Below are 57,005 nucleotides of genomic sequence, written 5' to 3' on the forward strand. Positions count from 1 at the left end.
CAATAGGATGAAAAACATATACAAAAGAGTGATGCACGAGGCGATGATACTGATGACAACGCTGGCCGTCTGTCCGATAAACGAGAACAGTTGCGGCATCACCTCTTTGAGAATATTATTGAAATCGCGGCTGCGGAAGAAGTGTTCGATCTCGGTCCGGTTGTCGTGAAGCCACTGCTGGATGGTGGTAGCGATGCGACTGGTGTGTGCTGTTTGATTGAGATAATGAGAGGCCACACTTTCCAGGCGTTGGAACTGGTCGATCATCGGAGGTACGATGAGGTAGACCAGGGCACAGATGGCTCCGACCACGAAGATCATCGTGACGATGATAGCTAAGGCTCGGATACGCACATGCAGCCTGTATTGCACAAATTTCACGATGGGATAAAGCAGATAAGCCAGAAGCCATGCCACGAAAAAGGGCAAGAGCACGGCACTCAGGTAATTGATAACCAGGAAGACGGCAACTGCCAGCAGTGCACCAAGCATCCAGCGGATAAACTTGTCAAAGGTGATTTTCTGATTGATCATGACTCGTGATGTGTCGGGAGTGAATTTGTTGCTTTCGCGCGTGCTTCTGCGGCCAACGCTTTCTGATAACAGGCACGACACAGTGGCTCATATTCTGCCTGCTCGCCTAAGAGCACACGCCGCTCATTCGCCACCAGCCGATGACTGACATAGGCCAAAGCGCCGCACTTCACGCAGATGGCATGCACTTTGGTCACTTCGTCGGCAATGGCGCACAGGGAAGGGATAGGGCCGAAAGGCCTACCGCGAAAGTCCATATCAAGGCCCGCCACGATGACACGCACGCCTCGATTGGCCAACTGGTTGCATACGTCGACGAGTCCGTCATCCAAGAACTGTGCCTCGTCGATGCCCACGACATCAATGTCGGATGCGAGCAGCAGAATGGCTGCCGACGAGTCGACAGGTGTCGAAGGTATGACGTTGCGGTCGTGGCTCACCACATCCACCTCTGAATACCGCGTGTCGATCGAGGGTTTGAATATCTCCACTCGCTGCCGTGCGAATTTCGCCCGCTTCATCCGTCGTATCAACTCCTCGGTCTTCCCCGAGAACATCGATCCGCACACTACTTCTATCCTTCCGAACCGATGTTTTTCTCCTGTCAAATATTCCATCATAGTTGTGGTGTTTGCCCTGAATCAGTAGCTATAAATATGGTGCAAAAATACAAAGATGTTTAAAAACCCGCAAAGAAAGAAGTAGTTTTTTTGCCATTGATGATTAAATAGCTATATTTGCCCGTAAATTTGACAGCAATGGGAACGCTATATATCGTGCCGACTCCGGTTGGAAATATGGAGGATATGACGATGCGCGCCATCCGAATCCTACGCGAGGCTGACCTGATCCTGGCCGAAGATACGCGCACCTCGGGTGTGCTGTTGAAGCATTTCGATATAAGCGGCCGACTGATGTCTCACCACAAATTCAATGAGCATGGCACGGCAGCCGGGATTGTCGAACGATTGAAAGCGGGACAGATGATTGCGCTCATCAGCGATGCCGGTACGCCGGGTATCAGTGACCCGGGATTCCTCTTGGCCCGCGAAGCCATCAAAGCCGGAATCACCGTGCAATGTCTGCCGGGCGCCACAGCCTGCATTCCGGCGCTGGTCTCATCGGGACTGCCCTGCGACAGATTCTGTTTCGAAGGATTTCTTCCACAGAAGAAAGGGAGACAAACCCTTTTAGACGCGCTGACAGAGGAGACACGCACGATGGTGTTCTATGAGTCGCCTTACCGCCTGCTCAAAACCTTGCAACAGTTTGCCACAGTCTTCGGCGAAGACCGACAAGTGAGCATCTGTCGCGAGATCTCCAAAGTGCACGAGGAAAGTGTACGCGGCACATTGGCCGAAGCTGTGGCGCACTTTACAGCAAACGAACCCCGCGGCGAGATCGTTATTGTCTTAGCGGGAAAAAACAATAAGAACAAACCGAAAAAGTGAATAATTATGAAAAAGCTACTATTTTTTGCCTGCTTAGCGCTATTGGCGTTCACAGGTTGTAACAAGAAGAATGGCTCTGATTTGTCGAATATGGCGTTGACCGACTCTCTGCAAAGAATCATTGCACAAAGGGATAACGAAGTCAACGATATGATGGGTACGCTGAACGAGATTCAGGAAGGATTCCGTGAAATCAACGAGGCCGAGAACCGCGTAGACGTCATAAAAGACGGGGAAGGTACCAACAAAGCTAAACAGATCAAGGAGAACATTCAGTTTATCTCCGCCACGATGAAGCATAATCGTGAATTGCTGGCCAAACTGCAACAGCAATTGAAGACGAGCACCATCCAGGGCGATCAGTTGAAGAAAACGGTTGCCAATCTGATGAAACAGTTGGACGAGAAGGAGCAACAGCTGCAGCAACTGCGTGCCGAGCTGGATGCTAAGGATATCCATATCGCTGAGCTGGACGAAACCATCAACAATCAGAACACAAACATCTCGAATCTGAAAACAGAGAGCAGCCAGAAGACCGATGTCATCAACAGCCAAGACAAGCAGCTGAACACGGCTTGGTTTGTCTTCGGTACGAAAAAGGAGCTGAAAGAGCAGCAGATTCTGGTGAACGGAAAAGTGCTCCAATCCAACTTCAACAAGAACTACTTCACGAAGATCGACATTCGGCAAGACAAGGAGATTAAGCTCTACTCCAATTATGCCAAGCTCCTGACGACACACCCGTCAAGCAGTTACACACTGGTGAAAGATGCCACCAAGAAATATATCCTCACCATCACCAATCCTCAGATCTTCTGGAGCACAAGCAAGTATCTGGTGATCATGGTTAAATAAATAAAGTTTGCTCTGAAATCTTTTACAGAGAGGATCGATCAAAAAAGCTCCGCTTCGACGTCATGCCGAGGCGGAGCTTCTTGTTTATCGTCGCTCTTGAAAGAATTGCTGCATCAGAGCGCGACACTCATCCGCTAAGACTCCCCCGGTCACTGTGGCCTTGGGATGCAAGGCCTGCGGCGCAAACTGTCGGTAGCCGCGCTTCTCATCACCGGCGCCATAAACAATACGCTTAAGCTGTGCCCAACCAATGGCCCCCGCGCACATCGCGCATGGTTCGATAGTGACATAGAGCGTGCAACCGTTCAGGTATTTACCCCCCAACGCATTAGCGGCGGCCGTTATCGCCTGCATCTCGGCATGGGCAGTCACGTCGCATAAGGTTTCCGTGAGATTATGGGCACGCGCAATCACCCGACCATCGCACACCACCACAGCTCCCACAGGAATCTCTCCGGCTGCCCGGGCCGCTTCGGCCTCGACAAGCGCCTTCCGCATATACACTTCGTCTTGATCTTTCTGATTCTCCATATCCATCATGAGTCTTTGATCTTTGCGGTGCAAAAGTACGCAAATATATTAGGAAATAAAGCCGTAGATCCGATTTATTCTTCCCCCAGATAGAATGTCTTTCTCACAATAAAATCGTATCTTTGCCACTAAAAACAGGCTATGGCGCAACATAACGAACTGGGGAAATGGGGCGAAGAGCAGGCGGCGGCCTTCCTGAAAGACAAGGGGTACACCATCTGCGACCGCAACTGGCGAGACGGGCATCGCGATCTGGACATCGTGGCGCTCAATGAAGACCAGACGACAATGGTGTTTGTGGAGGTGAAGACCCGCACTTCCGCCGAATTGCAAGAGCCGGAAACGGCCGTAGACAAGAAAAAGATCCGGAGTATTGCCAACGCTGCCCATCGCTATCTCAAGCAGTCGGATGCAGACTATGATGTGCGCTTCGACATCATTTCGGTTACGGGAACCGATCACTCCAACGTGAAAATCGACCACATCATCAACGCTTTCAACCCACTTCTGACATGAGATGATGAATACCAAGATACTTCGATTCAAAGAAATAGACTCCACCAATCGCTTCCTCTGCCATTATCAGGCGCCCGAAGGGGAAGAGATGACCGTGGCAGTGGCCGACTTCCAAACAGCGGGATGCGGCATGGGCACCAACACCTGGGAAAGCCAACCCGGACAGAATCTCCTATACAGCATCCTCGTCCATCCCCACACACTCCCCGTCAGGCGCCAGTTCCTGTTATCAATGGCCCAGGCCGTGGCGCTGAAAGAAGTGCTTGACGAATACACCGACGGCATCACGGTGAAATGGCCCAACGACATCTATTGGCACAACCAAAAGATCAGCGGCACGCGCATCGACACCGCGCTGTCTTCGCAGGGGATCAAAGACTTTATCCTGGGCACGGGGCTGAACGTCAATCAGCGTGCGTTCCGCAGCCAAGCCCCCAACCCCATCTCGCTCTGCCAGATTCTGGGGCATCCCGTCGACCGAGAACAACTGTTCCAAAAAGTGATTGCGGCTTTCGAGCAACAGTATGCCCTGATCACCGACGGCGCTTACGCACAAATCTCGGAACAATATCACGATGCCTTATACCGAGCCGACGAACTCCATGCCTATCGTGACCGAGACGGCACATTCCGCGCAGCCATCCAGCGTGTCGAAGACGACGGGCACCTTCTCTTGCGCGATTCGGCGGGCACACTCCGCCGATACGCATTCAAAGAACTCGCATTTATCATTTAAATTCACAAGATATGACAAAGTATAAAAGAATCCTCCTCAAGCTCAGCGGCGAAAGCCTGATGGGCAACCAGAGTTTCGGCATCGATCCCGAACGTCTCGCCGACTACGCGCGGCAGATCAAGGAAGTCCACGCAATGGGCATTCAGATCGGCATCGTCATCGGCGGTGGCAACATCTTTCGCGGTTTGAGCGGCACCTCCAAAGGTTTTGATCGCGTGAAGGGCGACCAAATGGGCATGTGCGCCACCGTGATCAACTCCCTCGCTTTGAGCAGCGCCCTGGAAGCAAGCGGTGTCAAGACCAAAGTGCTGACAGCCATCCGCATGGAACCCATCGGCGAGTTTTATTCCAAATGGAAAGCCATCGAAGCGATGGAATCAGGATATATCTGCATCTTCTCGGCCGGCACGGGTTCCCCTTATTTCACAACCGACACTGGTAGTTCGCTCCGCGGCATCGAAATCGAAGCCGACGTGATGCTCAAAGGCACGCGTGTAGACGGCATCTATACGGCCGATCCTGAAAAAGATCCCACCGCCACGAAGTTTGACCAAATCACATTCGACGAGATCTACGCCCGCAACCTGAAAGTGATGGATCTCACCGCCACGACGATGTGTAAAGAGAATCACCTCCCAATTTATGTCTTCAATATGGACATCGTCGGCAATCTGAAGCGCGTCATAGACGGCGAACCCATCGGAACACTCGTCCACTAAGCGCCAGCGCGCAATACAGGAATAAAAAGGAGCACTTCCACCTTTGGGAAGCGCTCCTTTTCTCTATTTTTGATTGTCCCAATATTGGGAAACATCGTTTTCCTCATTTTTTGAGCCTCCCAACATCAGGATGCTTCATTTTTCCAGTGTTCAAGCATTCCCAACATTGGGACGACTCATTTTTTTCGTTTTCGAGCATTCCCAACATTGGGAAAGATCATTTTCCCAGTTTTCGGCGTTTCCCAACATTGGGAAAGGTCATTTTCCAGTTTTTGGCGTTTCATCCGTGGATGACGAGTCGTTTTTGCAGTTTTTTGCTCATCATCCGTGGATGAAACACTATTTCTTTCATTTTCGAGTTTTCATCCGTGGATGACGAGTCGTTTTTGCAGTTTTTTACTCATCATCCGTGGATGAAACACTATTTTTTCCATTTCCGGGTTTTCATCCGTGGATGACGAGTCGTTTTGAGAGTTTTTTGCTTGTCGGCCATGGCCGAAACGCTGTTTTCTGAATTTTGGAGCTTTCGGCCACGGCCGAAGCCCTATTTTTCCAGTTTTTCACTCGTCGGCCACGGCCGAAACGCTGTTTTTCTAATTTTTCGGGCTTCGGGACTCCCCGACAGCACATTTTTCTCCAAAACAGCCCAGCGGGACTCCCGACAGCATATTTAATCAATTGCGGGTTTACCGGGCACAAAACAATCGGTGCCCAGGATCACAATCTGCTGTTGCCCCGATCACGCCGCCATTGCTGAAAGGCCGTAGGCGTTACACGGAGTCATCTATCGCAGAGTTTCTATCAACGTTTGGATTTCTCGAAGATCTTCGACCATTTGTTGGTTTCTTCCTTTTTAGAAGACGACTGTTTCGGTTGCTGTTGGGTGGCATTGGCCGATTTCACAGGGATATTGGAACGGCCTTTCGGAAGTTTTTTGCTGAGCTTGTTGGCCGATTCCTTCTTCTCCTCGCTGCGCTGCCGCCACGCATCAATAAAACTGTAGCCGGCAGTCGATATTTCGAAATCGATCTCGGGTAGTTTGATCGGGGCATCGTTACGATACGGAACGCTTATCGTCGTGACCGGCGTGATCTCCACCGTGGTAACACCTTGGGCCAACATCCCGAGTTGTTGGGCGGCCCCCCACGAAAGATCTATGATGCGACCGCGACCGAACGGGCCACGATCTATAACCTTCACAACGACTTCCTTACCATTGGAGAGATTTTTCACTCGTAGCAATGTGCCGAAAGGATAGGTGCGATGGGCACACGTAAGGCTGTCGTGATGGATTCGCTCACCGCTGCTGGTCCGCGCTCCTGTGGCGCGCTTGGAATAAAAAGAGGCCTTACCTCGCTGCTGAGCCAACAGCGGAATAAAGCCTAAAAGCATGGTGACTATCAGAGATATAATCCTGCTTCGATAGAACACTATTTGAGTTTTTGGATTGACAAATGAATAAGCAAAAAAGTTGACGGGCAAACAAGTAGGCCGGAAAGAAATCTCCTCGTCAGCTTGTTGACCCGTCAACTCATAAACTGTATTACACGATGCCTTGCGCCATCATTGCATGGGCCACCTTCATAAAGCCAGCAATGTTTGCACCCTTGACATAGTCGATGTAGCCATCAGGCTCGGTGCCGTATTTCACGCACTGCTCGTGGATCGAGTGCATAATGTGGTGCAGACGCTCATCAACTTCCTTACCGGTCCAACCCAGGCGCAGAGAGTTCTGTGTCATTTCCAGACCCGAAGTAGCTACACCGCCGGCGTTGACTGCCTTACCCGGAGCGAAGAGGGTCTTCGATGCAACAAACTTTTCAGAAGCCTCGGCCGTGCAACCCATGTTGGATACTTCGGCCACGCATACGGGTTTGGATGCCAAGATCTTATCGGCATCAGCATCGTTAAGCTCGTTCTGAGTTGCGCAGGGCAAGTAAATGTCTGCCTTTGCTTCCCAAGGTTTCTTGCCGGCAAAGAATGTTGCCGAACGGAACTTCTCTGCATAAGGTGCGCAGATGTCATTACCACTGCTGCGAAGCTCCAACATATAATCGATCTTCTCGCCACTGATGCCGTCGGGATCGAGAATATAACCGTCGGGACCACTCAATGTGATGACCTTTGCACCCAATTCAGTTGCTTTCTTGGTAGCACCCCAAGCCACATTGCCAAAGCCACTCAGTGCCACGGTCTTGCCCTTAATGTCAATGCCCTTGGTCTGCAACATTTGATTCACGAAATAGAGTGCACCATAACCGGTAGCCTCGGGACGGAAGATGGATCCTCCCCATTCGATGCCCTTTCCGGTCAGCACGCCTTCGAATTGATGCGTCAACTTGCGATACATCCCAAAGAGATAACCGATCTCGCGTCCGCCTACGCCAATGTCGCCTGCGGGAACGTCTTCGTTGGGACCGATGTGGCGATACAACTCCGTCATAAAGGCCTGACAGAAGCGCATAATCTCGGCATCGCTACGTCCACGGGGTGCAAAGTCAGAACCTCCCTTGCCACCGCCCATCGGCAATGTGGTGAGGGCATTTTTGAATGTCTGCTCGAAGCCTAAGAACTTCAGGATAGACAGATTGACCGACGGATGGAAACGGAGACCGCCCTTATACGGGCCAATCGCGCCGTTGAACTGCACGCGATAACCGATGTTTACGTGCACCTCACCCTTGTCGTCGGTCCAAGGCACGCGGAACGTAACGATGCGCTCCGGCTCCACCATACGCTCGATGAGCTTTGCTTTTTCGAACTCAGGATGCTGATTGTAAACATCCTTGATCGAGATTAACACTTCTCTTACAGCTTGTAAGAACTCCACTTCACCCGGATGCTTCCGCTCCAGGTCTTGCATAATTTTTTCGACTTCCATTGTTAGGTAATATATTTAAGTTTAGGTAACAGGTGTCATATTGTTATTGTGACACCGCAAATGTAGTCCTTTTCCAGATAACCTCCAAATAAAAGCGGACGTTTTTTGTTTTATTATCTTACATTTTGTCAATTATCGACCGCTATTTACTTTCATCATATTTGTCGCAATGCTGCAAATTAACGCAATATATTTGACATTTGCAAGCAAAACCGTGAAAAAGGGTTTACTCGTGCGAGGTCAAAGCTGGGAAATAGTGGAAATATGGTGGCTAAGAAGTAGCAAAAATAATGCGAGCAGCAAATCCGTTTTTTTAACATAACATTAAAGGTAAGGAGGTGAAAAAGTGAAAGGGTGAAAAGAATCATCATCTCTTCACCCTTCATCCTTCTATGGCTTTTTCTTCCGCTCCTGTTTCGGCACTTTGTGATATTCCACGCCTTTCAAGTCGCGGAAATCCCTCGTTGGGACGAAACGCATCTGCGCACGCTTGATATGCTCAGAGACTTTAAAGTCCTCTGCTTTCTTCACAACCTTCGACTGAATCGACGGACGGAAGGTACCCAACGGACCAGCATCGACGATGTAGCCTTGCGCACAAAGGAAGTTCAACACTTTGCGAGCCTTGTAAAACACGGCAGCCACATCGGCCTCGCCCACCGTCGAATCCTCGGCCATCAACGCGCAGAGACGGTCAAACGGGATATGCTCCTTCTGGCAAACCAGACTGGCTACAAACACTTTCTGTCCTTTCAGTGGCCCAACGCCCATTGTTTTTTCATTTAAAGAAATGTCCATACTACTTAAATTCTAAAAGTTAATGATCAATTATTGTTCTCAAATTATCTGTCTATAAAAAAGATACTATCTCGCAGAAAAACGTAATTACATTTTTCAAAAACGTAATTACGTTTCACGCAACACGTAATTACGTTTTTTCTGCGGGATACTAACCTTTTCTCGATTCATCAATAGCGAATAAATGGGCGTACCCATCCTCTATTAGGACTACCACGCTTACCTCCACGGTTATTATAATGAAATGTTATAGCACTCCATCCCATCCAAATATAGCCTGCTTGATCAGAATAATAGCTATATTCAGAGCTGGACCAATACCACATGTTAGGAGCAGGAGCATTAGTTCCCCCAATGCCACTGTTATATCCATGCAAATCTGTGCCACCAACTAGATTAAAGGCGGCATTGACTAATGAGCCTGAAGGCCATTGTTCCGTGGCTTGATAATCACTTGTGATTGTTGGGCGATTGATAAGTCCTAACGCAGAATAAACATACTTCCATTCACCCATAGCAGGTAAGTACCATTTTTTACCAACCAAAGAACCACTCACGGGTGTTCCCGGATCATAATGACCAGCAGCATAGAAAGCTTGAAAATCAGGCGTGTCACCTTTTACTGTCACACCGTCTGTGCTCGCACTTGCATTCCAAGTCTCTTCATATCCGTTCTCCATGTTGCACAATGCAGCGAAGTTATTGGTCCGACTGACACTTTTTTGTTCTGCCAGACTCCAATTCGTGCTATAACACCATTCGCAATCATCATCGTTGTTCGCATTCTTTAAGGCAATGGCCATGCGCTTACTTTGGCTTAGAACAACACCAACAGGAATTTTTGTACCGCCACCATAGGTTGATTCTGTTATCAATCCAGTTGTACCATCACTGAATAAATAGAGAAAGTGATATAAGAGTTTCACATTGACTAAGTATGAACCATTCTGCACCATATTCAATGACGGGGAGGGATTTAAAATGAGACTTGCCCCAGCCATATTCCGTCCGTAAATCGAACCATCTGTAAAAGTCAGTTTTAATTTTGCGCCATCAGTTGTGGGGAGGAAATATTGATACCCCAGACTTGTCTTATTAGCCAATGGATAATATGTTCCAACAGATTGCCCTCCGGAGGTGTTAAAAGTGTAATTGCCTGTACTCGTAGAACCATTACTATACGTATAAGAATCTGTTGTTAAGTCATACGTAGCAATCGTAGGAACATCCCCCGCAGCATCTGCAATAGATGCCTTTGTTGCTGTAGAAATATTCATATATGCGGTTAATTTGATTCGCATACGGGCACCAACATGCTTCATCGTGAAAGAAACCTCCATCGGTGTATCGGTATTGATATTATAATTCTTGGTGATCCCAATCATTGCTTTCTCTGCATTGTCGCGAGTTATAGTCAACTGATCGCCGCTACGAGTGACTTTGTCATTGAAACAAACGAAAGTATAAATTCCGTGAGGTAGCCTAAATCTGTCTTTTGTCCCAGGATCAGGAGTAAATGTACCATAATAAACTTGCCCTTTTATTTCGCCCTTACATGTGCCGCCTTGGTAAGCAAGAATGGTATAATGACCGTTCTCCATTGCCCGAGTTGCAGCAGATGCCGTCTCGGTGGTCTTCGTTGTATCTCGCTGTACTGTTACTTCTGCGAGAATTCCATTTCCGAGATCTACCATTTGTTTTTTCACTTCATTCTTAGAGAAAGAAGCACGAGTCCCTTCAAACTCTTGATCTTCACCATAATCGGTAAAGTTCAATTTAAATTGTACTTGTTTGTTTTCAGGAGTTAAATCGCTATCCTCGTTGTGTTCATTAGTGCACGCTGTTGCAAATAATAGCATAATTGCACTCAGAGTTGTAGATAAAATTGTTGTCTTCATTGTTGTCTCTTTTTTTGTTTCAAAATATTAATCTTCTTCATATAACCACGCTCCTTTTGCAGGGGCCGCAGAAGATTCATCACCAAAATAAATAGAACCTCCTTCGTGTTCTGTTTCTGTACTCCAACCACTCTCTGTGGAAGAGGCTCCCGAATTCAGGCGAACAGATGTACAGATAAATTGCTCTGCCTCTGCTTGAATCATTTCACACTCGGGCTTCACGTAGCCCATTCTCTCTAATTGTTTTTGTTTCATATTCTCTATGTTTTGAATGAATAAATCGTCATTATTTTCCCCTTTCCCGATTGGCAAAAGGGCATGAAAAGAGGAACAAAGGGAACTCTCGTGAGCCCTTTGTTTATAGGAGTTTAGCCGTTCTCTTACGCGCGCGCGTAGGCGAAGACTTAAAATGGTGTCACGCCAGGTGTAATGTGTGTGTGTGTGTGTGTGTTAAGACTTTTTCCGAGCTGACCAAATATAAAGCGTTAAAAGATGCAAGAGAATTGGTGTTCTTTTGCATGCTTTTGTGATTGTTTATATTTGCTCTTGCTGTCATTCTCAATTGTCAATTATCAATTAACGGCGGCAAAGGTAAGTAAAGTTTCTTAAAAGAGCAAATAAATTATCGACAAATTGAATGTGAAGCCTTCAAGAATCTGCCAAGACTCTTAAAGGCTGCGCATTATTTACGGATTTGATCTAGCGCTTGACGGATGTCGTCCAGAATATCTTCGGCATCCTCAATTCCCACAGAAAGGCGGATCAGATCTGGTGCAATACCGGCATCTTGCAACTGTTTGTCGGTCAGTTGGCGATGCGTATGACTGGCGGGATGCAACACGCAAGTGCGCGCATCGGCCACGTGTGTCACGATGTTGATCATTTCCAACGAATCCATAAACTTGATGGCTGTGTCGCGATCGCCTTTCAAGCCGAAAGCAATAACGCCACACGATCCGTCGGGCAAATATTTCTGTGCCAATGAATAGCAAGAATCATCTTTCAATCCACTATAATGTACCCACGCCACACGCGGATCATCATGCAAAAACTCAGCCACACGTTGCGCATTTCTGCAATGCTGCGGCATACGCAAATGCAGTGTTTCCAATCCCAGATTGAGCAGGAATGCGTTTTGCGGAGCAGGAATCGAACCGAGATCGCGCATCAGTTGAGCCACGATTTTGGTGATATATCCCATCTTCCCAAACGCTTCGGTGTAGGTGATACCATGATAAGAAGCGTCGGGCGTGCACAATCCGGGGAATCGTTCGGCGTTGGCTTGCCAATCGAAATGGCCGCTATCCACAACGACCCCACCCACTTGCGTGGCGTGTCCATCCATATATTTAGTGGTGGAATGCGTCACAATATCGCATCCCCATTCAAAAGGACAACAGTTGATGGGCGTGGCAAACGTGTTGTCGATGATCAACGGCACGCCATTGCGATGCGCGATACGAGCAAATTTCTCGATATCAAGCACGCGACAACCCGGATTCGAAATGGTTTCTCCGAAAAGCAGCTTGGTATTCGGCTGAAAAGCACGTTGGATTTCAGTCTCGTCGGCTTCGGGATTAACGAACGTACACGTAATGCCCAACTTCTTCAAAGTCACGCCGAAGAGATTATACGTGCCACCATAGATTTCATTCGAGACCACGATATGATCGCCCGCCTCGCAGATATTAAACACAGCGTAGAAGTTAGCAGCCTGTCCGCTGGACGTCAACACGGCTCCGACGCCCCCTTCCAAGGCTGCAATTTTCCGCGCCACAGCATCGTTTGTGGGATTTTGCAGCCTCGAATAGAAATATCCTTCTTTTTTAAGATCGAAGAGCATAGCCATCTCTTCGCTGTCGTCATACTTGAAAGTGGTGCTCTGGACGATGGGCAACACTCTCGGTTCACCGTTTTTCGGTTCCCAACCGGCCTGCACACACAAGGTGGATCTACGTAAATTCTTTTTCATCTCATTCCTGTTTAGTGGTTGAATGCGGGTACAAATTAAAAGAAAAAACTTCAATTGGACAATAAAATCATTAAAAAAGCTGTTTATTGCAACGCTATGAACATTATTTCTCACCTCTTTCCCCTCTTTCTCCCGAAGCAGATCGCTCACCAACAACACACAAAGCATGCACAACTGACATCTTACGCCTTATTCAACCAACCGTTAATCGCCGTGCAACTAAGCGTTAATCGTCGTGCGTTTAACCGTTAGTTGGCGTGCGATTAACGGTTAAACACATCCCCCTTGATAACTCCCCGTAAAATCAAGACATATCAACAAATTGATAACAGATCAGCCAAAAAACTCTTGATTTGAATCAAGAAACATACGAAAGACGAATATTTTTGATCAAAACACTTGCATGGTATTGCGAAAAGCCATATCTTTGCATCGTGTTTTTCATGGTATTAGATTTAAGGTTAATAAGGTTGGGACTCAGCGGAGCCCCTTTTTTTTATGTCCACGAGTCACCCAACCGCAGTTTCATTGACAAGTATTTGTCGATCTGAAAGATATGCCTTATTTCTGCCACCACGGTTACAGCGACCACTGTCATACTAAACCAAGCTGGTGAAGTTTTATAACCGCCAATGAGAATAAGAACGAAATAAAAACAAACGACAGGATAATGAGCTCAAAGAACAACCCAAACAAACATAGATTCAACCATCATTCCCATTCTTTTTATACCTCATTTCGACTTGCATCAGTGTTGCTGACACTTGCGTTTTCAACCTTTCTGTCGGTTTCTGCCAAACAAGTGACAGCGCGACAAGCACTCAACATCGCTCGGAAATACATCACACCCGATCGTCGTTCAACCGTTGTCCCACAGACACGAAACAACAGACAGCCGGCGATCAAACCTTTCTATGTCTTCAACGACGCACGAGGCAAAGGCTTTGTGGTGGTTTCGGGCGACGACGCCATGGGTGAAGTGCTCGCTTACAGCGATACAGGTGCGCTGGACACCACAGTTGCCAATCCCGGTGTGAAGTTGTTGTTGCAAGCCTATCGAAAGTGTTTCGCACACTTGCAACAGTTTCCTGCCGCATCCAAGGCTGTTACCCGGACATCACGTGCTTATAAAATCGTGGCTCCACTGCTATCGTGTAAATGGAATCAGACATACCCTTACAATAAGAACACGGGCTACACATACACGGGATGTGTAGCAACGGCAATGGCACAAATGATGTATTATCACCAATGGCCAACCCAGGGAAAAGGCAAAAGCACCTATACTGTGGTGTCTGACAATCAAATGAAGCATGCAGATTTCAGCAAATCCCACTATGACTGGGCACACATGAAAGACATTTACGACTATCATCACCCGTCCACCGACATTGAGAAAGAAGCCGTTGCACTGTTGATGAGCGACATCGGCATAGCTACCAAAATGCAATATACGGCCTATGCGAGCGGCACTTACGATCAAGAGGCTGAGCGTGCCTTTCAAAACAACTTCGATTATACCACTGCCTTTGTTACAAGGAGTGATGAAGGTACGGCAGATTTTACTGAAATTGTGCGGCAAGAGCTGCTCAACGGTTTCCCCGTTTACCTCTCGGGCTATTATAGCTTAGGCTCCAACGGACATGCATGGGTGACTGACGGACAAGACGAGAGAGGTTTGTTCCACATGAACTTCGGCTGGGGCGGACAGAGCAATGGCTATTTTTCGCTTACAGCAACTGATGTTGCACAGAGCGGAGGAGAGTTTGGCGGACGCCCGTTATCATTTAGAGTGGGCTTGATTGCTATTTTGGCGCACCCCAATAAAACAGACATCAAAGCGATAGATCCCTCTTTATTGGCCGACAGTCCTAAGTTAAAGTTCAACTTGGAAGGTAGTCTTACCTTGCCGAAAGGCAGTGCAAAAACTTTTAATGTGGCAGATATGCCGGCCGTGGAAATGACTTATTTCATCAACAAAGGCAAAGGATTCAAAGGCGATATAGGTGTCGGCATCTTTGATATGGAGGGAAAACTGCTCACGCCCTGCCCTTCTGACGACTACGCTACGGGTGGATTTACGCAGCGAATGTATGCAAAATACGACGACGGTATCATGAAACGCGATTATCTTATCAATGTTCCGCAGAAGATAAAAGTAGATCTTTCCAATCTCTCAGACGGTTACTATCAACTCCTCCCAATCTGTGTGCCTAAGAAAAACGATGGCAGTTGGGGCGAATGGATACATATGAAGTTGGCTCCTCGCATGATAGTTGAAATCCGCAATCATACAGTTCGCGTGGCAGAAGAGGACTTCATCACGGCTGGATTTCAGTTCTCCGAACAACCGTCGACAACACATTTCAAACCAGGAAGCGAAGAAGTGGCATATTTCTCCATCAGAAACAAAGGTGGATTAGAGCGCACTTGCTACGCTAAATTGCAATTGCTGGACACCAACGACCATGTTTCATTGGAAATCCGACAGCAACAGAAGACTGCATTCACAGGATTCGACACCACTCTATTGCCTTTCACCATCAATATTCCCACTTCATTCACAGAGGGAAAATACCGGATCAAACTGGAATTAATTGAAGAAAACGACATCGGAATCGATAATCCCGCAGCCGAACGTTATGTTGTGAGCAAGGTGTATGATAAAGACGACACTTTCTTTGATATCTCATTGCTGCCCACCGGCATAAATCATGCGACAACAACGCACGTTGACGTTATCAACAACGGCCCAATACTGACCATACGCGGCAGTGGATTGCAACAGGTCAAACTATTCGATCTGAACGGCAGATTGCTTAACAGCACCCCTATCGTTGGCCAAAGCGAGATCACGCTCTCACTCGCTGGCCTTGCACAAGGCGTATATGTCGTGCAGATTACAGACAACGGACGCACCCACACGCGACGTTTCTTGAAACAATAAAACAGTTCTCGTCCTGCCACTCTATCTCTAAGAAATGCAGCACTTTAACCACTTGCTCGTCAATTTGCCGCTGATTGCCTTGCGAAAAGCCGTCAATCGCCTTGCGAATAATATCTATTTGAACGGCGGAAAGACATTAAACGGAAACGTAGACAGATTGATTGTCTCGTCGGGCATAACCAAACGCATTGAGCATGACAGGCCATTAACTAATCTTTCAAGTAAATATGTCAAGACAATCTGATTATAACAACCAAATCAAGAAACTCACTAGCGAGATCGGTTTACTGCAACATCGCGATCGATTTTTCATCATCGGCGAAATCATTTCATTTTTAGCGATGATCGGTTTCATCGTTTTAGATACGATATTGACCGATGCCGCATGGACATTAGTCTTGTCGGCATTATCATTAGCAGCATATATCGTGATTCGGAAAATGGATGTTCGCACAGGCGAAAAAAGACAACAACTGGAAGACTTGCGCACAGTCTATATGAATGAGATAGCCGGTGCAAACGGTGATTTCAGCTGTTTTGATGCCGGCGAACGCTATATCGACCCGCATCATCCTTTCACTTTCGATCTCGATATCTTCGGGCGCGATTCGCTTTTCAATCGTCTCAATCGCACGATAACCACAGGTGGTAGCGACCATTTGGCCCAATGTCTGTCACTTTTACATCCAATCAATCGATCGGAAACCATTAATGAGCTTGCAAAAGACCATCTTTGGTGCGCTAAGTGGATGTCTTTTGGAACGCGAATGCATATTAATTCAAACGAGATCAAGCGCGTACTAACTGCTGCAAATGCTGTAAAGGTTGTTTCAGGAGCTGATTCCATGCTGCTATTGATCATCGCTTATGCTCTGATCACAGGCCTTTTCGTCTCCATTTTACTGTCTGTGGCGGGGCTGGTGACTGTCAATATCCCGATTTGGTGGGGGTTGTTGCAATTCTTCGGAGTGTTTTTGCTCACCAAGCAGGCACTCGGGCGCATCTCTAAAAACGTCAACACACTGCATAAACAATTGAAAAAATATATTGACGTAATACACCATTGTGCCGACAAAAAGAACATCCCGCCAAGCGCAGCAGCCCATTTCGAATCTCTTTCAGAAGCAATTCTGTCGTTCGAACAACTCAATCGCGTGCTCAATGGACTTGATCGACGGGGCAATATACTGGGCTTGTTTCTTGCAGACGCATTCTTTCTGAGCGATTTTTTCCTCATCCGAGGATTCTTGAAATGGCAAACGGCCTACCTTGATAGGATCAACAGCTGGATCAACAGCGTGAGTCTGATCGACACTTGGGTGTCAATGGCCACGTTCCGATATAATCATCCCGAGGCGGGACATGCTGAAATCATTGATTCGGATGAGGTTGTTTACGAAGCAAAAGGGCTATATCATCCATTCCTCGGACCGCAAGCTGTGCGTAATGATTTCGTCATTCGCGATGGAAATTATTATCTAATCACGGGCGCAAACATGGCTGGTAAAAGTACATTCTTGCGTTCTATCGGCGTGAATTATGTGTTGGCGCTGAACGGGATGCCCGTTTTTGCCGATCAAATACGCGTTTCGCATTTCGCATTATTCAGTAGTATGCGGACCACCGATGATCTCACGCACGGCATTTCATATTTCAATGCCGAATTGTTACGGCTCCAACAGCTCATCGACTATTGTCAACGGCAACCGCGCACATTGATTATTCTCGACGAAATACTGAAAGGTACCAACTCATTGGATAAACTCAACGGTTCGCGTCTGTTCCTTCAAGCCATAACCCAACTGCCCGTGAGCGGCATTATTGCCACGCACGACCTCGAATTATCTAAAATGAGCGAAGCATTTCCTACTCGTTTCCACAACTATTGTTTTGAAATCGAACTCGGAACTGCTGTCACTTACACCTACAAAATCACTCCTGGCGTAGCCCGTAATCAGAATGCCACGTTCTTGTTAAAACAAATGCTGCAACGGATAAACGCAATAAACCTCATCAATTAAATCTGGTTTTAGCTTCTTTACTTTGTTTCATAAACAAAAAGAATTATTCTTGCAGTGACACTTTACAGATCTATAACAAAACGGATCTGGCTCTTTTGAAATACCGTTAACATTCTATGTAAATATGTTAAACCCTCATCCAAAACAGCAAATAAAACATAAAAGACATTCGTTTATAACATTTAGAGTTGGAGTTATTACAAAACTTACCTATATTTGCAACGTGTTTTTCATAGTATTAGATTTAAGGTTAACAAGGTCGGGCCCAGCGGGGCCCATTTTTTTATGCTTAATTGAAAAGCACCCCCCAATCAATTCAATAATGAATGACTTCGTTTCATAAGCAGTTTCACCTTTGATCTACATTCGATTAATCAACACGGGCGAAATACTTCGCCATGACCTACCTTTCTATTCAACATGGAGTTGAAAACATTCTGCCCCATTAATCAGCCTATCTATTCACTCGCGATCTGACCATCTGAGCAAATTCGAACTCCCATTAGATGTAAATCGCATTCTCATCAATGATTAAACGCAATGCACCTAACCGTTATTTGCACAATTGGAAGAAAACGATTACATTTGCAGTTGACATCAAAAAGAAAAAGAATAGACGCATGAACAACGAACAATATGCACAACTGCTGGTTGAACATGACATTAAGCCAACAGCCAACAGGATCGTTATTGCACGCGCTTTGGCATTGGCCGATCGCCCGATGTCGATAAGCGAACTCGAAGAAAATATTCTTACAATCGACAAATCAAATATTTTCCGTGCGTTGACATTATTTAAAGAGCATCACCTTGTGCATACAATCGAAGACGGAAGCGATGGAGCGCGGTTTGAATTATGCCGTAGTCACAGTTCAGGAGAGGACGAAGACGTACACGTTCATTTCTATTGCGAGCGCTGCCACCGTACATTTTGCATGGAGAATACACCTATTCCCACCATCAAATTACCCGAAGGCTACCAGATGACAACCATCAATTATATCGTCAAAGGCTTGTGCCCAGAATGCAACAAATAAGCCTTTAAACAGTAAGTCGATAAGCATTCGAGTCCGTTTAACCCCAATCACTTATCGACTTATCAACTATTGGCACATTGATTTTCAATCAACTCATCCTCGAATCATCGTTATCGACATCTTGAAACGCTCGTTGGCATTCACAGCATGACGTGCACCCGCAGGGATAATGATCATTTCGCCTGCCTTCGGATGATAGAGTTCATCCTCAATCATAATCTCCGCCACGCCATCGATGATATTCAAAACCGCATCATAAGGCGCCGTGTGCTCGCTCAATCGCTGTCCTTTGTCAAAGGCAAACAATGTCACACTCCCAGCATTCGAGTGTATAAATTCTTTGCTCACAATACCATCTTCGGCATAATCAATCAACTGATTAGGTACCAAAACAGTCTTTTTCGCAATTTTGTTGTCCATTGTCATCATATTTTAATTAGTGAATCATATTTCTATTTGCATCACGAGCAAACTCCATACCAATTTATTCTTTCAACCACCAACTATCATATTCGTGCACAAAAATATAAAAAGAAAAAGACTTGCAACATTTCCTTGCAAGTCTTTCTTACTGTTTGTAGCGGGGGTGGGACCCGAACCCACGACCTCCGGATTATGAATCCGACGCTCTAACCAGCTGAGCTATCCCGCCATTAGCGGCTTATTAGCGGGTGCAAAGGTAAAACAAAGTTTTTGAATAGCAAAAAAAATCAGTAGTTTTTTGCTGTGATCTTCGAAAAAACGGCTATTTTTGCAACTGATATACGATGTTGTATCTACCCAAACCGAATATGAATAAGCAAACAATACGCATTGAAAGAGAGTTGAAATCAAGTTCTTTACCGATTATTTGGAATATTATCAGTACGCCGGAAGGACTTTCTAAATGGTTGGCCGACGAAGTAAGCCAAGACGAAAACAAATTATTCTTCACCTGGGGGAAGTCGTGGAGCCATCACGAAACAAAGTCTGCCACTATCGGCGAGGCCGTCAGAAACAGCCATTTCAAATTTCATTGGGACAACGAAGACGATGGAAACACATTCGTTGAGCTGCGAATAGAGCGTGGAGAACTAACCAACGACCATATTCTCATCATCACAGATCATGCTGAAACGGATGAAGTGGACTTCCTCGAAGGACTTTGGGAAGATAACTTAGAGCGTTTGCACCGCACTTGCGGATTATAAAAAAGAAAGCGATAAGACGCTGAAGTATGTCCGAAAAATATTAAGTTGTCAACCCGGAAGCACGCAACCATTTGTCAAAATATTTGGTCAAATAACCCCGCCAATACTTCGATATTTTCCAACGAAATTGTCATCGAATGGAAATACGCGAAATATGAGAAATTTACAAGATGCTGATTATCATGAGCTTGTATTTATTTGATAATCGACTTCACCTGAAAACACAAGTAAAAAGGCTGTTATCAAGCCTGCAAAAGACCATTTCCCTCTGGCTCACAAACCATTTTTCGGCTTCCAACTAACCGTCTATTGCTCTGAGCAAGACAACAACCTGTCTCCAACTCTGCGTTTCTCATGTACAAAATAGGCATTCTCCATTCCAGAATGCGACATAAAGCAAGAGCACTTTTGTTGTGATTTTTCATATTTTCTATCACTGGTCAACAAGCAGAAAATGCCTGTCGGAATTGCAGACGATCTGGCGACAAATTATAAAAAACACAAAATAGAGGCGTTTCTAATGTTTTTATACTAAATTTGCAAACCGATCTTTGCATCGGACCAACAACTTGGAAAGGTCATGTTTCGTATAAAGAAATTAGATATATTCATCGCACGCCAATTTGCTCTTTTATTTGTGGGCACCTTCTTCATCTGTCAGTTTGTGCTGATGATGCAGTTTCTGTGGATGTATATCGACAAACTGATCGGAAAAGGACTGTCAATGGAGATCATGGCACAGTTCTTTTGGTATATGGGACTGATGCTTGTGCCGCAAGCCTTGCCACTGGCCATTCTCCTGTCGTCATTGATCACATTCGGAAATTTAGGTGAAAGTTCTGAGTTGACTGCTATCAAAGCCTCCGGGACATCGCTGATGCAAGCGTTCAGATCGCTGATTCTCTTATCGACTTTAATCAGTATCGGATCGTTTTATTTTCAAAACAACGTTGGTCCGGAAGCTAATATGAAGATCGCACAGCTGCTGATTTCTATCAAACAGAAGAGTCCGGAGGTGGAAATACCCGAAGGAATTTTCTATGATGGCATCAGCGGCACTAACATTTATGTGCAGAAAAAGGATGTGGAGACCGGAAAACTGTATGGCGTGATGGTCTATAAGATGTCGGCCAGCTACGAAGATGCCACCATTATATTGGCAGATTCGGGAATGTTGCAGTCTACGGCCGAGAAGAAACACCTGATCATGACGCTTTGGAGCGGCGAATGGTTTCAGAACATGCAGTCCAGTGCGCTTGGAAATACAGCTTCCGTGCCCTATCAACGAGAATCGTTCGTGACGAAACGGATCGTGGAAGACTTCGATGGAGATTTCAGTTTGACAGACGCCACATCGCTTTCAAACAATGCACGAGCTAAGAGTTTGGCCAAGATTCGCATGGATATCGACTCGCTGAATCACGAATTCGACAGCATCGGACGGGCATATTATCAAGATTTCAAACTGTTGCTGTCGCACACCGACAGCCTGCCGAAAGTAGATTCCATGCGGGCTGTCAAAATGGCTAAGGCCCAATCATTTGACTATGATTCGTTGTTTGACAAACTGCCGGTAGACAAACGGCTGGAAGCTGTGAACTATGCGCTCAGCCAAGTGCAGAATGGCGTGAGCACACTTGAATTTAAAAGTTTGGTCACCGACGACGGCGACTATATCATCCGACAGCATCAGATCGAACGAATCAATAAATTCACCGTCGCACTCTCGTGCTTGATATTCTTCTTTATCGGTGCTCCGCTGGGCGCGATCATACGTAAAGGCGGCCTGGGCGTACCCGTGATCATCTCCGTCTTGGTGTTTATCGTCTATTACATTTTAGATAATTCGGGTTACAGAATGGCTCGCGGAGGCATGTGGGCAGTATGGTTCGGCAAAGGACTGGCCCCCGGCGTGCTCATCCCTATTGCCATCTTCGTAACTTATAAAGCCAATAACGACTCGGTGGTGTTCAATTTCGATCTTTACCGCGACCTCTTCCGACGAATGTTCGGACTGCGTGTGAAACGCCATTTCTTCGGTAAAGAGGTGATCATCAACGATCCTGTCTATCACGAAGATGCACTGCAACTGAGACAGATCACACAAGAAATTCGGACGTATTCAAAAGAACACAATCTGCGAACAGCCCCAAATGTTATCAAAGTATTCTTCAAATATCAGCCCGATCATGAAATCGAGCGTATTAATCAATCGTTGGAAACAGTGATAGAAGACTTGTCCAATACGAGAGACAAACAGATCCTCAAAGATCTGAGCGCCTATCCCATCCTTGCAGTTAAGGCTCACACTCGGCCGTTTGAGCACAAATGGATGAATGTTGTGGCAGGAGTTTTCCTGCCTGCGGGCATTTTCATCTATCTGAGAATGTGGCGTTTCAGACTTCGGTTGTTGCGAGATCTGCGCACAATTATGCAAACCAACAGCGATATTATCACCAGAATACAAAAGAATCAATGATCTGCCAGTCATTCTCAAATTATAAAGAACCCAAAGAATATTAAGCTGAAACACTATGGAAAAATCCAAATTAAACAGCGTCGAAGAAGCTGTAAAAGATTTTAAAGATGGTAAATTTGTAATCGTTGTTGATGATGAAGATCGCGAAAACGAGGGAGATCTGATCATTGCAGCTGAAAAGATAACACCGGAAAAAGTAAACTTCATGTTGAAAAACGCGCGCGGAGTGCTCTGCGTACCAATAACGTTGTCGCGTTGTAAAGAACTTGATCTGCCTCATCAAGTGATGGACAACACTTCTATGTTAGGAACACCTTTCACTGTCACCGTAGACAAACTGGAAGGATGCACTACCGGTGTGTCGGCTCATGACCGTGCCGAGACTATCAAAGCGCTGGCCGATCCCACTTCTACGCCTCGCACATTCGGCAGACCGGGTCATATCAATCCGCTCTATGCGCAAGACAACGGCGTATTGCGGCGTAGCGGTCACACAGAAGCGGCCATCGATCTCTGTAAAATGGCCGGTCTCTATCCCGCCGGAGCTTTAATGGAAATCATGAACGACGACGGAACAATGGCCCGTTTGCCCGAACTCAAAAAGCTGGCCGAGCAATATGACTTGAAGATTATCTCTATTAAAGATATGATCGCGTACAGATTAAGAACAGAGTCATTGATAGAAGTGGGTAACAAAGTGGATATGCCCACAAAGTATGGGCATTTCAAACTCATCCCTTTTCGACAGATCAGCACGGGCGTAGAACACATGGCGCTGGTGAAAGGAGAGTGGGAACCCGAGGAATCGATCTTGGTTCGCGTGCATTCATCCTGCGCTACGGGCGACATTCTCGGTAGTATGCGTTGTGATTGCGGTGAACAGCTCCATAAAGCGATGCAGATGATTGATAAAGCAGGCAAAGGCGTGCTGATCTACATGCAACAAGAAGGTCGCGGAATCGGATTAATGAATAAGATTGCAGCCTATAAATTACAAGAGGAAGGTTATGATACGGTGGAAGCCAACGTGCATCTCGGCTTCAAACCCGACGAACGCGACTACGGTTGCGGCGCTCAAATGCTCCGTCATCTCAACGTACACAAAATGCGACTGATCACCAATAACCCCACCAAACGAGTGGGATTAGAGGCTTACGGACTGGAAATCGTCGAAAATATACCCATCGAAATCGAGCCGACCCCCTATGATTACCGGTATCTTAAAACCAAACAAGAACGCATGGGACATCATCTTCACCTGCAATAAGCCGTTATCTCTGTCTGCAATAAGTGCTAAGAAGATGCTGTTTAGTTCGCAATCTGTCACGAATTGAGTGCTTTTCATGAAATAATTACACATACCTTGCGTTATAACAGATAAATTGCTTACTTTTGCAAGATAACAATCATAAAAAATCAGAACCATATATGAGCATTCAACAAACGTCACTCAATATCATCATCCCTACATCTATAAAAGATCGATGCAAGGTAAAAGTATAGCGGTCGTCCATAAAAAATCGAGAGACACTCCGTTAAAACTTCTTAACCAGAGTTCGTTTTAAACATGAATTTACTATCTTTGCCTTGTCAATATGCTATATAGCGAACATATCGTAGGCACAAAGTAACATTAAATCAAGTAAGATATCAACAACTTAAATTTATTAACAACTAAAAGATTAAAGTTTTAAATTATGGCAACAACACAAAAAACAGCCAGCCCTGCCAAGAAATCGCAGGGCTTCCAAGGAGTTAGAGCAGCTTTCTGGATCATCGTATTCTGCTTTATCGTCGCAGTGGGTATCTTCAAATTTTTGTTGGGTAATCCCGCAAACTTCGTTAACAACGATCCGACTGGCGCCGTATTAAACGGGAATTTATTAGGTACGATTTATAAAGGTGGTATGGTCGTTCCTATCATCCACACTTTGTTGCTCACCGTGCTCACACTCTCTATCGAGCGTTGGTTGGCTTTGCGCACCGCTTTCGGTACAGGATCTCTGACCAAATTCGTGGCTAACATCAAGGCAGCAGTGAGCGCTAACGACTTCGCCAAGGCTCAACAGCTCTGCGACAAACAGAAAGGTTCTGTGGCAAACGTTGTTACAGCTTCTCTGAACGCTTACAAAGAGATGGAAGCAACGAGTGGCATGAAGAAAGGTCAAAAAGTTTCCAAGATTCAGCAAGCTCATGAAGAAGCAACTCAACTCGAGATGCCGACTTTGCAAATGAATCTTCCGATCATCGCAACCATCGTCACATTGGGTACGCTTACAGGACTTCTTGGTACGGTAACCGGTATGATCAAGTCATTCGCAGCATTGGCAGCTGGTGGTGGAGGTGACTCTCTTGCTCTGTCAACGGGTATTTCTGAGGCCTTGATCAACACCGCATTCGGTATCTTGACATCTTGGTTTGCAGTTATTTCATATAACTTCTTTACCAACAAGATTGATAAGTTGACCTACGCCCTCGATGAGGTTGGTTATTCAATTGCTCAGACATACGAAGCCAATCACGCAGAAGAAGCTTAATTTTTGCTAACCCTCTAAAAATTTATCGCTATGGGTAAAGTAAAAGTTAAGAAACAAACGGTCTGGATCGATATGACACCGATGTCGGACGTGATGGTTCTTTTGCTGACATTCTTTATGTTGACATCAACGTTCGTAAAGAATGAACCAGTGAAAGTCGTGACGCCAGGTTCGGTTTCAGAGATCAAAGTTCCGGAAAAGGACGTGCTGAATATCCTTGTCGACAAGTCTGGCAAGATATTCATGAGTATGGACAACCAAATGCAAATGGCTGATGTACTCTCCAATATGATCAACCAATTCGGTGTATCATTAAACAGCACGCAAATCAAGAAGTTTCAGAAAGATCCGATGTGGGGTGTTCCGATGGATAAACTTTCTGCCTACTTGAATCTCGATGAGAGTCAGATGGCAAATGAAATCAAAAATCAAGGTATCCCTACTGACAGTATCGACGGCAAGAAAAGCGAGTTCCAATTGTGGGTTGAGCAAGCCCGTGATGTGAATCCCGATATCAAACTTGCCATCAAAGCCGATGCAGATACTCCTTATAAAGTGGTAAAGAAGGTGATGTCTGAACTTCAAGATATGAGTGAGAACCGTTACTATCTGATCACTTCATACAAAAAACAGGAGGATTAAAGAATGAAAAAGAAAGAAAGCAAACAAAAGAAGATGGATGTCCGCGTCGACTTTACGCCGATGGTGGATATGATGATGCTTCTGATCACATTCTTTATGCTCTGTACGTCGCTGGCTAAACCGCAGACAATGGAGTTGAGTATGCCGAGTAACGATAAGAACTTGACAGATGAGAATAAATCTGTAACGAAGGAATCTTACACGATCACGATTTACGTAACAGGCAACAATGGTATCTATTACATTGCCGGTATCCCAAAGTATGATGATCCTTCGTGTCTGAAGAAGACCACTTGGGGCAAAGACGGAATTCGAAAAGTCCTCATCACACACGTTACCGAAGACGGAACTCAGCCCGTCCAACAAGTGATGTTGGCGAAAGCCAAACTTGATGAGAAGAAGTTGAAGGATTCCAAATTTCCACAAGAGCAATACGATAAGGAACTTGCCAAGATCAAATCCGGTGACATTGACGGACAGCATATCTCCACAATGACCGTTATTATTAAGGCAACAGACAATTCGAAATATGACAATTTGGTCGATGCTCTTGACGAAATGCAGATTTGCAGCATTGGTAAATACGTGATAGACAAAGTTAAACCCGAAGACAAAGCCCTTCTCCAAAAGGCTGGCGTTAAGGAGTAACTGTGTAAACTATTAAAAGAAGAAAGCTATGTCAAAAATAGATTTGATTTCGAACGATTGGGTCGATTTGATCTTCGAAGGCAAGAACCAAGCTTACGGAGCTTATAAGCTACGTAAAGGGACTTCCAGAAGAAATATCATCTCAATCATTATAGTAGTTGTCGTTGCCCTTCTCGCATTCTCTGTAGTCGCTATTAAGAAGATTGTTGACGCAAATATGGAGAAAGTCGCTTCGACTCAAGTCACAGAATTGTCCAACTTAGACCAGAAGCAAAAGAAAGCAGAGGTCAAGAAACAAATCAAAGTGCAAGAGCCAGAGAAAGTGGTTGAACGCGTCAAGAGTTCTGTTAAGTTTACCGCACCTGTCATTAAGAAAGACAGCGAGGTAAAACCCGAGGACGAAATCAAGACACAAGACCAGCTGATGCAGAACAAAGCTGCTATCGGTTCATTTGATGTCAAAGGTAACGACGATGCTAACGGTGAAGTGCTGAAAGCCAAGGAAGTCATCGCACAACCTGAACCTCCCAAAGTAGAAGAGAATAAAGTCTTCGATATGGTTGAAGAAATGCCGTCATTCCCAGGCGGTCCGGCTGCCTTGATGCAGTTCCTCCAGAGCAATACGCATTATCCGCCGGTGGCTCAGGAGAATGGAGTTCAAGGACGCGTTACCGTCTCCTTCGTTGTCGAAAAAGATGGTTCGATCACCGATGTTCAAGTGGCACGTTCAGCCGATCCTTCTTTGGACAAAGAGGCAATACGTGTTGTCAAGAGCATGCCACGCTGGACTCCGGGCCGTCAAAACGGTTCCACTGTGCGTGTGAAGTTCAATGTACCTGTAACGTTCAAACTTCAGCAATAACTGATTATGAACAAAACAACATCTTACACTATCGTAGGATTAACCCTTCTCACCACTCTTATTGCTTCATGCGGACCGCAGAAGCATAAGGGTGGGAGAACAGATACTTATTCGTCAGGGGTGATTCGTTTCGCCTCTGACGAAAGTTTTAGCCCCATTATTGAAGAAGAGCGCGACGTTTTTGAGAGTATCTACACAAAAGCAAAGGTAAATCCCACATACACGAGCGAATCCGAAGGAATTAATTTGCTACTCAAAGACAGCATCTGTCTAATGATTGCTGCGCGAGACTTCAAACCTAACGAAAAGAAAAACCTGCAAGACCGCAGATTTATGCCACAATCGTTCGCCATTGCCTATGACGGGTTGGCACTGATTGTGAATAAGACAAACACGGATACATGCATCACAGTGAACGACATTGCACGCATCCTGACAGGAAAAGTAAAGAAATGGAGCGATATTTATCCCTCCTCTAAGCGCGGAGACATCGTTCTCGTTTTCGACAACAAAAAGTCAAGCACCGTTCATTTTGCCGAAGACAGCATCCTCCACGGTAATCCCATCACCAGCCCCAATGTCATCGCGACCAACAAAACGGCTGATGTCATCAGTTATGTGGAGAAAAATACCGGTGCCATCGGTATCATCGGCAGTAATTGGTTGAACGATAAACGCGACACAACCAATCTCACATTCAACAAGAATATTCGTTTAATGTCGGTAAGCAAATTACAGAAGCAACGCCCGCCAACAGCTGGAAACCTTACCAATACTATATATATAATGGCAATTATCCGCTCATCCGAACCATTTATTGCCTGCTCAACGACCCCATCAACGGCCTGCCATGGGGCTTTGCCAACTTCATCCGCTCGCCCAAAGGTCAGATGATCGTGATGAAAGCAGGACTTTTACCGGTTGTAGGCAATATCAATATAAGAAACGTTAACGTCACCGAGTAAACAAAACATTTACAACATAGGAACGTTTAAGATCATACAGACTCAGAATTAAAAACAGGGAAAATGATGAGAACAAGAAAATATCTATTAGCAGCAGCGCTGATGATAGGATTCAGCACTGCAATGATGGCACAAGATGTCAAAAGTCAGGTAGACGCTATCACCAAAGTGATAACTGCGAATAAGGCTAACCCGGCTGCGGCAGCAGAACAGGTAAAAGCTTTTTACAAGCAAAACAAAAAGAATACAGAGGCTTTGGTCGGCTTAGGGCGTGCTTACCTCAACATTCAAGACACCGTAAATGCTAAGAAATATGCAGAAGAAGCCATCAAGAGAGACAAGAATTGTGCACCCGGCTATATCCTGTTGGGCGACATCGAAGTTGTGAAAGACAATGGAGGCGCAGCATCGAGTTGGTATTCAAGCGCCATCTATTTCGATCCCAAAAATCCCGAAGGCTATCGCAAATACGCGATGATTTACAGCAAGGTAAGCCCATCAGCATCCGTGGCAAAACTCGAAGAGCTTCGCAAGCAACGTCCAGATTATCCAGTAGACATCATTTCTGCCGAGATCTATGACAAAGCCGGCAATCTCACCAAAGCTTTGGAATACTATAACAAAGTGGACAGAAACAAGATGGAACCGCATCAGTTGACTAACTTTGCACTGGACTACTTCCTCAAAGGCGAATTCGACAAGAGTCTTGAAATCGCGCAATTCGGTAATCAGAAGTTCCCAAGAAATCCTGCCTTGAACCGCATCTCGTTCTTCGACCTCACCAACTTAAAACGCTATCCCGAGGCTTTGAACTATGCCGACAAACTGTTCAATCAGAGCGACTCTACTAAGATCACCGAAAGCGATTACCTCTACTATGGCTATGCTTACCTTGGGAATAAGGAATACGACAAAGCTATCGATATGTTCAATAAGTCGTTGGAAGAAAACAAAGATAATGATGCCGACAAGAGCGACGCCTTGAAAAATATTGCAAATGCCTATAATGAAAAAGGCGATTTTACCAATGCTACGGCTACTTATGATAAATATCTCAAAAGTTTAAAGCAGATTACGGCAGTTGATTACAATACATTGGCTACAATGTATATGGCACAAACCGAGAAACTGACAGGTACAGCCCAGAAGGAAGCGTACGACAAAGCCGACGGAGTATATGCCGAAATGGCCGAAAAGTTCCCGAGTGCAGCCGACTTCGCCACCTACCAGCGTGCTCACATCGGCTTTGCTCTTGATCCAGAGACCAAAACCGGCGCAGCCAAACCCCATTATGAGAAACTGATCGAGATCATCAAAGGACACACCGAGAAAGGTAGTCGCGATGACGAGCGTCTCATCGAAGCCTATCGCTATTTAGGTTATTATTATATGTTGAAAAACGATAATGCCACGGCCAAGAGTTATTGGGAAAAGGTGTTGGAACTCGATCCCGAAAACGCAGCAGCCAAGCAGGCTTTGGGTAAATAAAAGAAGTTCAACAACTATCAAGCAAAGACAGGATGAATCAATCTTCATCCTGTCTTTTTTATTATATAACGTGAGAATACAGAAAAAAGGAGAAAGACTTTCGTCCTCCTTCCCAAAATTAATTCATTTTGTATTGTGAAATATCATCAATTAACCTCCGAACAAAAAACATGATTCAAGAAAGGATAGCTTCACTTCGCACTTGCTTATGGAAGCCACCTTTTTGGGTTTAATTCTTAATAAATTGTAAATAGTAGGGGTACGACGAGTTGCTTTTGTCATTATTGATTCGCCGTAGGCCTACGACGAGCAGTTTTCGTAGTTTTCCATCGATTGTACCCTACACCGAGCCGTTTTCGCAGTTTTCCATCAATCGTACCTCTACGCCGATCCGTTTTTCTCGTTTTTCGATCATCGTAGGCCTACGAAGGCCTCTTTTCGCTGCTTTTCATTGATCGTACCCCTACGATGAGCCGTTTCTCTCGCGTTCGGCCTTTCCCAATGTTGAGACACGCTGATTTTACTTCGCGCATCCATATTCCTCGTGAGAAAAAGGAGCTATCGAAAACATGAACAGACTCATCAGACAGAATATTCCTCAAAAAGCGGATTTCAAAGGAATAACAGAAGCACGCATCAGGCTGGTTATTGAAAAATTAAAAACAACAGCCGAGAAAGAAAAACGGATTTGTCAAGCCAAAAGATATGATTCAAGAAAGAATAGCTTAACTTTGCACTTGCTTATGATAGCCGCCGATTCATTAAATTATGAGAATATTCGTCAAAAAGGAAACGGGTTTAGATACGATTCTCAAAAAGATCGTACCTTTGTCATACGCACGCTTTGCCTGTTGACAAACGAAGGTAAAGTCCTTTTCTCACATTAATCAGTAGGAATAATGAAACAAATCAGTTGCTTTATACCTTATATATATAAGGAACAGGCCGATCAAACCATACGAGCGCTCGAAGCGGAAACCGACGTCCATGATGTGAACAAGGTGAAAGCGAGCCTTTTCCGCACACAAACCATCAAGGAAATTGCGGCTCGCACCGCGGCCGAATACACCCTGATCTACACCAAAGAGACGCCGCTGAGACTGGGATATCTGGCCCTGCGGCGCTTGATCTGCATAGCCGAAGACACGGGTGCAGGCTTGTTGTATGCCGATCACTATCAAGTGAAAGATGGAGAAGAGCTGAAAGCGCCTGTCATTGATTATCAAATGGGATCGCTGCGAGATGATTTCGACTTCGGTTCGGTGCTGCTTTTCAATACGAAAGCGCTCCGGGATAGTGTCGAGAAACTGACCGCCGATTATCAATTTGCCGGTCTTTACGATCTCAGACTGACGCTTAGTCGAAGTCACGAGATCCTGCATGTGAACGAATTTCTATACAGTGAGATCGAGGAAGACTGTCGTCAAAGTGGCGAAAAACAGTTTGACTATGTGGATCCACGCAATCGCGAGCGGCAAATCGAGATGGAACAGGCCTGCACCGAACATCTGAAAGCCGTTAGAGGATGGCTCAAACCCGCGTTTGAAAGCATCGATTTCGGCGCGATTGACTTTCAAACGGAAGCTTCGGTGATCATTCCTGTCCGCAATCGGGCCACTACGATCGAAACGGCTATCCGTTCGGTGTTGTGCCAGAAAACCGCATTTAAGTTTAATCTTATCGTCATCGATAATCATTCTACGGACGGAACGACCGAGATAATCAATCAATTCAAAGATGACAAACGCGTGATCCATCTCATTCCTAAACGCTATGATTTGGGTATCGGTGGCTGTTGGAACCTCGGTGTACAGTCGGCAGCATGCGGGAAATTTGCCATTCAGTTAGACAGCGACGATCTTTATAAGGATGAACACACATTGCAAATCATCGTCGATACCTTTTACAAGCAGCAGTGTGCGATGGTGATCGGAGCGTATCAGATGACAGACTTCGAGTTGAACAGTCTTCCGCCTGGTGTGATCGACCATCGGGAATGGACCGATGAGAATGGTCGCAACAATGCATTGCGCATCAATGGGCTTGGCGCTCCACGCGCTTTCTATACGCCGATACTGCGAAACATTGGGCTCCCCAACACCAGTTATGGAGAAGATTATGCCATGGGGCTTCGTATCTCACGGCAATTCCGAATCGGACGAATATATGATGTGCTTTATCTCTGCCGTCGATGGGGCGGCAATTCGGATGCAGCGCTGAGCATCGAACGGTTGAACGCCAACAATCTGTATAAAGATCGCATCCGCACTTGGGAGCTTCAAGCTCGCATTCGGATGAATCGCAACGCTTCCCAAACCACAAAACGATGAAGCACTCCACACGAAACATGAATCCATGGCTATGGATTCCTACACTGTATTTTGCCGAAGGGATTCCTTATTTCATCGTCAACAACATCTCGGTAACGATGTTCACGCGGATGGGTGTGCCCAATGGAGATATGGCTTTATACACCAGTCTGCTTTACTTGCCATGGACGATCAAGCCGTTATGGAGTCCTTTTGTTGACATTCTGCGCACAAAACGCTGGTGGATATTATCAATGCAAGTGTTGATGAGCGCCGTTTTTATCCTACTTACCCTGTCAATACCCCACCCTTCGACACAAATGATCGGTTCGATGCAGACTCCTGTGAGTTTGTTTACATTCACCTTGATTCTCTTTTTCATCACAGCCTTCGCCTCAGCAACGCACGATATTGCCGCCGATGGTTTCTACATGCTGGCTTTGAATCACCAAGAGCAATCGTTCTTTGTGGGTATTCGTAGCACGTTTTATCGACTTTCGTCGATCTTCGGACAAGGAGTATTGGTGCTGATAGCAGGCCTTTTAGAGACGCATACAGGCAATATCCCACTGGCTTGGACGCTGACCATGGCGATAACAGCGGTGATCTTTGCCCTGATCAGTCTTTATCATATCTTCTTCATACCGCGACCTGCGGAAGATGCAGCACGACTCGGCGAGACGCGTGCACATATCCGCGACATCGTCTCGGAGTTCGGGCGTACCTTTACGACCTACTTTCGGAAGCCCGGTGTGACTATTGCGATTGTTTTTATGCTGCTTTATCGACTACCCGAAGCATTCCTCCTAAAAATGGTCAACCCTTTCCTGCTGGATACAAAAGCGCATGGTGGGCTCGAATTGGCTACCGAAAGCGTGGGAATCGTGTATGGAACGATCGGCGTACTGGCGCTGACCGTTGGCGGAATCATCGGCGGTGTGGCTGCTTCTAAATGGGGATTGAAACGATCCTTATGGCCAATGGCAGCGTGTATGACACTTCCTTGCTTCACCTTTGTATATCTCAGCGTTGCCACTCCGAGCAATTTGGCCATTATCAGCACATGTGTTGCTGTGGAACAGTTTGGTTATGGCTTTGGATTTACAGCTTATATGCTTTATATGATGTACTTTTCCGAAGGTGAATTTAAGACAGCTCATTACGCCATTTGCACCGGTTTCATGGCGCTAAGCATGATGATTCCGGGGATGTTTGCGGGGTATTTGCAAGAGTGGTTGGGTTACTCGCACTTCTTTTGGCTGGTCATCGCCTGTTGCTTGGCCACCGTTGCCGTGACATTGATCGTGAAGGTAGAACCGAATTACGGACGAAAAGAAACATAAATGCGCATGGATCACAACTTCTTAATCGCCGACAGTGGTTCGACCAAGACAGATTGGTGCGTTGTCAGGGCCGGAAAAATGATCCGACGAATCGTCACCAAAGGAATGAATCCGTATTTCCAAACGCCAGAGGAGATGCAGACCGAAATACGGCAAGCCCTACTTCCGTATTTACCCAATGGCAGCTGGCAGGCTGTTTACTTCTACGGTGCAGGATGTACAACACAGAAATGCTCTTCCGTGGCTGCTTCTTTGCAGTGCTGTCTACCTGTAACCGGTGCTATCGAAGTGTATTCCGACTTATGGGGAGCTGCTCGCAGTCTGTGCGGACATCGTCCCGGGATTGCTGCGATACTTGGAACGGGTGCTAATTCATGCTTTTACGATGGTCGGGAAATCACACAGAACACCCCTGCCTTAGGGTTTATCCTCGGCGACGAAGGCAGTGGTGCCTACCTCGGGAAACGCTTGGTGGGCGATATCTTGAAGCATCAGATGACATCAGAGTTGGAAAAACGTTTCTTCAAACAATTTGATCTGACGCAAGAAACGATCATCGAGCGCGTATATCGGGCACCTTTTCCTAACCGGTTTTTAGCCGGACTCAATGTCTTTTTAGAGCAGAACCGCACTGAACCAACGATACACAGCCTGTTGGTCGATGCTTTCCGGGCTTTTCTCCGACGCAATGTGGCTCATACGACTATCGGAATTATTCGGTCAATTGCATCGGGACCATTGCTTCTATTTACCAACCCGAATTAACGGAAGCAGCCGATGAATTGGGCTTTCGCATCGGGACAGTCCATCAGTCACCGATGGAAGGCTTAATCGAGTATCATGCCAGTGAACGAGAAAACGATTAAACGAATGGGCCAAGAGACAAACACAGATGCCATGGAATTCACAAAGATCACCGAGCAGCCTTCGCTTTACAACGATTTGGAACACAAATCAATACATGAAATACTGGAAGACATCAACCGGGAGGATCAAAAAGTGGCCTTGGCAGTGCACGAGGCGATTCCTCAGATCGAGCGACTCGTCGAACAGATCATCCCGAGAATGAAGCGCGGAGGTCGAATCTTCTATCTTGGAGCAGGCACAAGCGGACGATTGGGCGTGCTGGACGCTTCGGAACTCCCACCCACTTTCGGGGTTTCTCCGTCGTTGGTCGTCGGACTGATTGCCGGTGGCGACACGGCGTTGCGCCATGCCGTGGAGCATGCCGAAGACGATCCCGCTCATGGGTGGACTGAACTCACCGCGCAGCACATCGACACCCCCGACACGGTTATCGGCATTGCGGCTTCGGGAACCACCCCTTACGTCGTGGGCGCTTTGCATGAAGCCCGCAAACATGGCATTCTGACTGCCTGTATCACCAGCAATCCCCATTCGCCGATGGCAGCAGAATCGGATATAGCGATTGAAATGATCGTAGGACCGGAATATGTAACGGGTAGCTCGCGCATGAAATCGGGAACGGGGCAAAAGATGATCTTGAATATGATCAGCACCTCGGTGATGATCAAGTTGGGCCGCGTCAAAGGCAACAGAATGGTGAATATGCAACTTAGCAACCAGAAACTCATAGACAGAGGGACACGGATGCTCGTCGAGATGTTGGGCTTGGACTATGACAAGGCCCTATCACTCCTCCTTCTTCACGGCTCTGTCGAACAGGTGTTAGAATCCTATCAGAAGTGAGCGACCCCTTAACTGCGACCGATCATCCATGCCATGGCTACCAACATCGTCGAGTAACCGTAAGTTATAGGGATTTTCCTACCTTCATTTAGGGATAACAAGCGGTTGGTCAAACATTCTTTTCTCTATTTTTGTGCAGTCATTCTAAAAATAAAAGCAACATGAACAAGGCTATGGCATTCATCATTGGAGCAGCATTCACCTTGAGCAGCTGTGACACTTACACCGGGTCCGGCGTTATTATCGGAGCTCAATCGGCTCTATCCTCGGCTCGGCTATCGGCGGAATCAGCGGCGGGTCGTATGGTTCAGACATCGGTGAAGTTGTGGGCATGGCCGGCGGCGCTGTCGTCGGAGGTGCCGTCGGTGCGCAGGCCGATCAAAGAGCACAGGAACCTTACGAGCAACGTCAACAGCGACAAAGTCAGCGTGAAGCGTATGATGCAGGCTATCAAGACGGTTACGAACAGGGCACGCGGCAGAACGGCATGAGCAACGAGTCGTCGAAGAATTGCGATGGAAGCGGATTCGACGTCAACAATGGTGGCGACGATCGCATCTACGACTTCAACGGTCCTGAATATACCGGTTCTTACAGCGCCCAACAGGCCACGACAGCGGCCCCGGACACCATTGCGGCTTCTCGTTTGCAACCGGCTATCAAGTTGGGGAAACCGGTGGAAGTGCGCAACGCCCGCTTCGTTGACGATAACCAAGACCGCGTGATCAACCGCGGCGAACTCTGCAAAGTGATTTTCGAGGTATATAACCGCACCGGCCAACCGCTCTACGACATTCAGCCCACCGTGAGAGAAGTTTCCGGCAATCGCCATATACTGATCTCACCGAGCATTCACATCGAGAAGATCCTCCCCGGCAAAGGCATCCGCTATACGGCATTGGTCAAAGCCGACAATCGTTTGAAAGATGGCCATGCAAGATTTGTGTCTCTGTGTTGCAAGGCAACGGCAAGACAATTTCATCTGTGAGTGAATTCAACATCCCCACCCGACGTTGAGAACCAATTCTTCATTGAGAATTGAGCATTGAGAAGGGAGAAACAGATATGCGCATTGTTGAGAATCGAACATAAAGAATAGAGAAACAGATGGATATATTTGGCATGTTCGATGAAAAGTAGTAACTTTGCAGCACTTTTCGGCGTAATCGCTGACAGGAAGAAGTGTGGCCTGGTCATGTTGCGTCGGAATGATAAACAATTTAATGATCAAGCAAATGGATTTAATTAAAGTTGCTGAAGAAGCATTTGCAACCGGCAAACAGCATCCCGAATTTAAGGCAGGCGACACCGTGACCGTCGCTTATAAGATTGTCGAGGGATCGAAAGAGCGTATCCAGCTCTACCGTGGTGTCGTCATCCGTATTTCCGGACATGGAGACAAAAAGCGATTCACCGTTCGTAAAATGTCGGGAACCATCGGCGTGGAGCGTATCTTCCCGTTGGAATCACCCAACATCGACTCTATCGAGGTGAACAAGCACGGTAAAGTGCGTCGTGCTAAACTCTATTACCTGCGTAAGCTCACCGGTAAGAAAGCACGCATCAAGGAGAAGAGAGTCATTACCGAAAAGGCTTAACGTCCTTGGAAGGAACGAAGGACGAGGGAGGAGACTCCACTGCTTGTCCTTGCCGGTCCTGCAAAAGACATAAAAAGAGGTTCAACCACTCTGGTTGGACCTCTTTTTTTATTCCATCGTTCTCTGTGCGTGCATACATACAAGTCGCATTCCTGTTGGGGATGGCAACAGTGACCATGACGAGGATTAGATATCCCCTTTTCATCCCACTAAACACCTGCGATCACTCGTCTCTCGATTCATAATTCGCCTGACCGTCGTCTTCGCCGTGAAGAGCATCCTGGAAGTCTGCCCAACTCTGGAAACCCACAAAGAGCGCGATCTTGTCCAGCACCTCTTTGGAGGGTTTGCCTGTTCCGCGAAGATACTCCCAGGTTCGTTTCAGCCCCATTGCATTCAGGTGAATATGATGCTTGGAAAACAAGGCGGATAACTTTTCGAAATCGGAAGTCAGTCCGATCCGCTTACCCACTTTCTGCTCCACGGCTGCGAGTAGTTGCGTTAAATCTCCTTTCATAACCTACTGACCATTCTTAAAAAATACCTTGCAAAGGTAACCAATTCCCAATATAAACCGATCCCTCACAAAAGATTTTTTATTGCAAGCCGCTTCCGCCCTTACCTTCGATCGGTCTCCGGAACAAGTCTACCGCCCTGCCCCCACCAGCGACCATGCCGTGCGTCAACGGGCAACCGAGGGTATAAACATATGTATACACGTGACGATACCCATGGAAAAAGCCTTGCAAGCCATGCCGAAACATCGTATCTTTGCATGCGGTAATCGGAAGGAAGTCTGGCCGGCAGACTTGGGGCTCTATCGTCGCGACCGTCAATAAGCAGCTCGCCCCCTCGACCGACCGAACCGAGTGAACATTTATCAATAATCCGCCGGGATACAGGTGTGGAGAGATCCGATGACAAGTCGTATACCTGTGGGGGACTCCTATACGAGTGGTGGGGCACAGGTCGTATACCTGTCGGATGGACCTCGAAACACAGCTTCCCGGCACAAATACCAGTAAAACAACATGGCATTTTATAAGAAAGTATTAAAAAAGATCAGCAACAAATGGTACCCGCAGTCGGTACTTGTAGGTAACCCCGTCGACACCGAGCAGATCGCCAAGCGTCTGTCAGCCGAGTCCACCGTGAGTCGGGCCGACGTCTATGCCGTGCTCATCGCCTTAGGTGGCGTGATGGGCGAGTATATGGCGCAAGGCAGATCGGTGAAACTCACCGGCATCGGCACGTTCTATTTCACAGCCACGTCGACCAAGAACGGTGTGGCCACAGAGAAAGAGGTCACCGCCAAACAAATCAATGGTGTGCGCGTGCGCTTCATCCCCGAAACACGGTTCCGCCCGGGTAGCGATCCCAACGTTCATCGTGTGGCCGTACGCAGTCTTTCCGACGTGAGGATCGACTGGGAAGAGTGGAAAGGCGTTGCTAAAAAGAAGAAGAAAGTCGGCGGCCCGGGGCATTGATCCCCGCCCCGAGGTCATGGCGGTAGCAGTCCTCCTCCCCACACTGCGCCGCGCCGCACCTCCGTGGGCACGATCCAAGATTGAAGAATCACAGGATCAACATGCCACAAACTCCCCTCCCCCATTGATCCTCTCCTCCCTTTCGCCTCGGCGAAACAGGAGCGAGCAACTCTTTTCATCAATCCCCGGCATGGAAACATGTCGGGGACTGTTTGTGATTTCCATCTTCTTTCCTCTCCTATCTGCCCCACGCTGCTAACAGATACTAAAATCAACATACAAGACCAACCACGATGTTAAAAGAAACAAAAATACAGCCACCGGAGAGAACAATGATTCGATATGTTTTCTATATTTGTAACATCCTTTTACGATACCTAAACAATAAGCAAATCTCGCCAGACACGATATAAAGAAATCATTATCAATCAGAAGAAGTCATGGAGGAAAGACAATGAAAAAACTACTATTGCTACTGCTTCTAACGATTCCCGCTCTTGCTTTCTCACAAAAGGAAGATATTCGGGTGGAGATCCATTTCCAGGGGAATACGTTCTACAAAGAATTCAGACCTTATGAATTCGTAGGCAACGTGGGCTACAACATCACCGACCGGTTTTTCGTCAATGCCAGAGGTGAGAGTACGATTGCCCTGTTCAAAATCAACGGGACCAAAGACTATTACACCAACGTGATGTATGGTGCGAACGTGGGCTATACGTTTCTGAAAGATGATCTCGGCAATTTTGACGTGCGCATCGGATTGGGAGACAATTTGCGCCGCAAACAAGACTGGAAGTATAACTACTACGATGCAGGCGTCTATATGCACTTGGGCAAAGCGAAGATAAAGCCCGACTTCGGCTTCGGCATCAGGCGTTATCACTCCAAAGGATCTCTGTTCAAAAGCTACACCAGGGTGTTTGTGGCCATCGGCCTCAGCTTTGGTGCATAGCTCCGAATCTCATCTCTCGCTCTCCGCGAAGAGATACACAAATCCCCCGGCACGGAAACGTGTCGGGGATTATTAGTCATAGCACTGCATTTTACACTTCCTGGTATAGCTGGCTACTTTTCGGTTAGCAGGCCTCACATGGAGCGTGGTTGCCTTTATGATTCTGATGATCAACCACTGTTTGAAGGTTTTGCTTTACATTCGGAACCCATAGGGATCAAGGCTGACTCTCGCCCTCGACATATTGTTCGAGGAACATATGCTCGCCGTCGAAGACAGCATAGGTGAATTGCCAAATCCAGTCGCCGAGGATCATCATTCGCGTCTTGCGCGACAACATCAGATCGAGTTCGATATGACGGTGACCATAGAGATAAAAGTCGACGTTGGCATGCGTTTTCATATAGTTCTTGGTGAACCGGATCAGATATTCCTTGTCCTCGCCGAGATAAGGTAACTCTTTCCCCTCGACGCGTTTCAGTGACTATGCTTGGCCCACGTCAACCCTAACCACATGCCCCAACGGGGATGCACGGCGTTGAAGAGTCGCTGACAGATGCGGTTATGGAAGATCTTCCGCAGCAGTTTGAAACGGTTATCAGGATCGCCCAGCCCGTCTCCGTGGGCCAGGAAGAACACCTTATCATAGATTTCGGTGGTGAACGGACGCGTGTGGACGATCAGTCCGCACTCCTCTTCCAGGTAGCCATAAGTCCAAATATCATGATTGCCGGTGAAGAAATGCACCTCAACACCCATATCAGTCAACTCGGATAGCTTGCCGAGGAATCGCGTATGGCCTTTCGGCACGACATAACGATACTCATTCCAGAAGTCGAACATATCGCCCAAGAGATAAATCGCTGCCGCCTTGTGTTTGATGCTATCGAGAAACCTCACCAGCCTGCGCTCTTGCATCCTTCCATGTTCAATGGCCAACGAACCGAGATGGGCATCGGAAAGAAAGTAAACCTGTTTCATTCAAACCCCAGTTCTACGCGTGCTTCTTCACTCATCATACTCTGATCCCATGCCGGTTCAAACACCAAATTGACATTGGCACTTTTGATATCATCGAGCGTCTCGATCTTGGTGCGCACATCATCAAGAATAAAGTCGGCTGCAGGGCAGGAAGGAGAAGTGAATGTCATATCAAGATCCACTGTCTGATCATCGTTGACATCCACTTTATAGATCATTCCCAAGTCCCAGATATTGACCGGAATCTCGGGGTCATATACAGTCTTGAGCACATCCACGATACGCTCTTCGATCTTTGTCTTTTCTTCTTGTGTCATCGCATTTTAATGTTTGTCTTGCAAATGTACACAAAATAATCCGTACTCACAAACGCCATGACGAGTGAACTATAACGACTCGCGAAGCTTCAAAAAAAAACATCTGGATGTTTTACTAAAAACGTCTGGATGTTTTATCGAAAACATCTGGACGTTTTTATCAAAATCACTAGACGTTTTCAATAGCTCATTTTTATGATCAGCACTACCGAGAGCGTACCGACAGAAAAATCATACGTACCAGCAATAGGGTTTTGCGAGATAATTTCAATCTAAAACAGCGTGCAGCAATGAATATTTGATATATTTAGCATTAACAAAAGTCGGATGCCGAAAAGACTACATGCCCCGACATCCGACTTGTATATTCGAATAAACAAGAAGAGACTTACAACCAAATAGTGCCAGATTCGGCGTCACCCGAAGTGATATATTTGGTGCAATAGTCGGTCAATGCCGCATCCCACGAAATATGGAATGCTTTCATGATCGCATGCAGCAAATTGTTGCCCACGGCATCGAAACTACCGTCGGGGTGTGCTTTGACATAGGCCGGCACATCGCTTAGCTGTAATGTTGTGGGAAATCCTTCGATATATTCCTCTTGATCGGCATAAGTTACGACCGGAATCGTGAAGTTGATATCCCAAGAAGCGATCTGAACTTGGCGAGACGAAGGACTGTAGAAGGGACTGAAACCACCGGTCTTGGGATCTTTCTTACCGCGGTTGTCATGCAGCAAACGAATGCGCAGATCCATTGTGGTACGATCTTTCAGGAATTTGATAGCACCTTTGAGGCCGATTGGATTAGTCAGTCCTGTGAGTGTGGCCCCCTTATGATATGTTTGATCCCATGGTGTGGTGTCCACATATTTATATTCTATATAGTCGGTGGTCTTCACGCCGGCCACAGCCGCATCGGTCATTAGGTTCTTCACGTTTTCAACGGTGAAGAAATGCTGGTGAATGGCATCCTGCCCGTTCTGAACAAACTCATGATTGATCATCTCACCCTTCGCATTATAATACTTGATAAACATCAAATAGATCGGCGCAGGATTGGGATCATCGGGCAAACTACCGTATTCATGTGATTTCAATACATAAAATTTGTCTTGACTTCCTTTTGCAAGTCCCCATCCTTTGCCCTCTTTGAGTTCATAAGTCACCTCTTGTATACGTTTCAGATACTTAGCCTTGCTCTCGGGATTCTGATGAGGGCCGCCCTTGGTCTCGATCTTATTCCAGGAGCCGTGCATGTGGCATTCCACCAACTGGATTGTAACCTTAGTAGGGTCTTCGTGGAGTTTGTTTTCAGGCTCATTATTCGGTTTGTCAGGCTCATTGCTGCAAGCAGTGAACGACACGGCAAACAGAGCTGCACCCAGCAGCACCAACACTGATGTTAATACGTTCTTTTTCATATTGTTCTGTTGTTTAAAATAATTATTTACTGTTATTTACTAAATCTTACCTGTTAACTTGTCTACTCATTTCCTTGTAAATTTCGTCAGAAAAACCACCCTATCGAGCATCGAATATCACGCCCCATATCGTGAGCATAATATCGTGAGCGGTTGGTATACTCTTTATATTCCTTGTTCAGAAGGTTATCCGCGGCAACCAATACACGAAATTTATTCGTTGCCGACACCTTCCAGTCGGCCCCGAGTTCAAATCCCCAAAGACCGTACGATGCCGGTGTGAAAGCAATCAGGTCGCTATCGGGATTGAAGCGTCTCTGCTTAAACACGAATCTATGCTTCAACTGCGCCCACGCATTGATACCACCGAGATGCAGTCCCGACCAAGTGACATCGTGATCAATACGCGCTGAGGGAATAAAGGGCAGATAATTGTGCGTCTTCTGTTCGTTAGCCCAAATGAGTCCCGACAACAAATGATATTCGATTTGTGCAACAGGACGAATCCTCATATCCAAATCGACACCGCGAAAGAAAGCATCCGTCTGCTTGTATCGGAACAAAGGATAAGCACCCGAGATAATGGTGATATACTGATGAGACGGTTCATCATAGATGTATCCGTTGATCCATTGCAAGTAACCATCAAGGCGCACATCGGCAAAAGTGCTCCGATAAACAACAGACGTAATCCATTTAGTGCTCTGCTCAGAGTGCATCGTGGAATCACCTACGACAAACATGCCTGACCCCAACTCGTTTCCATTGCTGTAAAGTTCATAAACATGTGGTGCACGCCATGCCAATCCGAGATTGGTTGTGAATTTCCAATGCTCCGAAGGACGATAATTCGCACCCAAATTATACGAGAAATTGCTGAAATTATGATGTCCGCCATAGCGTTTGCCCGTATAATCATATCCGGCTGCACGCGTCTGTTGGTTGTCGAAACGCACACCGGCTTCGGCATCCCACGTTCCATGTCGATACTTTTGTATGCCATAAATGCCAAGATCATATTCGGTGTAATTCGGAATGAGCGGCACCACTCCCGTACCGGCCTGATTCTTGTTGCGGATGTGCAAATAAGATGCGCCCGCCTCGGTGTTCCACCGATCACGACCAAGCGTCCATTTCAATTGGTTTTGGAATGAAGTGAGATCCATACTCACCGCCGGAATGTCCGAATGATTCATCCGCCGCATACGGTTTTCCTTACGATCGTCAGCCTGGAAAGCTGTTTGCCAAAAGAAGTTGCCATACTGCCCGCCATCGAAATACACTTTACCGATAGCCGTGTGATGGACAACATGCTGGAAAGGATAGGTGATATGCCGGGTATAAGGATCGATCTCAATCGGTCGCCCCAATGCGATGCGCTCTTTCAACAGGTCTTCACTACCCATCTGTGCACTCAACATCACGCCCAATTTGAGATTATACATACTGTAAAAGCCCTCCAACCGTAGTCGTTGATGACTGTAACCGAGTGTGGCCGAGAGGTCGTGCTCGCGATAACCTGTGTTGTTGAGCAGATAATGGGCCGTTTTTTGATCACCCGAATTGGAATAGGTGCCCTGCAAGCGCCACGCAATATCGCGACAGAGCGGCAGCGTTCCCTCGGCCTGAGCCACCGCTGAATAGCGTAATCCATTGCTCCCGTAGAGTGCACGGACATGTCCTGTTGTCTGCTCTTGTCCATAAGGCAGCCGTTTTTGCTCCATCACAATGATACCGCCGAGCGCTTCCGAACCGTATCTCACCGATTCCGCCCCCTTGATTACCTCTATCGAACTACTGCTGTTTTGGTCTATCTCAGGCGCATGATCAGCTCCCCATTGCTGGCCGGTCTGCCTTGCGCCGTTATTGACAATCAAGATACGATTGCCATACATACCGTTGATAACGGGTTTGGCCACTGTCGTTCCTGTCTGAATCGAACTCACACCGCTCACATGTTCCAAAAGTGAGGCAAGAGATTTGCCCATCGAGCGGTCGATCACATTCGAAGAGATCTTTTCGCTCACGCTATTCACACTCGCCTGGCGGCGTTCTCCCGTAACGACGATCTCTTTGAGCTGTTGTGCCTTGCTGAAAGCAGATTTTTTATTTTTCTTCTTCTGCGCAGTCTTGATCGTGTCGGTGTCTGCTGTCGGCATCTTGCGACATAGCTGTTTCTCATCACCTGTTGTGCACATAACGGCATAGCGGCAACAGACAGCAACAGAACGCATGCCACGCATCCGCAAAGCTGCAATGCATTATGCTTCATTTGTTTATAAATCTGAATGAGTTACAGTTGCAACTAACCGTTAATCACATGGCAAGTAACGGTCATGTGCACGACGATTTACCATGAGTTACGTTGCGTTTAACGGCTTTTCAGCAAGCCTGTAACATTTAATGAAAAAAAATTATTCGTAAATTCTCAGGCCGAAAAGGGCGGAGAATGACTGTTTATGGCATCAATATGTCGATAAACGGTCTGCGAAGTAATGATATAAGGGGTAATTACGGTGAAGCACAACAAAGGATGAAAGTCGGCGATTGCTACCGGCGAAGCTCATGAAAAGTGAAATCGCAGATCAAACAACTGCCTTTCACCGTCGCCCCGCCATCGTTTGCTGACACTGCAACAGTTTCATTTTCCTGTGCATGATGCAGATGTGCATCCTTGACAACATGCATCAGCACGAATGTTGCCAGCAACATCCACGCTAAAAACATTCTTCTATGTCGGTTGATACGCATCTTCCAATTCCTTGTATACAATAATTTCCCTTACCGATTCACCCGCATTCAAAGACAAGTCTTCATGAAATGAATCCAGCGCAAAGATAAGATTTTTATTGAGTAGTTCTTATTTCATTAGGCAGAGTTATTTAACATTAACGTTTGTTGTGCCATGAATTGCATACGTTTTCATCAAAAAATCACGATTTCTTACTTTCCGGTGGCCGTTTTCGTCAAAAACTGCAATTTATGTATTTCCCGGTGATCGCATCCTAAACACGAAAGTGCTTTGCAACAAACCGTTAATCATTCTACAACAAGTCATTACTTGGCGTGCAATTAAAGCCTTTTCGCACAGCATGTAAGCGTCGGATGAAAATAATCAAGGAGTATAGAGAATACGATTCGACTATAAATGCTCGTAGAAACGGTAGAGAGGAACAATAAACACAAATGAATTGCCCCCGGAAAACACGATCGTTTCGCCGGGGGCAACTATTAGAAATGAAATGTTGTGACGCTTTTATTCAGCCTTAGGCTCTTCTGCCGGCTTTGCTTGAGGTGCTTCCTCAACGGCTTCATTGGTCTTGAGAGCCTCTTCTGTAACAGAATCAGCAGCAGGTTTAGCAGCCGAACGACGACTACGACGCGTCTTCTTAGCCTCAGCCTTAGGCGTCTTAGCCATGTTCTCATCGAAGTCTACGAGTTCGATAAAAGCAAGTTGAGCTGCATCGCCTTGACGGAAACCGAGCTTGATGACGCGTGTATAACCTCCGGGACGATTGCCCACTTTGGCAGCAACTGCTTTAAACAACTCCGTTACGGCGTATTTGTTCTGCAAATAACGGAACACAACACGGCGTGAGTTGGTTGTATCGTCCTTAGAACGAGTTATCAAGGGCTCTACATACTTCTTCAAGGCTTTTGCCTTAGCGAGAGTCGTAGTGATTCTTTTGTGCATGATCAACGAGATTGCCATGTTAGCTAACATAGCGTCACGATGAGATGCAGTACGACCCAGATGGTTGAATTTCTTATTATGTCTCATTTTTGTCTCTTGTTAATTGTGGAAGAGGAGTAAGAAACTAAGGAAGTAAAGCCGTCATAAAAGTATTCTCACGACATCTTACTCATCATTTTCTACTTGCTCTTTCTCCTCTCCTACTTCATTTTACTCTTTGTCTAACTTATACTTTGATATGTCGGTTCCAAAAGACAGATTCAGACCCTCGAGCAAATCATCAAGCTCTGAGAGCGATTTCTTACCGAAATTGCGGAACTTTAAAAGGTCGGTCTTATTGTATTGCACCAAATCGCCAAGCGTCTCAACATCTGCAGCTTTCAGACAGTTGAGAGCACGGACACTCAGGTTCATGTCAACAAGCTTGGTCTTGAGCAATTGGCGCATGTGCAAAATCTCCTCATCAAACTCTTGGTTGTTCTCCTGTTCAGGACTCTCCATCGCGATCTTCTCGTCAGAGAACAGCATAAAGTGATAAATGAGGATCTTAGCAGCCTCTTTTAATGCGTCTTTCGGACTAATGGAACCATCCGTAGAAACTTCAAGAATCAACTTGTCGTAGTCGGTCTTTTGCTCGACACGATACGGCTCCACAGAATACTTGACGTTACGGATTGGGGTGTAGATAGAATCAATAGGAATGACGTTGACATCTGTGCAGAACTCACGATTCTCGTCAGCGGGTACATATCCGCGACCTTTATTGATGGTGAGATCAATCTGCATTGAGGATTTGGCATCTAAATGACAAATCACCAAATCAGGGTTTAACACTTCAAATCCAGTCAGATACTTAGCAATATCACCGGCTTTGAACTCTGTGAGTCCTTCCACGATAATACTAACTTTCTCATTCTCGAATTCTTCTACTACTTGCTTGAATCTTACTTGTTTCAAATTCAAGATAATATTGGTAACATCTTCCTTAACACCCGGCACTGAGGAAAACTCATGCTCAACCCCTCCGATACGAATCGTGTTGATGGCATAACCCTCAAGCGATGAAAGAAGAATGCGACGCAATGAGTTACCGATAGTAACACCGAATCCGGGTTCAAGCGGACGAAATTCGAACTTGCCAAATCGGTCATTGGCCTCCAACATTACAACTTTATCAGGTTTTTGAAATGCTAATATCGCCATTAATTCAATGATTTATTTAGAGTACAACTCAACGATTAACTGCTCCTTAATATTTTCGGGAATATCGGCACGTTCAGGCTTGTGCAAAAACTTGCCGCTCTTTGTATTCTCATCCCATTCAATCCAAGGATATTTGCTATGATTGAAGCCTGCTAATGCAGCTTCGATAACTTCGAGAGACTTCGCCTTCTCGCGCACACCAACAATTTGACCGGGTTTAACTGCATAAGAAGGGATATTAACTACTCGGCCATCGACAACAATATGCTTGTGGCCTACCAACTGACGTGCCGCAGCACGCGTCGGTGCAAGCCCAAGACGAAATACGACATTGTCAAGACGACATTCGAGATTCTGAAGAAGAATCTCACCAGTAATGCCATCGGCTTTCGCAGCCTTTGTAAACATATTACGGAACTGACGCTCAAGCACTCCATACGTGTACTTGGCTTTTTGCTTCTCTGCCAACATGACACCGTACTCAGACGTTTTCCTGCGTCGGTTATTGCCATGCTGTCCAGGAGGGAAGTTTCTCTTGGACAAAACTTTGTCCGCGCCGAAGATGGGTTCACCAAAACGACGCGCAATTTTAGATTTCGGACCTATATACCTTGCCATAATATTTAAATTTGATTGTTGATAATTATACACGACGACGCTTAGGAGGACGACAACCGTTGTGCGGTAATGGAGTTACGTCAACGATTTCAGTCACTTCAATGCCTGCACCGTGTACGGCACGAATAGCACTCTCACGACCATTACCAGGGCCTTTCACATAAGCTTTCACTTTACGAAGACCTAGATCGAAAGCCACTTTCGCGCAATCCTCGGCTGCTGTTTGGGCTGCATAAGGAGTGTTCTTCTTAGAACCACGAAAACCCATTTTACCTGCCGAAGACCAAGAAATCACTTGCCCCTCTGCATTTGTCAGAGATACGATGATATTGTTGAATGAGCTATGAACGTGAAGTTGCCCGATAGCATCAACTTTTACTACTCTTTTTTTAGATGTTGCTTGTTTCTTTGCCATAACTTTTTAGTTTAAAAGTTTTAAGTCTGCAAGTTTTAAGTAATGGAATTGCTGTTCCGTAACTCTCAACTTTCAACTCTCAACTAAATTTTATTTCGTAGCCTTCTTCTTATTAGCAACCGTCTTCTTCTTTCCCTTACGGGTGCGAGCATTATTCTTTGTACTCTGACCGCGAACCGGAAGACCGTTACGATGACGGATTCCACGATAGCATCCAATGTCCATCAGACGCTTGATATTCATCTGGACCTCTGAACGGAGATCACCTTCCACTTTGAATTCAGCGCCGATAATTTCACGGATTTTGGCTGCTTGATCGTCAGTCCACTCGTTGACCTTCAAGTCGCGGCTTACGCCGGCCTTGTCCAATATCTTTGCTGAACTACTTCGACCTATTCCATAGATATAGGTCAATGCGATTTCGCCACGCTTATTCTGGGGCAAATCTACTCCAACAATTCTTATTGCCATTGTTAATAAAATAAATGAATTAAATCGATTAAACTTCTTTTGTTCAATGACGGTATCAGACAGCAAGTCTGATACGCCATCACTTAGCCCTGGCGTAATTTGTACTTAGGGTTTTTTTTGTTGATAACAAACAACCGACCCTTACGACGAACGATCTTACAGTCGGGGGTTCGTTTCTTTAATGATGCTCTTGTCTTCATATCTTTACTTGATTATTTGTATCGGAAAACGATTCTGCCCTTGGTCAAGTCATACGGACTCATCTCTACTTTCACCTTATCGCCGGGCAGGATTTTGATGTAGTGCATTCTCATCTTACCCGAAATATGTGCTATGATCTGAACGCCATTTTCAAGTTCTACACGAAACATCGCATTCGAAAGTGACTCGATGATTGTTCCGTCCTGCTCTATTGCGGATTGCTTTGCCATAATTAATATAGTGTTCCTTCTAACTGTTCTATTTCTTCAAACGTTGATAAAATCTCTGCTTCACCCTCACGAATGGCAATCGTGTGTTCGAAATGTGCTGCTGGTTTGCCGTCACGTGTTTTGATTGTCCACCGATCAGGCATCAACACGATATGTCGATCACCTGCTGTAATCATCGGTTCGATAGCAATACACATTCCGGCTTTCATGATCACACTGCTATTTCCCGTGTCATAATTTGGTACTTGCGGTGCTTCATGCATCTCTTTTCCAATCCCATGACCTGTAAGTTCACGAACCACTCCATAACCTTGCTTTTCGCAATACCGTTGAATGGATTGTCCTATACCGTTAATCGGACGACCAGAAACGGCATTTCGGATTCCGATATACAGTGATTCTTTCGTCGTCTTCAACAACCGCTTAATTTCAGGACTGACTTCGCCGACACAGAATGTGTAACAACTGTCACCGTTATATCCGTCAAGCAATGTTCCACAGTCGATCGAAATAATATCGCCATCTTTCAATATGGTTTTATCGTCAGGAATTCCGTGGACAACAACATCGTTAACAGATGTGCAGATACTTGCCGGGAATGGGTCCCCAAAAGGATTCGGAAAATTCTTAAACGTTGGAATTGCTCCGTGATCACGGATAAACTCTTCAGCAATCCGATCCAATTGCAGTGTCGTAACACCGGGTTTTACGTTCTTGGCTAACTCGGCCAGTGTTTTACTCACCAGCCGATTAGCCTTAAACATTAATTCAATTTCATCTTCTGTTTTCAGAAATATCTCCATCCGACAGAATTAACTTAATAAGCAGAGACTGCTCCGCTGCGGGTATGTCCAGAATTGAGCAATCCGTCGTAATGACGCATCAATAGGTGACTCTCAATCTGTTGGAGCGTGTCGATCACAACGCCGACCAAAATCAATAGCGACGTTCCTCCAAAGAATTGAGAGAATGCCTGCTGCACATTCAACAATCCCGCCAAAGCAGGCATAATTGCGATGAACGCAATGAACAGAGATCCGGGGAAAGTGATGCGAGTCATGACAGTATCAATATACTCTGCTGTGTCTTTTCCTGGCTTAACACCAGGAATAAAACCATTATTCCGCTTCATGTCTTCTGCCATTTGCGTCGGATTCAACGTGATAGCCGTATAGAAATATGTAAAGGCGATAACCAAGATTACATATACTATATTGTAGAGCAAGCTCCTATTATCCATCAAGGATTGTACGACCCAACTCGTATTTTCCGATTGATACCGAACGACTGCCAATGGAATGAACATCAATGCTTGTGCAAAGATAATTGGCATCACATTAGCTGCGAAAAGTTTCAACGGTATATACTGACGGGCACCACCATATTGTTTGTTTCCAACCAGACGTTTGGCGTATTGCACAGGTATCTTGCGTGTACCTTGTACCAAGAGAATCGATGCACATACAACGGCATAGAGAATGAGAATCTCAACGATAAACATCACGAGTCCACCACCGGAGATAGCAGTGAATCTCGATCCCACTTCCTGTACGAAAGCCTGGGGAAGTCGGGCGATGATACCAATCATAATGATTAAAGAGACTCCATTTCCGATTCCTTTATCCGTTATGCGCTCTCCCAACCAAAGGATGAACATACTACCTGCCGCAAGAATGATCGTTGCCGGAATGATAAAGACCGACCAAGAAATACCGGAAGCCAATGCCTGACCTGCCTGCATTTTGAGGTTTAACAGGTAAGACGGAGCCTGGAACAACAAAATAAATACTGTCAGGATACGTGTATACCAGTTGATCTTCTTTCGTCCGCTCTCACCTTCACGCTGCATCTTCTGGAAATAAGGCACAGCCATGGCAAGGAGTTGCATAACGATGGAAGCCGAGATGTAAGGCATAATTCCTAATGCAAAGATAGATGCATTGGAAAATGCACCACCGGAGAACATATCCAGAAGCGACATAAGACCGCCGGAGGTTTGCGACTGCAACTTCTCCAACATACTCGGGTTGATTCCGGGAAGTACGACAAAGGAACCGAAGCGGTATATTGCCACAAAAAGAAAGGTGATGAGGAGCCGCTGACGCAGATCCTCTATCTTCCAACAGTTCTTCAGTGTCTCGATAAATTTTCTCATCACTTAGATTATTGTTGTGTTACCACCTACTGCCTTGATTGCTTCTTCGGCAGTCTTAGAGAATGCATTGGCCTCTACTTCGAGCTTTGCTTTCAACTCACCGTTGCCCAAGATCTTAACAAGTTGTTTACCATTGATCAGCCCTGCTTCTTTCAATTCTGCAAGTCCAATCTTTGTAAGATTCTTTGCGTCGGCCAAAGTTTGAAGTGTAGACAAGTTCACTGCAAAATATTCCTTATGGTTGATATTCTTAAAACCTGCTTTCGGAACACGGCGTTGCAGAGGCATCTGACCGCCTTCAAAACCAATCTTTCTCTTATAACCGGACCGAGCCTTTGCTCCTTTATGACCACGGGTAGAAGTCCCACCGAGTCCAGAGCCTGTACCTCGACCTATGCGACGGCGCGAATGCGTAGAGCCAACAGCTGGTTTCAAATTATTTAGTTTCATCATTCTTGTTTAAAAAGATTAATTATTCAACTATGTTTACCAGATGGTGAACCTTACGCACCATACCGCGGATGCTGGGAGTATCTTCAACCTCAACAACCTGAGAAATCTTATGAAGTCCCAAAGCCAAGAGCGTACGCTTTTGATCAATCGGGGCACCGATTCTACTCTTAATCTGCTTGATCTTAATTGTTGCCATTGTATGTCCTTCCATTAACCATTGAATACTTTTTCCATGCTAATACCACGCACACCTGCAATCGTATAGGCATCTCGTAACTGATCCAAAGCTTCAATTGTTGCTTTCACCAAGTTATGAGGATTGGCTGATCCCTTAGATTTTGCAATCACATCATTTACGCCAACAGTTTCCAAGACAGCACGCATAGCACCGCCGGCTTTCAATCCTGTACCGGCAGCAGCAGGCTTCAACAGGACATGCGCACCGCTGAATGTAGCCTCGATCTCATGCGGAATCGTTCCTTTGAGAACCGGAACTTTTACCAAATTCTTCTTAGCAGCCTCAACGCCTTTGGCGATAGCAGCTGTCACCTCACCGGCCTTTCCTAAGCCATAGCCGATAACACCATTACCATCACCAACAACGACGATAGCAGCGAATGTAAATGTACGGCCTCCCTTGGTAACTTTCGTTACACGGTTGATAGCAACCAAGCGATCTTTCAATTCAGAGTCACTAGTTATTCTTACTTTATTCATTGCCATAATCGTTTAAAATTTAAGACCTCCTTGACGTGCTGCATCGGCCAAGCCTTTCACACGTCCGTGATACAAGTAACCATTACGATCGAAGACCACCGTCGTAACGCCTGCAGCTTGTGCATTCTTTGCTACCAGCTCGCCGACTTTCTCAGCCTGCTGAATCTTCGGCATTGCTCCATTCCAAGGGAAGAAGCCGATGCAAGCGTGGTTCCAGTCTCATCATTAATTACTTGTGCATAAATCTGTTTGTTACTGCGGAATACGCTCAAACGAGGACGCTCAGCAGTACCATTTACGCTTTTACGAATTCTGAACTTTATTTTGATTCGTCTTTCTACTTTCTTTGTTGTCATAATTTCTAAATAAAATTGAAGTTACTTAGCATTACTTAGCTGCAGCCGTCTTACCAGACTTTCTGCGAATAACCTCACCCTTAAACAGAATTCCTTTTCCTTTGTAAGGTTCAGGCATACGGAAAGAACGAATTTTAGCACAGATGAGCCCTAACAACTGCTTATCACAAGACTCGATTGTTATGGTTGGATTCTGGTTTCTTTCAGACTTCGTTTCCACTTTCACTTCTTTCGGAAGTTGAATGAAAATAGGGTGTGTATAGCCAAGAGAGAACTCGACTAAGTTTCCTTGGTTTGAAACGCGATAACCGACACCGACAAGCTCCATCGTCTTTTGATAACCTTCGCTTACACCGATAACCATATTGTTGACCAAAGAACGGTACAAGCCATGGAATGCCTGCTTTTGCTTTGTGCTTACAGGGCTATTCTCATCAATTTCGAAAGTAATCAGGTTTCCCTCTACATTCATTTTAATAGATGAGTCAACGGCTTGTGAGAGTTCTCCCTTAGGACCTTTCACAGTGACAACACCATTGTTCTGAGCAACAGTAACACCTGCGGGAATACTAATTGGCAATTTTCCTATTCTTGACATATTCAATCCTCCAATTAATAAACGTAGCAAAGAACCTCACCACCGATCTTCAAGTCGGCAGCTTCCTTGTTTGTCATTACACCTTTGGATGTAGATAAAATCGCGATACCTAATCCATTAATTACTCTCGGCATATCTTTATAACCGGTATACTTGCGGAGACCGGGGGTAGATACACGCTTTAAATTCTTGATCGCATTGACCTTCGTCGCCGGATCATACTTCAAAGCAACTTTGATTGTACCTTGTGGCCCATCTTCAATGAACTTATAGTTCAGAATATAGCCTTTCTCAAAGAGGATTTTAGTAATCTCTTTCTTCAAGTTCGACGCAGGAACCTCTACAACACGATGATGTGCCATAATCGCATTTCTGAGTCTTGTCAGATAATCTGCTATTGGATCTGTCATAAATTATAAATGTTTAATTAATCGGGACTACCCCGACAATATTAAAAAAGTTATCTATCAAAGGATTGGCGGCTTACAGTCGAAAGATGAAATCAGAACAGCGATGTTGATCGTCATCTAATCCATTACGCTTGTTTATTGCCACCCTATCCCGCTTTACCAGCTTGCTTTCTTCACGCCCGGAATCAAACCAGCAGAAGCCATTTCACGGAATTGGATTCGCGAAAGACCGAACTGGCGGATATATCCCTTCGGACGACCTGTTATCTTACAACGATTGTGAAGACGAATCGGGTTTGCATTCTTAGGGATAGCTTGAAGCTTACGAGCAGCATCATAGGCCTCGGCGAGATCTCCCGAGGTAGTGATGATCTTCTTTAAGGCTGCTCGTTTTTCCGCATAACGTGCCACTAATTTAGCGCGTTTCACTTCGCGGGCTTTCATTGATTCTTTTGCCATATTGCTTAATCCTTTTTAGCGTTCTTAAATGGGAGACCGAATGCTTTCAACAAAGCATAACCTTCTTCATCTGTCTGTGCAGAAGTAACAAAGGTGATATTCATACCTTGAATACGATCTATCGAGTCAAGATTAATTTCTGGGAAGATGATCTGTTCGGCGATACCCAATGTGTAGTTACCACGTCCATCAAATTTGCTCTCAATCCCTTTGAAATCACGAATACGAGGGAGTGCCACACGCACGAGTTTTTCGAGAAACTCGTACATTCGCTCACGGCGCAAAGTAACCATCACACCAATCGGCATTTTCTTACGCAACTTGAAGTTGGCTATATCCTTCTTCGAATAAGTTGCAACTGCTTTCTGACCTGTTATGGCAGAGATTTCGTTCACAGCCACCTCAATCAGTTTCTTGTCTTGTGTTGCGTCGCCCAGTCCTTGATTGATAACAATCTTCTTCAATACAGGAATCTGCATCACAGAGGAATAATTGAACTGTTCTTTCAATGCCGGAACAATGCGCTCAGCATATTCTTTTTTCAATTGTGCCGTATTCATCACTTAATTTCCTCCCCTGACTTTTTAGCAATGCGAATCTTCTTTCCATCCTCCGTTAGTTTAATTCCCACTCGTGTAGGCTTTCCACTTTTTGGATCAATCAGACTCAAATTAGAGATATGAATCGGAGCTTCCTGCTTAATAATACCGCCCTGAGGACTCTTGGCAGAAGGCTTCGTGTGCTTAGAGATCATCCGACAACCCTCAACGATTGCTCGGTTCTCATCGACTAAGACTTTAAGAACCTTACCAGTTCTACCGCGGTCCCGGCTATCGCCTGCAAGGACCATCACGGTATCACCTTTCTTGATATGTAATTTACTCATTACTCTTCTGTTTTAATAATTAAAGGACCTCAGGTGCCAAAGAAACCACTTTCATATTCACCGCACGGAGTTCACGGGCTACTGGACCGAAAATACGACTTCCACGAAGCTCGCCCGCATTGTTCAACAATACACAAGCGTTATCATCGAAACGTATATAAGAACCGTCTGCACGACGAATCTCTTTCTTTGTACGAACAATCAAAGCTTTTGATACCGCACCTTTTTTCAAATCACTTGACGGAATAACGTTCTTGACAGCAACGACTATCACGTCACCAACACTTGCATAACGACGGCGAGTACCTCCTAAGACACGAATGCAAAGTGCCTCACGCGCACCGCTGTTATCACATACTGTAAGTCTTGATTCTGCTTGTATCATAATTACTTAGCCTTTTCAATTATTTGAACTAATCTCCATCGCTTTGTTTTACTCAAAGGACGGGTCTCCATAATAAGTACAGTGTCGCCGACATTCGCCTCGTTCTTCTCATCGTGTACGTGGTATTTCTTTGTCTTCTGTACAAACTTACCATAAATTGGGTGCATCTCTTTGAACTTAGCGGCAATAACAATGGTTTTATCCATTTTGTTGCTGATGACAACCCCTTGTCTTGTCTTTCTTAAATTTCTTGTTTCCATCTTGGACATTGTTATTTGTTAAGTTCTCTCTGGCGAAGTTCCGTCTTCATACGTGCGATGTCACGACGTGTCGCTTTAATCTGTGATGGATTTTCAAGAGGAGTTGTTGCATGATTCAGCTTCATCCGATGCAAAGCTTCCACAGCATTTTCTAATTTCTCGGCCAAATCTTTGGTCTCGAGTTCTCTTACTTCTTTACTCTTCATAATAGCTTAAGCGTTTTTATCGAAATCACGTCTAACAACAAACTTGGTCTTGACCGGGAGTTTCTGTGCCGCAAGGCGAAGCGCCTCCTTGGCAATATCGAAACTTACACCTTCCACTTCAAAGAGGATACGGCCCGGAGTTACCGGTGCAACCCATCCTGCTGGATCTCCCTTACCTTTACCCATACGGACATCGGCAGGCTTACGTGTGATCGGCTTATCAGGAAATATACGAATCCAAACCTGACCTTCACGCTGCATATAACGGTTAACGGCAACACGAGCAGCCTCAATTTGACGGCTGTCTATCCATTTTGCTTCAAGTGTTTTGATGCCAAATGTGCCGAAAGCCAGTTGTGTGCCTCTATGAGCATTGCCTTTATTGCCACGCCCATCTTGAGGTCTTCTATATTTAACTCTTTTTGGCTGTAACATTACTTACTTCTTCTTTTAACGGTTATTGTTTCTCCTACGATTACCGCCACGACCGGAACGAGAACCGAGCCGTCCTGCATTTTGCTTATCTTGTGCGAAATTCGGTGCGAGATCACGCTGTCCATAAACCTCGCCACGACAAATCCACACCTTAATACCAAGCAATCCTACTTTCGTAAGAGCTTCTGCCTGACAATAATCAATGTCTGCACGGAATGTATGCAAAGGTGTGCGTCCTTCTTTCAGCATCTCTTTACGAGCGATTTCTGCACCGTTCAGACGACCTGAAATCTGTACTTTAATACCTTCTGCACCTGCACGCATCGTGTTTTGAATAGCCATCTTAATAGCACGACGATAAGCAATCTTACCCTCGACTTGGCGAGCGATGTTATTCGCAACGATAGTTGCATCAAGTTCCGGTTTCTTAATTTCAAAGATATTGATCTGAATATCTTTCTTATAGAGCCGTTTCAGCTCTTCCTTCAATCTGTCAACATCCTGTCCGCCTTTACCGATAACGATGCCAGGACGGGCTGTACAAATAGTAATGGTGACGAGTTTCAACGTACGTTCGATGACAATACGCGAAACGCTGGCCTTTGCCAAACGTTCGTTCAGATAGTTGCGAATCTTCTGATCTTCAACGAGATTTTCTCCGAAACTCTTGCCACCAAACCAATTTGAATCCCAACCACGGATAATACCAAGACGGTTGCTTATTGGATTAACTTTCTGTCCCATTCTATTTATTCTTTTTCGTCATTAGTTTTGGCATCAACAAACAAAGTGACATGGTTGCTACGCTTACGGATTCTATAACCACGACCCTGCGGTGCCGGTCTCATACGTTTCATTGTAACACCCTCGTCAACAAAAACTTTGCTTATATAAAGCTCACCGTCTTCTGCCTTGCGATCATTCTTCTGTTCCCAATTCGCAATAGCCGAACGCAGTAATTTCTCAACATCTGCAGCAGCTTGTTTCTTCGAGAATCGCAAAACACCCAAGGCACGATTT

Annotated in this window: 62 protein-coding genes, 1 tRNA gene and 6 pseudogenes (2 of these 69 cut by a window edge); 28 read left to right on the plus strand and 41 right to left on the minus strand. The window is 45.8% G+C overall.

All coding sequences use genetic code 11. From position 1 onward, the window contains the following. Both JCM12259_RS00995 and JCM12259_RS01000 read right to left on the minus strand, forming a co-directional pair. A protein-coding gene (locus tag JCM12259_RS00995) for an AI-2E family transporter (protein WP_025065080.1) crosses the window boundary here: on the minus strand, window positions 1–531 show its beginning. The gene continues 558 nt to the left of window position 1, outside the view; 531 of the gene's 1,089 nt are visible here — the first part of the coding sequence; it begins with the start codon at window positions 529–531; its stop codon lies off the left edge, out of view. Beyond that, window positions 531–1,154: a thymidine kinase gene (locus tag JCM12259_RS01000; protein ID WP_025065081.1), complete on the minus strand. Its 624-nt coding sequence runs from the start codon at window positions 1,152–1,154 to the stop codon at window positions 531–533. Before JCM12259_RS01000 ends, JCM12259_RS00995 begins: the two co-directional genes overlap by 1 nt. Before the next feature lie 138 nt (window positions 1,155–1,292). Between JCM12259_RS01000 and rsmI the strand changes: the two genes are divergently transcribed. Then, a complete protein-coding gene (gene rsmI / locus JCM12259_RS01005) occupies window positions 1,293–1,985 on the plus strand; it encodes a 16S rRNA (cytidine(1402)-2'-O)-methyltransferase (protein ID WP_025065082.1) in 693 nt (230 codons plus the stop codon). A 6-nt stretch (window positions 1,986–1,991) separates the two neighbouring features. Next, entirely contained in the window at window positions 1,992–2,840 is an 849-nt protein-coding gene (locus tag JCM12259_RS01010; RefSeq protein ID WP_025065083.1) for a Cbp1 family collagen-binding glycoprotein adhesin, read from the plus strand. Window positions 2,841–2,924: 84 nt separating this feature from the next. On the opposite strand, the gene JCM12259_RS01015 is transcribed toward JCM12259_RS01010, so the two are convergent. Continuing rightward, window positions 2,925–3,371 carry a nucleoside deaminase gene (locus JCM12259_RS01015; RefSeq protein WP_025065084.1) on the minus strand — a complete coding sequence of 149 codons (447 nt, stop codon included), beginning with the start codon at window positions 3,369–3,371 and terminating at the stop codon, window positions 2,925–2,927. 141 nt (window positions 3,372–3,512) lie between these two features. Here JCM12259_RS01015 and JCM12259_RS01020 point away from each other — a divergent pair, with 141 nt between their 5' ends. The 3 genes from JCM12259_RS01020 to pyrH are packed head-to-tail and all read left to right on the plus strand — an operon-like array spanning window position 3,513 to window position 5,342. Continuing rightward, window positions 3,513–3,887, plus strand: a complete 375-nt coding sequence (locus JCM12259_RS01020; RefSeq protein ID WP_025065085.1) for a YraN family protein — start codon at window positions 3,513–3,515, stop codon at window positions 3,885–3,887. 1 nt (window position 3,888) lies between these two features. Then, window positions 3,889–4,623: a biotin--[acetyl-CoA-carboxylase] ligase gene (locus JCM12259_RS01025; protein ID WP_234396498.1), complete on the plus strand. Its 735-nt coding sequence runs from the start codon at window positions 3,889–3,891 to the stop codon at window positions 4,621–4,623. Between the two features lie 11 nt (window positions 4,624–4,634). Then, a complete protein-coding gene (gene pyrH / locus JCM12259_RS01030) occupies window positions 4,635–5,342 on the plus strand; it encodes a UMP kinase (RefSeq protein WP_025065087.1) in 708 nt (235 codons plus the stop codon). A gap of 801 nt (window positions 5,343–6,143) precedes the next feature. Here pyrH and JCM12259_RS01035 read toward each other — a convergent pair. The 6 genes from JCM12259_RS01035 to JCM12259_RS01060 all read right to left on the minus strand — a co-directional run bounded on the left by JCM12259_RS01035 (window position 6,144) and on the right by JCM12259_RS01060 (window position 12,891). Further along, window positions 6,144–6,734, minus strand: coding sequence for a septal ring lytic transglycosylase RlpA family protein (locus JCM12259_RS01035; RefSeq protein ID WP_172792986.1), 591 nt, complete (start codon window positions 6,732–6,734; stop codon window positions 6,144–6,146). 151 nt (window positions 6,735–6,885) lie between these two features. Continuing rightward, window positions 6,886–8,223: an NADP-specific glutamate dehydrogenase gene (gdhA, locus tag JCM12259_RS01040; protein ID WP_025065089.1), complete on the minus strand. Its 1,338-nt coding sequence runs from the start codon at window positions 8,221–8,223 to the stop codon at window positions 6,886–6,888. A gap of 390 nt (window positions 8,224–8,613) precedes the next feature. Further along, a complete protein-coding gene (locus JCM12259_RS13075) occupies window positions 8,614–9,021 on the minus strand; it encodes an HU family DNA-binding protein (protein ID WP_036888344.1) in 408 nt (135 codons plus the stop codon). A gap of 170 nt (window positions 9,022–9,191) precedes the next feature. Further along, on the minus strand, window positions 9,192–10,919 hold the full coding sequence (locus JCM12259_RS01050) for a fimbrillin family protein (RefSeq protein WP_025065090.1): 1,728 nt from the start codon (window positions 10,917–10,919) through the stop codon (window positions 9,192–9,194). 27 nt (window positions 10,920–10,946) lie between these two features. Beyond that, a complete protein-coding gene (locus JCM12259_RS01055) occupies window positions 10,947–11,174 on the minus strand; it encodes a hypothetical protein (protein ID WP_025065091.1) in 228 nt (75 codons plus the stop codon). A 427-nt stretch (window positions 11,175–11,601) separates the two neighbouring features. Continuing rightward, window positions 11,602–12,891, minus strand: coding sequence for an O-acetylhomoserine aminocarboxypropyltransferase/cysteine synthase family protein (locus JCM12259_RS01060; RefSeq protein ID WP_025065092.1), 1,290 nt, complete (start codon window positions 12,889–12,891; stop codon window positions 11,602–11,604). An 802-nt stretch (window positions 12,892–13,693) separates the two neighbouring features. On the opposite strand from JCM12259_RS01060, the gene JCM12259_RS01065 reads away from it, so the two are divergent. The 4 genes from JCM12259_RS01065 to JCM12259_RS01080 all read left to right on the plus strand — a co-directional run bounded on the left by JCM12259_RS01065 (window position 13,694) and on the right by JCM12259_RS01080 (window position 18,896). Continuing rightward, window positions 13,694–15,838 (plus strand): C10 family peptidase, encoded by a 2,145-nt coding sequence (locus tag JCM12259_RS01065; protein ID WP_234396499.1) that lies wholly within the window; start codon window positions 13,694–13,696, stop codon window positions 15,836–15,838. A gap of 34 nt (window positions 15,839–15,872) precedes the next feature. After that, window positions 15,873–16,082, plus strand: coding sequence for a hypothetical protein (locus JCM12259_RS01070; protein ID WP_025065094.1), 210 nt, complete (start codon window positions 15,873–15,875; stop codon window positions 16,080–16,082). Then, complete coding sequence (locus tag JCM12259_RS01075) at window positions 16,066–17,859, plus strand: MutS-related protein (protein ID WP_025065095.1); 1,794 nt, start codon at window positions 16,066–16,068, stop codon at window positions 17,857–17,859. The genes JCM12259_RS01070 and JCM12259_RS01075 overlap by 17 nt, the downstream gene beginning before the upstream one ends. A 620-nt stretch (window positions 17,860–18,479) precedes the next feature. Then, the gene (locus JCM12259_RS01080) at window positions 18,480–18,896 is read left to right on the plus strand and encodes a Fur family transcriptional regulator (RefSeq protein ID WP_025065096.1); all 417 of its coding nucleotides are present in this window, start codon (window positions 18,480–18,482) and stop codon (window positions 18,894–18,896) included. Between the two features lie 93 nt (window positions 18,897–18,989). Here JCM12259_RS01080 and JCM12259_RS01085 read toward each other — a convergent pair whose 3' ends face one another. After that, entirely contained in the window at window positions 18,990–19,316 is a 327-nt protein-coding gene (locus JCM12259_RS01085; protein WP_025065097.1) for a cupin domain-containing protein, read from the minus strand. Between the two features lie 158 nt (window positions 19,317–19,474). Further along, window positions 19,475–19,548, minus strand: a tRNA-Met gene (locus JCM12259_RS01090). A gap of 139 nt (window positions 19,549–19,687) precedes the next feature. Between JCM12259_RS01090 and JCM12259_RS01095 the strand changes: the two genes are divergently transcribed. The 16 genes and pseudogenes from JCM12259_RS01095 to rplS all read left to right on the plus strand — a co-directional run bounded on the left by JCM12259_RS01095 (window position 19,688) and on the right by rplS (window position 36,667). After that, window positions 19,688–20,086 carry an START-like domain-containing protein gene (locus tag JCM12259_RS01095; RefSeq protein WP_025065098.1) on the plus strand — a complete coding sequence of 133 codons (399 nt, stop codon included), beginning with the start codon at window positions 19,688–19,690 and terminating at the stop codon, window positions 20,084–20,086. A gap of 580 nt (window positions 20,087–20,666) precedes the next feature. Further along, entirely contained in the window at window positions 20,667–22,565 is a 1,899-nt protein-coding gene (locus tag JCM12259_RS01105) for an LptF/LptG family permease (protein WP_025065099.1), read from the plus strand. 55 nt (window positions 22,566–22,620) lie between these two features. After that, a complete protein-coding gene (locus JCM12259_RS01110) occupies window positions 22,621–23,832 on the plus strand; it encodes a bifunctional 3,4-dihydroxy-2-butanone-4-phosphate synthase/GTP cyclohydrolase II (protein WP_025065100.1) in 1,212 nt (403 codons plus the stop codon). A 430-nt stretch (window positions 23,833–24,262) separates the two neighbouring features. After that, window positions 24,263–25,102, plus strand: a complete 840-nt coding sequence (locus tag JCM12259_RS01115) for a MotA/TolQ/ExbB proton channel family protein (protein ID WP_025065101.1) — start codon at window positions 24,263–24,265, stop codon at window positions 25,100–25,102. A gap of 30 nt (window positions 25,103–25,132) precedes the next feature. Further along, entirely contained in the window at window positions 25,133–25,744 is a 612-nt protein-coding gene (locus JCM12259_RS01120; RefSeq protein ID WP_025065102.1) for an ExbD/TolR family protein, read from the plus strand. A gap of 3 nt (window positions 25,745–25,747) precedes the next feature. Beyond that, entirely contained in the window at window positions 25,748–26,392 is a 645-nt protein-coding gene (locus tag JCM12259_RS01125) for an ExbD/TolR family protein (protein ID WP_025065103.1), read from the plus strand. Window positions 26,393–26,420: 28 nt separating this feature from the next. Next, entirely contained in the window at window positions 26,421–27,254 is an 834-nt protein-coding gene (locus JCM12259_RS01130; protein ID WP_025065104.1) for an energy transducer TonB, read from the plus strand. 6 nt (window positions 27,255–27,260) lie between these two features. After that, window positions 27,261–28,219: pseudogene (locus tag JCM12259_RS13080) on the plus strand (PstS family phosphate ABC transporter substrate-binding protein). 66 nt (window positions 28,220–28,285) lie between these two features. Beyond that, window positions 28,286–29,707 (plus strand): tetratricopeptide repeat protein, encoded by a 1,422-nt coding sequence (locus JCM12259_RS01140; RefSeq protein WP_025065105.1) that lies wholly within the window; start codon window positions 28,286–28,288, stop codon window positions 29,705–29,707. Between the two features lie 521 nt (window positions 29,708–30,228). Beyond that, window positions 30,229–30,436: pseudogene (locus JCM12259_RS17800) on the plus strand (IS30 family transposase); the annotation flags it as partial. A 170-nt stretch (window positions 30,437–30,606) separates the two neighbouring features. Continuing rightward, window positions 30,607–32,037: a glycosyltransferase family 2 protein gene (locus JCM12259_RS01150; RefSeq protein ID WP_025065107.1), complete on the plus strand. Its 1,431-nt coding sequence runs from the start codon at window positions 30,607–30,609 to the stop codon at window positions 32,035–32,037. Next, window positions 32,034–33,359 (plus strand): MFS transporter, encoded by a 1,326-nt coding sequence (locus JCM12259_RS01155; protein WP_025065108.1) that lies wholly within the window; start codon window positions 32,034–32,036, stop codon window positions 33,357–33,359. Before JCM12259_RS01150 ends, JCM12259_RS01155 begins: the two co-directional genes overlap by 4 nt. 6 nt (window positions 33,360–33,365) lie before the next feature. Further along, window positions 33,366–34,225: pseudogene (locus JCM12259_RS13085) on the plus strand (ATPase). A 31-nt stretch (window positions 34,226–34,256) separates the two neighbouring features. After that, on the plus strand, window positions 34,257–35,069 hold the full coding sequence (gene murQ, locus JCM12259_RS01165; RefSeq protein WP_025065109.1) for an N-acetylmuramic acid 6-phosphate etherase: 813 nt from the start codon (window positions 34,257–34,259) through the stop codon (window positions 35,067–35,069). Between the two features lie 161 nt (window positions 35,070–35,230). Further along, window positions 35,231–36,086: pseudogene (locus JCM12259_RS13090) on the plus strand (hypothetical protein). A gap of 218 nt (window positions 36,087–36,304) precedes the next feature. Continuing rightward, the gene (gene rplS / locus JCM12259_RS01175; protein ID WP_025065110.1) at window positions 36,305–36,667 is read left to right on the plus strand and encodes a 50S ribosomal protein L19; all 363 of its coding nucleotides are present in this window, start codon (window positions 36,305–36,307) and stop codon (window positions 36,665–36,667) included. 223 nt (window positions 36,668–36,890) lie between these two features. Here rplS and JCM12259_RS01180 read toward each other — a convergent pair whose 3' ends face one another. Next, the gene (locus tag JCM12259_RS01180) at window positions 36,891–37,184 is read right to left on the minus strand and encodes a hypothetical protein (protein ID WP_025065111.1); all 294 of its coding nucleotides are present in this window, start codon (window positions 37,182–37,184) and stop codon (window positions 36,891–36,893) included. Window positions 37,185–37,266: 82 nt separating this feature from the next. On the opposite strand from JCM12259_RS01180, the gene JCM12259_RS01185 reads away from it, so the two are divergent. From JCM12259_RS01185 to JCM12259_RS01195, 3 genes are all read left to right on the plus strand, one after another. After that, window positions 37,267–37,506, plus strand: a complete 240-nt coding sequence (locus JCM12259_RS01185) for a hypothetical protein (protein WP_025065112.1) — start codon at window positions 37,267–37,269, stop codon at window positions 37,504–37,506. A 192-nt stretch (window positions 37,507–37,698) separates the two neighbouring features. After that, a complete protein-coding gene (locus JCM12259_RS01190) occupies window positions 37,699–38,154 on the plus strand; it encodes an HU family DNA-binding protein (protein ID WP_025065113.1) in 456 nt (151 codons plus the stop codon). A 454-nt stretch (window positions 38,155–38,608) separates the two neighbouring features. After that, window positions 38,609–39,109 (plus strand): hypothetical protein, encoded by a 501-nt coding sequence (locus tag JCM12259_RS01195; RefSeq protein ID WP_025065114.1) that lies wholly within the window; start codon window positions 38,609–38,611, stop codon window positions 39,107–39,109. A 217-nt stretch (window positions 39,110–39,326) separates the two neighbouring features. On the opposite strand, the pseudogene JCM12259_RS13095 reads toward JCM12259_RS01195, so the two are convergent. The 29 genes and pseudogenes from JCM12259_RS13095 to rplV all read right to left on the minus strand — a co-directional run. Next, window positions 39,327–40,090 (minus strand): annotated as a pseudogene (locus JCM12259_RS13095) (UDP-2,3-diacylglucosamine diphosphatase). Continuing rightward, window positions 40,087–40,407: a metal-sulfur cluster assembly factor gene (locus tag JCM12259_RS01205; RefSeq protein WP_025065115.1), complete on the minus strand. Its 321-nt coding sequence runs from the start codon at window positions 40,405–40,407 to the stop codon at window positions 40,087–40,089. Before JCM12259_RS01205 ends, JCM12259_RS13095 begins: the two are co-directional and overlap by 4 nt. 388 nt (window positions 40,408–40,795) lie before the next feature. Beyond that, a complete protein-coding gene (locus JCM12259_RS01210; RefSeq protein WP_025065116.1) occupies window positions 40,796–41,833 on the minus strand; it encodes a hypothetical protein in 1,038 nt (345 codons plus the stop codon). Between the two features lie 86 nt (window positions 41,834–41,919). Next, entirely contained in the window at window positions 41,920–44,031 is a 2,112-nt protein-coding gene (locus JCM12259_RS01215) for a TonB-dependent receptor (protein WP_234396500.1), read from the minus strand. 352 nt (window positions 44,032–44,383) lie between these two features. Then, window positions 44,384–44,584 carry a hypothetical protein gene (locus tag JCM12259_RS17000; RefSeq protein ID WP_234396501.1) on the minus strand — a complete coding sequence of 67 codons (201 nt, stop codon included), beginning with the start codon at window positions 44,582–44,584 and terminating at the stop codon, window positions 44,384–44,386. A gap of 505 nt (window positions 44,585–45,089) precedes the next feature. Beyond that, on the minus strand, window positions 45,090–45,614 hold the full coding sequence (rplQ, locus tag JCM12259_RS01225; protein ID WP_025065118.1) for a 50S ribosomal protein L17: 525 nt from the start codon (window positions 45,612–45,614) through the stop codon (window positions 45,090–45,092). Window positions 45,615–45,737: 123 nt separating this feature from the next. Continuing rightward, window positions 45,738–46,730 (minus strand): DNA-directed RNA polymerase subunit alpha, encoded by a 993-nt coding sequence (locus tag JCM12259_RS01230; RefSeq protein ID WP_025065119.1) that lies wholly within the window; start codon window positions 46,728–46,730, stop codon window positions 45,738–45,740. A 12-nt stretch (window positions 46,731–46,742) separates the two neighbouring features. Then, window positions 46,743–47,348 (minus strand): 30S ribosomal protein S4, encoded by a 606-nt coding sequence (rpsD, locus tag JCM12259_RS01235; protein WP_025065120.1) that lies wholly within the window; start codon window positions 47,346–47,348, stop codon window positions 46,743–46,745. Window positions 47,349–47,373: 25 nt separating this feature from the next. Further along, window positions 47,374–47,763 (minus strand): 30S ribosomal protein S11, encoded by a 390-nt coding sequence (gene rpsK, locus JCM12259_RS01240; RefSeq protein ID WP_024991657.1) that lies wholly within the window; start codon window positions 47,761–47,763, stop codon window positions 47,374–47,376. Between the two features lie 90 nt (window positions 47,764–47,853). Then, the gene (gene rpsM, locus JCM12259_RS01245; protein WP_025065121.1) at window positions 47,854–48,234 is read right to left on the minus strand and encodes a 30S ribosomal protein S13; all 381 of its coding nucleotides are present in this window, start codon (window positions 48,232–48,234) and stop codon (window positions 47,854–47,856) included. A gap of 83 nt (window positions 48,235–48,317) precedes the next feature. Further along, on the minus strand, window positions 48,318–48,434 hold the full coding sequence (gene rpmJ, locus JCM12259_RS15965; protein WP_006950529.1) for a 50S ribosomal protein L36: 117 nt from the start codon (window positions 48,432–48,434) through the stop codon (window positions 48,318–48,320). A gap of 12 nt (window positions 48,435–48,446) precedes the next feature. Beyond that, a complete protein-coding gene (gene infA / locus JCM12259_RS01250) occupies window positions 48,447–48,665 on the minus strand; it encodes a translation initiation factor IF-1 (RefSeq protein ID WP_004369550.1) in 219 nt (72 codons plus the stop codon). Between the two features lie 2 nt (window positions 48,666–48,667). After that, window positions 48,668–49,468, minus strand: coding sequence for a type I methionyl aminopeptidase (map, locus tag JCM12259_RS01255; protein ID WP_025065122.1), 801 nt, complete (start codon window positions 49,466–49,468; stop codon window positions 48,668–48,670). A gap of 14 nt (window positions 49,469–49,482) precedes the next feature. Then, window positions 49,483–50,820 carry a preprotein translocase subunit SecY gene (secY, locus tag JCM12259_RS01260; protein WP_025065123.1) on the minus strand — a complete coding sequence of 446 codons (1,338 nt, stop codon included), beginning with the start codon at window positions 50,818–50,820 and terminating at the stop codon, window positions 49,483–49,485. A 3-nt stretch (window positions 50,821–50,823) separates the two neighbouring features. Next, the gene (gene rplO, locus JCM12259_RS01265) at window positions 50,824–51,270 is read right to left on the minus strand and encodes a 50S ribosomal protein L15 (RefSeq protein WP_025065124.1); all 447 of its coding nucleotides are present in this window, start codon (window positions 51,268–51,270) and stop codon (window positions 50,824–50,826) included. A 22-nt stretch (window positions 51,271–51,292) separates the two neighbouring features. Further along, entirely contained in the window at window positions 51,293–51,469 is a 177-nt protein-coding gene (gene rpmD / locus JCM12259_RS01270) for a 50S ribosomal protein L30 (RefSeq protein ID WP_025065125.1), read from the minus strand. Between the two features lie 14 nt (window positions 51,470–51,483). Next, on the minus strand, window positions 51,484–51,996 hold the full coding sequence (rpsE, locus tag JCM12259_RS01275; RefSeq protein ID WP_025065126.1) for a 30S ribosomal protein S5: 513 nt from the start codon (window positions 51,994–51,996) through the stop codon (window positions 51,484–51,486). 6 nt (window positions 51,997–52,002) lie between these two features. Next, window positions 52,003–52,346: pseudogene (gene rplR / locus JCM12259_RS01280) on the minus strand (50S ribosomal protein L18). Window positions 52,347–52,377: 31 nt separating this feature from the next. Next, a complete protein-coding gene (gene rplF / locus JCM12259_RS01285) occupies window positions 52,378–52,944 on the minus strand; it encodes a 50S ribosomal protein L6 (protein WP_025065128.1) in 567 nt (188 codons plus the stop codon). A gap of 14 nt (window positions 52,945–52,958) precedes the next feature. After that, complete coding sequence (rpsH, locus tag JCM12259_RS01290) at window positions 52,959–53,354, minus strand: 30S ribosomal protein S8 (protein ID WP_025065129.1); 396 nt, start codon at window positions 53,352–53,354, stop codon at window positions 52,959–52,961. Between the two features lie 156 nt (window positions 53,355–53,510). After that, window positions 53,511–53,813, minus strand: a complete 303-nt coding sequence (rpsN, locus tag JCM12259_RS01295; RefSeq protein ID WP_025065130.1) for a 30S ribosomal protein S14 — start codon at window positions 53,811–53,813, stop codon at window positions 53,511–53,513. 5 nt (window positions 53,814–53,818) lie between these two features. Continuing rightward, window positions 53,819–54,373: a 50S ribosomal protein L5 gene (rplE, locus tag JCM12259_RS01300; RefSeq protein WP_036888347.1), complete on the minus strand. Its 555-nt coding sequence runs from the start codon at window positions 54,371–54,373 to the stop codon at window positions 53,819–53,821. Further along, window positions 54,373–54,699 carry a 50S ribosomal protein L24 gene (gene rplX / locus JCM12259_RS01305; RefSeq protein WP_025065132.1) on the minus strand — a complete coding sequence of 109 codons (327 nt, stop codon included), beginning with the start codon at window positions 54,697–54,699 and terminating at the stop codon, window positions 54,373–54,375. The genes rplE and rplX overlap by 1 nt, the downstream gene beginning before the upstream one ends. Before the next feature lie 19 nt (window positions 54,700–54,718). After that, entirely contained in the window at window positions 54,719–55,084 is a 366-nt protein-coding gene (rplN, locus tag JCM12259_RS01310) for a 50S ribosomal protein L14 (RefSeq protein ID WP_007899763.1), read from the minus strand. Window positions 55,085–55,086: 2 nt separating this feature from the next. Then, window positions 55,087–55,353 (minus strand): 30S ribosomal protein S17, encoded by a 267-nt coding sequence (gene rpsQ / locus JCM12259_RS01315; RefSeq protein ID WP_051559048.1) that lies wholly within the window; start codon window positions 55,351–55,353, stop codon window positions 55,087–55,089. Between the two features lie 2 nt (window positions 55,354–55,355). Beyond that, window positions 55,356–55,550, minus strand: a complete 195-nt coding sequence (rpmC, locus tag JCM12259_RS01320; protein WP_025065134.1) for a 50S ribosomal protein L29 — start codon at window positions 55,548–55,550, stop codon at window positions 55,356–55,358. Window positions 55,551–55,556: 6 nt separating this feature from the next. Continuing rightward, window positions 55,557–55,985, minus strand: coding sequence for a 50S ribosomal protein L16 (rplP, locus tag JCM12259_RS01325; protein ID WP_021582865.1), 429 nt, complete (start codon window positions 55,983–55,985; stop codon window positions 55,557–55,559). 15 nt (window positions 55,986–56,000) lie between these two features. Next, on the minus strand, window positions 56,001–56,729 hold the full coding sequence (rpsC, locus tag JCM12259_RS01330; RefSeq protein ID WP_025065135.1) for a 30S ribosomal protein S3: 729 nt from the start codon (window positions 56,727–56,729) through the stop codon (window positions 56,001–56,003). Between the two features lie 5 nt (window positions 56,730–56,734). Beyond that, window positions 56,735–57,005, minus strand: the 3' portion of a protein-coding gene (gene rplV / locus JCM12259_RS01335; protein WP_025065136.1) for a 50S ribosomal protein L22. It continues 137 nt past the right edge of the window; the window shows 271 of its 408 coding nt (coding positions 138–408); its start codon lies off the right edge, out of view — the gene reads right to left on this strand; its stop codon occupies window positions 56,735–56,737.

It is taken from the genome of Hoylesella enoeca JCM 12259, from assembly GCF_000613405.1.
GTDB lineage: Bacteria > Bacteroidota > Bacteroidia > Bacteroidales > Bacteroidaceae > Prevotella > Prevotella enoeca.

Bases quoted from the DNA above. Each gene is read 5' to 3' on its own strand.
- JCM12259_RS01000 (WP_025065081.1), bottom strand. From the start codon at position 1,154: ATGATGGAATATTTGACAGGAGAAAAACATCGGTTCGGAAGGATAGAA.
- rsmI (WP_025065082.1), top strand. From the start codon at position 1,293: ATGGGAACGCTATATATCGTGCCGACTCCGGTTGGAAATATGGAGGAT.
- JCM12259_RS01010 (WP_025065083.1), top strand. From the start codon at position 1,992: ATGAAAAAGCTACTATTTTTTGCCTGCTTAGCGCTATTGGCGTTCACA.
- JCM12259_RS01015 (WP_025065084.1), bottom strand. From the start codon at position 3,371: ATGGAGAATCAGAAAGATCAAGACGAAGTGTATATGCGGAAGGCGCTT.
- JCM12259_RS01020 (WP_025065085.1), top strand. From the start codon at position 3,513: ATGGCGCAACATAACGAACTGGGGAAATGGGGCGAAGAGCAGGCGGCG.
- JCM12259_RS01025 (WP_234396498.1), top strand. From the start codon at position 3,889: ATGATGAATACCAAGATACTTCGATTCAAAGAAATAGACTCCACCAAT.
- pyrH (WP_025065087.1), top strand. From the start codon at position 4,635: ATGACAAAGTATAAAAGAATCCTCCTCAAGCTCAGCGGCGAAAGCCTG.
- JCM12259_RS01035 (WP_172792986.1), bottom strand. From the start codon at position 6,734: ATGCTTTTAGGCTTTATTCCGCTGTTGGCTCAGCAGCGAGGTAAGGCC.
- gdhA (WP_025065089.1), bottom strand. From the start codon at position 8,223: ATGGAAGTCGAAAAAATTATGCAAGACCTGGAGCGGAAGCATCCGGGT.
- JCM12259_RS13075 (WP_036888344.1), bottom strand. From the start codon at position 9,021: ATGGACATTTCTTTAAATGAAAAAACAATGGGCGTTGGGCCACTGAAA.
- JCM12259_RS01050 (WP_025065090.1), bottom strand. From the start codon at position 10,919: ATGAAGACAACAATTTTATCTACAACTCTGAGTGCAATTATGCTATTA.
- JCM12259_RS01055 (WP_025065091.1), bottom strand. From the start codon at position 11,174: ATGAAACAAAAACAATTAGAGAGAATGGGCTACGTGAAGCCCGAGTGT.
- JCM12259_RS01060 (WP_025065092.1), bottom strand. From the start codon at position 12,891: ATGAAAAAGAATTTACGTAGATCCACCTTGTGTGTGCAGGCCGGTTGG.
- JCM12259_RS01070 (WP_025065094.1), top strand. From the start codon at position 15,873: ATGCAGCACTTTAACCACTTGCTCGTCAATTTGCCGCTGATTGCCTTG.
- JCM12259_RS01075 (WP_025065095.1), top strand. From the start codon at position 16,066: ATGTCAAGACAATCTGATTATAACAACCAAATCAAGAAACTCACTAGC.
- JCM12259_RS01080 (WP_025065096.1), top strand. From the start codon at position 18,480: ATGAACAACGAACAATATGCACAACTGCTGGTTGAACATGACATTAAG.
- JCM12259_RS01085 (WP_025065097.1), bottom strand. From the start codon at position 19,316: ATGGACAACAAAATTGCGAAAAAGACTGTTTTGGTACCTAATCAGTTG.
- JCM12259_RS01095 (WP_025065098.1), top strand. From the start codon at position 19,688: ATGAATAAGCAAACAATACGCATTGAAAGAGAGTTGAAATCAAGTTCT.
- JCM12259_RS01105 (WP_025065099.1), top strand. From the start codon at position 20,667: ATGTTTCGTATAAAGAAATTAGATATATTCATCGCACGCCAATTTGCT.
- JCM12259_RS01110 (WP_025065100.1), top strand. From the start codon at position 22,621: ATGGAAAAATCCAAATTAAACAGCGTCGAAGAAGCTGTAAAAGATTTT.
- JCM12259_RS01115 (WP_025065101.1), top strand. From the start codon at position 24,263: ATGGCAACAACACAAAAAACAGCCAGCCCTGCCAAGAAATCGCAGGGC.
- JCM12259_RS01120 (WP_025065102.1), top strand. From the start codon at position 25,133: ATGGGTAAAGTAAAAGTTAAGAAACAAACGGTCTGGATCGATATGACA.
- JCM12259_RS01125 (WP_025065103.1), top strand. From the start codon at position 25,748: ATGAAAAAGAAAGAAAGCAAACAAAAGAAGATGGATGTCCGCGTCGAC.
- JCM12259_RS01130 (WP_025065104.1), top strand. From the start codon at position 26,421: ATGTCAAAAATAGATTTGATTTCGAACGATTGGGTCGATTTGATCTTC.
- JCM12259_RS01140 (WP_025065105.1), top strand. From the start codon at position 28,286: ATGAGAACAAGAAAATATCTATTAGCAGCAGCGCTGATGATAGGATTC.
- JCM12259_RS01150 (WP_025065107.1), top strand. From the start codon at position 30,607: ATGAAACAAATCAGTTGCTTTATACCTTATATATATAAGGAACAGGCC.
- JCM12259_RS01155 (WP_025065108.1), top strand. From the start codon at position 32,034: ATGAAGCACTCCACACGAAACATGAATCCATGGCTATGGATTCCTACA.
- murQ (WP_025065109.1), top strand. From the start codon at position 34,257: ATGGAATTCACAAAGATCACCGAGCAGCCTTCGCTTTACAACGATTTG.
- rplS (WP_025065110.1), top strand. From the start codon at position 36,305: ATGGATTTAATTAAAGTTGCTGAAGAAGCATTTGCAACCGGCAAACAG.
- JCM12259_RS01180 (WP_025065111.1), bottom strand. From the start codon at position 37,184: ATGAAAGGAGATTTAACGCAACTACTCGCAGCCGTGGAGCAGAAAGTG.
- JCM12259_RS01190 (WP_025065113.1), top strand. From the start codon at position 37,699: ATGGCATTTTATAAGAAAGTATTAAAAAAGATCAGCAACAAATGGTAC.
- JCM12259_RS01195 (WP_025065114.1), top strand. From the start codon at position 38,609: ATGAAAAAACTACTATTGCTACTGCTTCTAACGATTCCCGCTCTTGCT.
- JCM12259_RS01205 (WP_025065115.1), bottom strand. From the start codon at position 40,407: ATGACACAAGAAGAAAAGACAAAGATCGAAGAGCGTATCGTGGATGTG.
- JCM12259_RS01210 (WP_025065116.1), bottom strand. From the start codon at position 41,833: ATGAAAAAGAACGTATTAACATCAGTGTTGGTGCTGCTGGGTGCAGCT.
- JCM12259_RS01215 (WP_234396500.1), bottom strand. From the start codon at position 44,031: ATGTGCACAACAGGTGATGAGAAACAGCTATGTCGCAAGATGCCGACA.
- JCM12259_RS17000 (WP_234396501.1), bottom strand. From the start codon at position 44,584: ATGCGTATCAACCGACATAGAAGAATGTTTTTAGCGTGGATGTTGCTG.
- rplQ (WP_025065118.1), bottom strand. From the start codon at position 45,614: ATGAGACATAATAAGAAATTCAACCATCTGGGTCGTACTGCATCTCAT.
- JCM12259_RS01230 (WP_025065119.1), bottom strand. From the start codon at position 46,730: ATGGCGATATTAGCATTTCAAAAACCTGATAAAGTTGTAATGTTGGAG.
- rpsD (WP_025065120.1), bottom strand. From the start codon at position 47,348: ATGGCAAGGTATATAGGTCCGAAATCTAAAATTGCGCGTCGTTTTGGT.
- rpsK (WP_024991657.1), bottom strand. From the start codon at position 47,763: ATGGCAAAGAAACAAGCAACATCTAAAAAAAGAGTAGTAAAAGTTGAT.
- rpsM (WP_025065121.1), bottom strand. From the start codon at position 48,234: ATGGCAATAAGAATTGTTGGAGTAGATTTGCCCCAGAATAAGCGTGGC.
- rpmJ (WP_006950529.1), bottom strand. From the start codon at position 48,434: ATGAAGACAAGAGCATCATTAAAGAAACGAACCCCCGACTGTAAGATC.
- infA (WP_004369550.1), bottom strand. From the start codon at position 48,665: ATGGCAAAGCAATCCGCAATAGAGCAGGACGGAACAATCATCGAGTCA.
- map (WP_025065122.1), bottom strand. From the start codon at position 49,468: ATGGAGATATTTCTGAAAACAGAAGATGAAATTGAATTAATGTTTAAG.
- secY (WP_025065123.1), bottom strand. From the start codon at position 50,820: ATGAGAAAATTTATCGAGACACTGAAGAACTGTTGGAAGATAGAGGAT.
- rplO (WP_025065124.1), bottom strand. From the start codon at position 51,270: ATGAAACTAAATAATTTGAAACCAGCTGTTGGCTCTACGCATTCGCGC.
- rpmD (WP_025065125.1), bottom strand. From the start codon at position 51,469: ATGGCAACAATTAAGATCAAGCAGATTAAGAGTAGAATCGGTGCCCCG.
- rpsE (WP_025065126.1), bottom strand. From the start codon at position 51,996: ATGGCAATGAATAAAGTAAGAATAACTAGTGACTCTGAATTGAAAGAT.
- rplF (WP_025065128.1), bottom strand. From the start codon at position 52,944: ATGTCAAGAATAGGAAAATTGCCAATTAGTATTCCCGCAGGTGTTACT.
- rpsH (WP_025065129.1), bottom strand. From the start codon at position 53,354: ATGACAGATCCAATAGCAGATTATCTGACAAGACTCAGAAATGCGATT.
- rpsN (WP_025065130.1), bottom strand. From the start codon at position 53,813: ATGGCAAAAGAATCAATGAAAGCCCGCGAAGTGAAACGCGCTAAATTA.
- rplE (WP_036888347.1), bottom strand. From the start codon at position 54,373: ATGAATACGGCACAATTGAAAAAAGAATATGCTGAGCGCATTGTTCCG.
- rplX (WP_025065132.1), bottom strand. From the start codon at position 54,699: ATGAGTAAATTACATATCAAGAAAGGTGATACCGTGATGGTCCTTGCA.
- rplN (WP_007899763.1), bottom strand. From the start codon at position 55,084: ATGATACAAGCAGAATCAAGACTTACAGTATGTGATAACAGCGGTGCG.
- rpsQ (WP_051559048.1), bottom strand. From the start codon at position 55,353: ATGTCCAAGATGGAAACAAGAAATTTAAGAAAGACAAGACAAGGGGTT.
- rpmC (WP_025065134.1), bottom strand. From the start codon at position 55,550: ATGAAGAGTAAAGAAGTAAGAGAACTCGAGACCAAAGATTTGGCCGAG.
- rplP (WP_021582865.1), bottom strand. From the start codon at position 55,985: ATGTTACAGCCAAAAAGAGTTAAATATAGAAGACCTCAAGATGGGCGT.
- rpsC (WP_025065135.1), bottom strand. From the start codon at position 56,729: ATGGGACAGAAAGTTAATCCAATAAGCAACCGTCTTGGTATTATCCGT.